47 protein-coding genes (2 of these 47 cut by a window edge) are annotated in these 57,671 nt (G+C 40.7%); 24 read left to right on the top strand and 23 right to left on the bottom strand.

All coding sequences use genetic code 11. The features are described from left to right. The 6 genes in view from glgC to L1077_RS09440 are tightly spaced (at most 30 nt apart) and all read right to left on the bottom strand, a layout consistent with a single transcriptional unit that may run on beyond the window. On the bottom strand, positions 1–1,014 hold the 5' portion of the coding sequence (gene glgC, locus L1077_RS09465; protein WP_237136609.1) for a glucose-1-phosphate adenylyltransferase. Its footprint begins 285 nt before the window's first position; only the first 1,014 of its 1,299 coding nucleotides appear in the window; the start codon lies at positions 1,012–1,014; its stop codon lies off the left edge, out of view. 30 nt (positions 1,015–1,044) lie between these two features. Continuing rightward, on the bottom strand, positions 1,045–3,528 hold the full coding sequence (locus tag L1077_RS09460; RefSeq protein WP_237136608.1) for a glycogen/starch/alpha-glucan phosphorylase: 2,484 nt from the start codon (positions 3,526–3,528) through the stop codon (positions 1,045–1,047). Beyond that, positions 3,521–5,572 (bottom strand): glycogen debranching protein GlgX, encoded by a 2,052-nt coding sequence (gene glgX, locus L1077_RS09455; RefSeq protein ID WP_237136607.1) that lies wholly within the window; start codon positions 5,570–5,572, stop codon positions 3,521–3,523. Before glgX ends, L1077_RS09460 begins: the two co-directional genes overlap by 8 nt. Before the next feature lie 2 nt (positions 5,573–5,574). Next, positions 5,575–7,812 carry a 1,4-alpha-glucan branching protein GlgB gene (glgB, locus tag L1077_RS09450; RefSeq protein WP_237136606.1) on the bottom strand — a complete coding sequence of 746 codons (2,238 nt, stop codon included), beginning with the start codon at positions 7,810–7,812 and terminating at the stop codon, positions 5,575–5,577. Then, the gene (gene malQ, locus L1077_RS09445) at positions 7,809–9,800 is read right to left on the bottom strand and encodes a 4-alpha-glucanotransferase (RefSeq protein ID WP_237136605.1); all 1,992 of its coding nucleotides are present in this window, start codon (positions 9,798–9,800) and stop codon (positions 7,809–7,811) included. Before malQ ends, glgB begins: the two co-directional genes overlap by 4 nt. Before the next feature lie 6 nt (positions 9,801–9,806). Continuing rightward, positions 9,807–10,109, bottom strand: coding sequence for an isoamylase early set domain-containing protein (locus L1077_RS09440; protein ID WP_063363692.1), 303 nt, complete (start codon positions 10,107–10,109; stop codon positions 9,807–9,809). A 457-nt stretch (positions 10,110–10,566) separates the two neighbouring features. On the opposite strand from L1077_RS09440, the gene L1077_RS09435 reads away from it, so the two are divergent. Further along, entirely contained in the window at positions 10,567–12,480 is a 1,914-nt protein-coding gene (locus tag L1077_RS09435; RefSeq protein ID WP_237136604.1) for a putative bifunctional diguanylate cyclase/phosphodiesterase, read from the top strand. Here L1077_RS09435 and L1077_RS09430 read toward each other — a convergent pair. Beyond that, entirely contained in the window at positions 12,477–12,905 is a 429-nt protein-coding gene (locus L1077_RS09430) for an Lrp/AsnC family transcriptional regulator (protein ID WP_237136603.1), read from the bottom strand. The genes L1077_RS09435 and L1077_RS09430 overlap by 4 nt on opposite strands. A 151-nt stretch (positions 12,906–13,056) precedes the next feature. Between L1077_RS09430 and L1077_RS09425 the strand changes: the two genes are divergently transcribed. From L1077_RS09425 to L1077_RS09400, 6 genes are all read left to right on the top strand, one after another. After that, positions 13,057–14,262: an aspartate aminotransferase family protein gene (locus L1077_RS09425; RefSeq protein ID WP_237136602.1), complete on the top strand. Its 1,206-nt coding sequence runs from the start codon at positions 13,057–13,059 to the stop codon at positions 14,260–14,262. 37 nt (positions 14,263–14,299) lie between these two features. Beyond that, positions 14,300–15,325, top strand: a complete 1,026-nt coding sequence (astA, locus tag L1077_RS09420) for an arginine N-succinyltransferase (protein WP_237136601.1) — start codon at positions 14,300–14,302, stop codon at positions 15,323–15,325. 71 nt (positions 15,326–15,396) lie between these two features. Beyond that, positions 15,397–16,200 carry a DUF1338 domain-containing protein gene (locus L1077_RS09415; RefSeq protein WP_237136600.1) on the top strand — a complete coding sequence of 268 codons (804 nt, stop codon included), beginning with the start codon at positions 15,397–15,399 and terminating at the stop codon, positions 16,198–16,200. Positions 16,201–16,362: 162 nt separating this feature from the next. Further along, positions 16,363–17,133, top strand: coding sequence for a helix-turn-helix domain-containing protein (locus tag L1077_RS09410; RefSeq protein WP_237136599.1), 771 nt, complete (start codon positions 16,363–16,365; stop codon positions 17,131–17,133). Further along, positions 17,130–17,960, top strand: coding sequence for a polyphosphate kinase 2 family protein (locus L1077_RS09405; protein ID WP_237136598.1), 831 nt, complete (start codon positions 17,130–17,132; stop codon positions 17,958–17,960). The genes L1077_RS09410 and L1077_RS09405 overlap by 4 nt, the downstream gene beginning before the upstream one ends. A gap of 1 nt (position 17,961) precedes the next feature. Beyond that, a complete protein-coding gene (locus L1077_RS09400) occupies positions 17,962–19,260 on the top strand; it encodes a DUF2252 family protein (RefSeq protein WP_237136597.1) in 1,299 nt (432 codons plus the stop codon). On the opposite strand, the gene L1077_RS09395 is transcribed toward L1077_RS09400, so the two are convergent. Then, a complete protein-coding gene (locus tag L1077_RS09395; protein ID WP_237136596.1) occupies positions 19,237–20,190 on the bottom strand; it encodes a ribonuclease Z in 954 nt (317 codons plus the stop codon). The genes L1077_RS09400 and L1077_RS09395 overlap by 24 nt on opposite strands. Positions 20,191–20,267: 77 nt before the next feature. Between L1077_RS09395 and L1077_RS09390 the strand changes: the two genes are divergently transcribed. The 6 genes from L1077_RS09390 (at position 20,268) to zapE (ending at position 25,472) form a co-directional block, all read left to right on the top strand. After that, positions 20,268–20,801 carry an isochorismatase family protein gene (locus tag L1077_RS09390; RefSeq protein WP_237136595.1) on the top strand — a complete coding sequence of 178 codons (534 nt, stop codon included), beginning with the start codon at positions 20,268–20,270 and terminating at the stop codon, positions 20,799–20,801. Positions 20,802–20,850: 49 nt separating this feature from the next. Continuing rightward, entirely contained in the window at positions 20,851–21,114 is a 264-nt protein-coding gene (locus L1077_RS09385; RefSeq protein WP_237136594.1) for a DUF3081 domain-containing protein, read from the top strand. 52 nt (positions 21,115–21,166) lie between these two features. Then, the gene (locus L1077_RS09380; protein WP_237136593.1) at positions 21,167–21,424 is read left to right on the top strand and encodes a hypothetical protein; all 258 of its coding nucleotides are present in this window, start codon (positions 21,167–21,169) and stop codon (positions 21,422–21,424) included. Positions 21,425–21,633: 209 nt separating this feature from the next. Further along, positions 21,634–23,241, top strand: a complete 1,608-nt coding sequence (locus L1077_RS09375; RefSeq protein WP_063363761.1) for an AbgT family transporter — start codon at positions 21,634–21,636, stop codon at positions 23,239–23,241. A 317-nt stretch (positions 23,242–23,558) separates the two neighbouring features. Beyond that, positions 23,559–24,194: a glutathione S-transferase family protein gene (locus L1077_RS09370; RefSeq protein WP_237136592.1), complete on the top strand. Its 636-nt coding sequence runs from the start codon at positions 23,559–23,561 to the stop codon at positions 24,192–24,194. A gap of 195 nt (positions 24,195–24,389) precedes the next feature. Then, the gene (gene zapE / locus L1077_RS09365; RefSeq protein ID WP_237136591.1) at positions 24,390–25,472 is read left to right on the top strand and encodes a cell division protein ZapE; all 1,083 of its coding nucleotides are present in this window, start codon (positions 24,390–24,392) and stop codon (positions 25,470–25,472) included. An 80-nt stretch (positions 25,473–25,552) separates the two neighbouring features. Here zapE and L1077_RS09360 read toward each other — a convergent pair whose 3' ends face one another. Together L1077_RS09360 and dapA are read right to left on the bottom strand one after the other, a co-directional pair. After that, the gene (locus L1077_RS09360) at positions 25,553–26,851 is read right to left on the bottom strand and encodes a DEAD/DEAH box helicase (RefSeq protein ID WP_237136590.1); all 1,299 of its coding nucleotides are present in this window, start codon (positions 26,849–26,851) and stop codon (positions 25,553–25,555) included. A 57-nt stretch (positions 26,852–26,908) separates the two neighbouring features. Next, positions 26,909–27,823, bottom strand: a complete 915-nt coding sequence (dapA, locus tag L1077_RS09355; protein ID WP_237136589.1) for a 4-hydroxy-tetrahydrodipicolinate synthase — start codon at positions 27,821–27,823, stop codon at positions 26,909–26,911. 149 nt (positions 27,824–27,972) lie between these two features. Between dapA and L1077_RS09350 the strand changes: the two genes are divergently transcribed. Next, the gene (locus L1077_RS09350) at positions 27,973–28,626 is read left to right on the top strand and encodes a DUF6058 family natural product biosynthesis protein (RefSeq protein WP_237136588.1); all 654 of its coding nucleotides are present in this window, start codon (positions 27,973–27,975) and stop codon (positions 28,624–28,626) included. Between the two features lie 109 nt (positions 28,627–28,735). Here the strand turns inward: L1077_RS09350 and L1077_RS09345 are convergent, their stop codons facing one another. After that, positions 28,736–29,011: a hypothetical protein gene (locus L1077_RS09345; RefSeq protein ID WP_237136587.1), complete on the bottom strand. Its 276-nt coding sequence runs from the start codon at positions 29,009–29,011 to the stop codon at positions 28,736–28,738. 190 nt (positions 29,012–29,201) lie between these two features. Here L1077_RS09345 and L1077_RS09340 point away from each other — a divergent pair, with 190 nt between their 5' ends. Both L1077_RS09340 and ykgO read left to right on the top strand, forming a co-directional pair. Next, complete coding sequence (locus L1077_RS09340; RefSeq protein WP_063363675.1) at positions 29,202–29,459, top strand: type B 50S ribosomal protein L31; 258 nt, start codon at positions 29,202–29,204, stop codon at positions 29,457–29,459. Positions 29,460–29,558: 99 nt separating this feature from the next. Further along, positions 29,559–29,696 carry a type B 50S ribosomal protein L36 gene (gene ykgO, locus L1077_RS09335; RefSeq protein ID WP_080672543.1) on the top strand — a complete coding sequence of 46 codons (138 nt, stop codon included), beginning with the start codon at positions 29,559–29,561 and terminating at the stop codon, positions 29,694–29,696. A 131-nt stretch (positions 29,697–29,827) separates the two neighbouring features. Here the strand turns inward: ykgO and L1077_RS09330 are convergent, their stop codons facing one another. Further along, entirely contained in the window at positions 29,828–33,883 is a 4,056-nt protein-coding gene (locus tag L1077_RS09330) for a rhombosortase-dependent cadherin domain-containing protein (RefSeq protein ID WP_237136586.1), read from the bottom strand. Between the two features lie 273 nt (positions 33,884–34,156). Continuing rightward, positions 34,157–34,543: a cytochrome b562 gene (locus L1077_RS09325; RefSeq protein WP_237136585.1), complete on the bottom strand. Its 387-nt coding sequence runs from the start codon at positions 34,541–34,543 to the stop codon at positions 34,157–34,159. Positions 34,544–34,610: 67 nt separating this feature from the next. On the opposite strand from L1077_RS09325, the gene L1077_RS09320 reads away from it, so the two are divergent. Further along, the gene (locus tag L1077_RS09320) at positions 34,611–35,702 is read left to right on the top strand and encodes an ABC transporter substrate-binding protein (protein ID WP_237136584.1); all 1,092 of its coding nucleotides are present in this window, start codon (positions 34,611–34,613) and stop codon (positions 35,700–35,702) included. Positions 35,703–35,892: 190 nt separating this feature from the next. Then, positions 35,893–37,545, top strand: coding sequence for a S8 family serine peptidase (locus L1077_RS09315; protein WP_237136583.1), 1,653 nt, complete (start codon positions 35,893–35,895; stop codon positions 37,543–37,545). On the opposite strand, the gene L1077_RS09310 is transcribed toward L1077_RS09315, so the two are convergent. The 6 genes from L1077_RS09310 to dnaK all read right to left on the bottom strand — a co-directional run bounded on the left by L1077_RS09310 (position 37,542) and on the right by dnaK (position 46,047). Further along, complete coding sequence (locus tag L1077_RS09310; RefSeq protein ID WP_237136582.1) at positions 37,542–38,372, bottom strand: EamA family transporter; 831 nt, start codon at positions 38,370–38,372, stop codon at positions 37,542–37,544. The genes L1077_RS09315 and L1077_RS09310 overlap by 4 nt on opposite strands. A 2-nt stretch (positions 38,373–38,374) precedes the next feature. Next, complete coding sequence (locus tag L1077_RS09305; RefSeq protein ID WP_237136581.1) at positions 38,375–39,334, bottom strand: DUF1679 domain-containing protein; 960 nt, start codon at positions 39,332–39,334, stop codon at positions 38,375–38,377. Positions 39,335–39,419: 85 nt separating this feature from the next. Next, on the bottom strand, positions 39,420–41,672 hold the full coding sequence (locus L1077_RS09300; protein WP_237136580.1) for an acyl-CoA dehydrogenase: 2,253 nt from the start codon (positions 41,670–41,672) through the stop codon (positions 39,420–39,422). A 211-nt stretch (positions 41,673–41,883) separates the two neighbouring features. After that, entirely contained in the window at positions 41,884–42,342 is a 459-nt protein-coding gene (ybaK, locus tag L1077_RS09295) for a Cys-tRNA(Pro) deacylase (protein WP_237136579.1), read from the bottom strand. Positions 42,343–42,862: 520 nt separating this feature from the next. Beyond that, complete coding sequence (dnaJ, locus tag L1077_RS09290; protein ID WP_039610309.1) at positions 42,863–43,999, bottom strand: molecular chaperone DnaJ; 1,137 nt, start codon at positions 43,997–43,999, stop codon at positions 42,863–42,865. Between the two features lie 119 nt (positions 44,000–44,118). Continuing rightward, positions 44,119–46,047: a molecular chaperone DnaK gene (dnaK, locus tag L1077_RS09285; protein WP_046358068.1), complete on the bottom strand. Its 1,929-nt coding sequence runs from the start codon at positions 46,045–46,047 to the stop codon at positions 44,119–44,121. 217 nt (positions 46,048–46,264) lie between these two features. Here dnaK and L1077_RS09280 point away from each other — a divergent pair, with 217 nt between their 5' ends. From L1077_RS09280 to L1077_RS09265, 4 genes are read left to right on the top strand one after another with little or no spacing between them, the layout of a single operon-like run. Continuing rightward, positions 46,265–47,074 carry a thioesterase family protein gene (locus tag L1077_RS09280; protein WP_237136578.1) on the top strand — a complete coding sequence of 270 codons (810 nt, stop codon included), beginning with the start codon at positions 46,265–46,267 and terminating at the stop codon, positions 47,072–47,074. Positions 47,075–47,120: 46 nt separating this feature from the next. Beyond that, positions 47,121–48,341 carry a paraquat-inducible protein A gene (locus L1077_RS09275; RefSeq protein ID WP_343222138.1) on the top strand — a complete coding sequence of 407 codons (1,221 nt, stop codon included), beginning with the start codon at positions 47,121–47,123 and terminating at the stop codon, positions 48,339–48,341. Further along, positions 48,334–49,989 (top strand): intermembrane transport protein PqiB, encoded by a 1,656-nt coding sequence (pqiB, locus tag L1077_RS09270; RefSeq protein WP_237136576.1) that lies wholly within the window; start codon positions 48,334–48,336, stop codon positions 49,987–49,989. Before L1077_RS09275 ends, pqiB begins: the two co-directional genes overlap by 8 nt. Then, positions 49,986–50,579, top strand: a complete 594-nt coding sequence (locus L1077_RS09265; RefSeq protein ID WP_237136575.1) for a PqiC family protein — start codon at positions 49,986–49,988, stop codon at positions 50,577–50,579. The genes pqiB and L1077_RS09265 overlap by 4 nt, the downstream gene beginning before the upstream one ends. Here L1077_RS09265 and L1077_RS09260 read toward each other — a convergent pair. Both L1077_RS09260 and L1077_RS09255 read right to left on the bottom strand, forming a co-directional pair. Further along, a complete protein-coding gene (locus L1077_RS09260) occupies positions 50,572–51,087 on the bottom strand; it encodes a GNAT family N-acetyltransferase (protein ID WP_237136574.1) in 516 nt (171 codons plus the stop codon). The genes L1077_RS09265 and L1077_RS09260 overlap by 8 nt on opposite strands. A gap of 83 nt (positions 51,088–51,170) precedes the next feature. Beyond that, positions 51,171–54,035: an insulinase family protein gene (locus L1077_RS09255; protein ID WP_237136573.1), complete on the bottom strand. Its 2,865-nt coding sequence runs from the start codon at positions 54,033–54,035 to the stop codon at positions 51,171–51,173. Positions 54,036–54,374: 339 nt separating this feature from the next. Here L1077_RS09255 and L1077_RS09250 point away from each other — a divergent pair, with 339 nt between their 5' ends. Beyond that, the gene (locus tag L1077_RS09250) at positions 54,375–54,563 is read left to right on the top strand and encodes a hypothetical protein (protein ID WP_237136572.1); all 189 of its coding nucleotides are present in this window, start codon (positions 54,375–54,377) and stop codon (positions 54,561–54,563) included. Positions 54,564–54,626: 63 nt separating this feature from the next. Then, positions 54,627–56,210, top strand: a complete 1,584-nt coding sequence (ushA, locus tag L1077_RS09245; protein WP_237136571.1) for a bifunctional UDP-sugar hydrolase/5'-nucleotidase UshA — start codon at positions 54,627–54,629, stop codon at positions 56,208–56,210. Positions 56,211–56,264: 54 nt separating this feature from the next. Here ushA and L1077_RS09240 read toward each other — a convergent pair whose 3' ends face one another. Together L1077_RS09240 and L1077_RS09235 are read right to left on the bottom strand one after the other, a co-directional pair. Continuing rightward, a complete protein-coding gene (locus L1077_RS09240; protein WP_237136570.1) occupies positions 56,265–57,188 on the bottom strand; it encodes a hypothetical protein in 924 nt (307 codons plus the stop codon). Continuing rightward, positions 57,185–57,671, bottom strand: the 3' portion of a protein-coding gene (locus L1077_RS09235) for a hypothetical protein (protein ID WP_237136569.1). 404 nt of this gene lie beyond the right edge of the window; 487 of the gene's 891 nt are visible here — the last part of the coding sequence; its start codon lies off the right edge, out of view; the stop codon is at positions 57,185–57,187. Before L1077_RS09235 ends, L1077_RS09240 begins: the two co-directional genes overlap by 4 nt.

Genomic DNA, 57,671 nt, shown 5'->3' with positions numbered 1-57,671 from the left:
CCGAACAATTGAACCCGATATGATACACCCACCTGAGACAGTAGAGTCCACCGCCATACCCCGTCTATTTTCATCATCAAAAATAAACTTCGCTGGTGGGAGCTGCTCCTGATAGGTCCAAATAGGCCAAGATGGATCATACAAATCTAACTGTGGCTGAACTGACACCAGCTCCATATTGGCTTCCCAAAATGAGTCGATTGTTCCCACATCACGCCAATAAGGTTGACCAGGGTGGCTAGGGTCTCTAAATGGGAAAGCAAACACGTTATGTTCTTCAATGATGGATGGAATAATATCGTGGCCAAAATCACGGCCAGAGCCTTCTCTTTGCGCATCGCGTTTTAACTGCTCAAATAAAAACTCTGTATTAAAAACATAGTTACCCATTGAAGCTAAACATGTACCCGGTTTGCCAGGAATAGATGTTGGCTCTGCGGGCTTTTCATCAAACCGTCTAACACGCTTACCTTCATCAACAGTCATAACACCAAATGTGTTTGCCGCCTCTTCACAGTCTACTTCGATACAACACACCGTCATGTCAGCACCAGTTTCAACGTGCTTAGCGATTAATGCTCCATAATCCATTCGATAAACATGGTCACCAGATAAAATCATCACATATTTAGGCAATTCATGGCGAATTATATCCATATTCTGAAATACAGCATCCGCAGTACCACAATACCATTCATCTCCGTAACGTTGTGATGCAGGCAAAATCTCTACAGATTCTCCAAGTTCTTTTTTAAAATGCCCCCAAGCGCGATTAACATGTCTGATCAGCGAGTGAGATTTGTACTGTGTTGCAATTCCAACTCGGCGTATTCCAGAGTTAATACAATTAGACAATGGAAAATCAATTATTCTGTGCTTACCACCAAAATACACCGCTGGCTTTGCACGCCAATCGGTTAACTCGTGCAACCGACTGCCACGTCCACCCGCAAGGATCAATGCATAAGTGTCTCTTGTCAGGTTACTTATATAACGGTTTGCATAACTCGGCATTTCTTATCTCCATATTATTGTTCGTGGCGGTTACTGCATTGGTTTTAATCGCCAAATCTCTTCGCTGTATTGGGAAATCGTACGATCGCTAGAAAAAGTGCCACTAGCTGCTGTATTTAAAATACTCATACGATTCCACAGTGTCTTATTCGTATAACTTTGCGCAGCCCGCTTTTGGGCATCAAAGTAACTTTCAAAATCCTGTGCAACTAACCAAGGGTCATTCGGGCTAGTAATAGATGCAATAATGTCGTTGAATAGGTTAGGTTCAAAAAGGTTAAAGTGACCACTTTCAAGTAATTTCATGGCATTTTTTAAAGGTGCAAATCCATTGATAATGCTTTTTGGATCATAATGCTGCCTCACTTGACAGGCCTGTTCAGCAGTAACACCAAATAAGAAAAAGTTGTCATCCCCAACCTGCTCTCTAATTTCTATATTTGCACCATCTAAAGTCCCGATTGTCACAGCACCATTCATCATGAACTTCATGTTGCCAGTACCGCTGGCCTCTTTACCAGCGGTTGATATCTGCTGTGAAAGGTCCGTAGCAGCGCAAATCGTTTCCATCGCAGTGACATTATAATTTGGTAAAAAAGCAACTCTTAAATATGGTTTAGCTGCATTGTCTTTATTGACGACATTTGCAACATTATTAATTAGCTTGATAATCAATTTGGCCATGTAATATCCAGGAGCCGCCTTACCACCAAACAATACGCATCTAGGTACCATATCTTTTACGTCACCTCTGCGGATCTGATCGTATAACGCAATGACATGTAAAATATTTAATAGTTGCCTTTTGTACTCATGAATACGCTTTACTTGCACATCAAATATCATGCTTGTATCAAACTCTACATTACATCGCGTTTTAACCAGCTCGGCTAACTTAGCTTTATTGCTTTCCTTAACTTTTTGCCACTGTGTGTGAAATGCAGGCTTGTCATAGTACCTTCTGATGGCACTGATCTCTGAAAAATCCGCTTGCCACCCCTCGCCTATTTTATCTGTGATAAGATCAGCTAAATCAGGATTGCAATGGGCAAGCCACCTTCTTGGTGTCACACCGTTAGTCTTATTGTTAAACTTGTTAGGCCACAGATTATAAAAGGTGTTAAACAGTCCTGATTTAAGCAGCTCTGTGTGCAAAGCTGCCACGCCATTGACTGAGAAACTGCCTACAATTGCTAGATAAGCCATTCTGATTTGAGGTTCAGGACCCTCTTCGATTAAAGAAAGTTGCCTTTGCTTTTCTACATCTCCTGGCCACATGAGTGCAACCTCAGCTAAGAAACGCGCATTAATCTCAAAAATGATTTCCATCACTCTTGGCAACAAACGACTAAACAAAGGTACCGACCATTTTTCTAACGCTTCAGGTAGCAAGGTATGATTGGTATATGCCATTGTTGATGTGGTGATTTTCCAAGCATCATCCCACTCCATTTCATGCTCATCCAGTAACAAACGCATAAGTTCAGCAACCGCAACACTTGGGTGTGTATCGTTAAGTTGAAAAACGTGATACTGAGCAAAGTCGCTAAAATCGCTACCATGCTGTTGTGTCCACTGGTGGAGAATATCTTGTAAACTGGCACTAGATAAAAAGTATTGTTGGCGAAGCCTCAATTCTTTCCCGTTTTCACTCGCATCATTAGGGTAAAGCACCATGGTAATTTGTTCAGCAAGATTTTTCTTAGCAACGGCTTCTGAGTAACTGCCGGCATTGAATTCTTTGAGATTAAATTCATCTGTTGCTTCTGACTTCCATAATCTAAGCGTATTTACAACACCATTACGATAGCCTGGAATAGGAACATCAAAAGGAACAGCTAACACATCCTGAGAATTCACCCACTGATGATGGATCCGGCCGTGCTTGTCGGTATGAGTTTCGACATTACCAAAAAACTTAACAGTCTTCGCTTGCTCTGGCGCGCTTAACTCCCAAGGGTGGCCTTCACGTAACCATTTATCAGGCTGCTCTATTTGCACACCATGTTCAATTGATTGATTGAACATCCCATACTCATAACGAATACCGTAACCAACCACAGGTAAAGCTAACGATGCACAACTATCTAAAAAACAGGCCGCCAGTCTGCCTAAACCGCCATTACCCAAACCAGCATCATGCTCAGCAGATTCAAGCTCCTCGAGGTTTGTTCCATATTCTTTAAGTGCAGACTTCACTTGTTCTTCAAGGTCTAAATTCAAAATCGCATTGCCAAGGGCACGCCCCATTAAAAACTCTAGGGACAAATACGCTGCTTTTTTAGTCTTTTGCTGTGATAAATGCTGGTTTGTTGCACGGCAACGGGCTACTAACCTGTCTCTGATTGTCAATGCTAGCGCTTGAAATAAATAATGCTTTGATTCCCCAACCCGATCACGACCAAGGGTATAATAGAAATGTCGATTTAAATCATCTGCCAATGCGCTCTCATTGAGTTTTGGCGCATCTTGCCAGTGCTTAACAACACACACATTAGACTTTTTATCAGCCATTCGTGTTTTCCTCTAAGTTTGACATAAGTACCCAAGCACTTTGTCCTGTAAGACAAAAAGAGATAGGAAGTACGTCTCTGTCATTTACTTGCTCTGACGTAAACACACATTCCCAGTTACTAGAAAATGGTGGAGTTGGCAGCGTAATAGATAGACGCTCGGTGTCCGCATTTAAAATCACCATGACAGCTTTTGAAATAAGCTTGTCTGCGAGAATATACATGAGCGTTTTATTCCCTTCATCGTGCCAATCATGTTCGCTCATCGGGCGTGTTTCTTTATTTAACCACTCGACCGAAAACCGCTCATCGTCAGCATGAACAAAAAAAGGATGTTGAAAAACACTTAATTGATTCCTCAGCTTCATCAGCTCAGAAATAGAACTAATGAGTGTTTGGCTCCCCTCGTATTCGGACCAATTTAACCAACTTACTTCGTTATCTTGGCAATAAGCGTTATTGTTCCCGGCTTGGCTATGCTTCAACTCTGTACCCGCAGTTATCATCGGCACTCCCTTTGACATGAACAAAGTTATCAGCGCATTAGTTTGCATCTTGTGGCGTAACTGGACGACTTCTGAGTTATTTACATCACCTTCAAAGCCACAGTTAAATGAATAGTTTTCACTATGGCCATCTCGGTTATTCTCACCATTAGCCTCATTATGCTTTTGCTCATAGCTCACCCAGTCCGCCAAGCTATATCCATCGTGACTGGTCAAAAAGTTAATTGAATTGAGGGGACCGCGTTGATTATGCTCAAACAAGTCATTGGAGCCATGGATGCGTTTAGCAAGCTCTGGCAATGTACCACTGTCCCCTCGCCAAAACCGCCTTACAATATCTCTATATTTATCGTTCCACTCTCGCCAAGGTGAAGGGAAAGCACCGAGTTGATACCCGCCAGGCCCTACATCCCAAGGCTCTGCAATTAATTTTACAGAGGACAAAACAGGATCTTGCAACACTGCTTGAAAAAATGCGTGACGGCAAGAGAAACCCTCTACCGTGCGACCAAGTATGGTCGCTAAATCAAACCTAAACCCATCTACTCCCATCACTTCTACCCAATATCTCAGGCTATCCATAATGAGTTTTAACGTGATCGGGTCGTCAATATTCACCGTGTTACCACAACCTGTATCATTGATGTAAACTGATTCTGGTGAATTTATCGTTCTATAATAACCGTTATTATTCAAGCCCTTAAAAGACAACATTGGGCCATCAATACCGCCTTCTGCAGTGTGGTTGTACACAACATCTATAATCACTTCGATTTTATGTTCATGAAACTGGCGAACCATATCTACAAATTCAGTCATATCGCCGTTCACGGAATATGCTTTGTGCGGAACAAAAAAGCTTAGGGTGTTATACCCCCAATAATTTTGTAGCCCTTTCGTCGTTAAAAACTGCTCACTCACAAATGCATGCACTGGCAGCAGCTCTATGGCTGTGACACCCAAGGATTTAAGGTGCAGTAAAAATGCGGGATCAGTCAATGCCGCAAACTTTCCCGCTTTAGACTTGTCAATCTGTGGATGAAGCTGCGTTGCTCCCTTAACATGACACTCGTAAATAAACGTCTCTTGCCACGGTGTATTGGGCTTTTTCCCTGTATAAGCTTGTACTTTGGCAACTTTACATTTAGGCATATCAATGGCGTTATCTAAGCTATTAAACTCACCAACAGGCAGGTGGCAATAATGCCTCTCACTCCAAGTAAAATCCCCACTAAAGTCTTTCGCATACGGATCTAGCAATAATTTATTGACGTTAAAGAAGTGGCCATCCAAGTGATTGTATTTGCCATCTGCTCGATAGCCGTATAGTGCACCAGATGTGAGAGAGTCAACAAAAATACTCCAGACTCCTCCCTCATGACTATGCATCTCGAGACGATTTTTTTCGCACCGCCCAAAGCCATCAAACAAACACAAATAAACCTTCTCTGCATTAGGGGCGTAGACGGCAAAATTAACACCTGTATCTGTTACCGAGCTGCCTAATGGGTAAGTACTGCCTTGTCGGGAACTAATCATGTTTATGCCGATATATATTTTAAATAAACAGTACTTAGTGGGGGTATTGTAATTTCAATACTGTTATCTAATCCGTGACATGCCACAGCTTTACTCTGAACAAGTTGCTGCTTGTGCGCGATAACTTGAACACCACTGCCGTAAAATTGCTTGTCATCAGAATTGAAAACGACTTGATACGCGCCTTCTTTGGGTACTCCTAACCTGAAATGATGAAATACTTGTGGTGTAAAATGGCTGACAACAATCAAAAACTCAGATTGCTTTTTACCAAATCGCACAAAGCTCAGAATTGATTGCTCAGCGTTATCACAATCAATCCACCTAAAGCCAGCAGGTGAACCATCAACTTCATATAAAGAGGGAGTTGAATGGTAGACTGAATTCAGCGCCTTAACTGACTCATAAACACCTGTGTGGGCTTCACTTTCTAATAATGACCAGTCTAATTGCTTGTTATGATCCCACTCATCTCGAGGTGCTAACTCACTGCCCATAAACAGTAGTTTTTTACCTGGGTGAGCAAACATAAACCCATAATAAGCGCGCAAATTAGCAAATTGCTGCCAGTCATCACCAGGCATTTTACTTAAAAGAGACCCTTTTCCATGCACAACCTCATCATGGCTTAAAGGTAAAATATAATTTTCTGAAAAGGCGTAAGCCATGGAAAACGTCATTTCATGATGATGAAACTTTCTATGAATTGGGTCTCGTTGCATAAAGCCCAAGCTGTCATTCATCCAGCCCATGTTCCATTTATAGCCAAACCCTAATCCACCATGGTCTACACTTTGTGTCACCCCAGGCCAAGCTGTAGATTCTTCTGCAATCATCATGGCATGCGGTGCATTTTTATAGCAAACAGCATTACTTCTCTGTAAACAATCTATGGCGCCAATATTTTCCCTACCACCGTACTTATTAGCTATCCATTCCCCGTCTTTTCTCGAGTAATCGAGATAAAGCATAGAAGCGACAGCATCCACTCTTAGGCCATCTAATTGGAACTCCGACACCCAGTAATTCGCATTAGAAAGTAAATAACTCTTCACCTCTGGCCTATCATAGTTAAAAACGCAAGTGTTCCAGTCTGGATGAAATCCTTGGCGCTTGTCTGCATGTTCATATAAATGTGTACCATCAAACCGATTCAAACCGTGAGGGTCCGTCGGGAAATGACCTGGCACCCAATCTAGCAACAAACCAATCTCGTGTTGATGACACACTTCGCTGAAATATAAAAAGTCGTCTACAGAACCAAAGCGACTGGATGGGGCAAAAAGGCCTACAGGTTGATACCCCCAAGAACCATCAAAGGGGAATTCGCTAATTGGCATTAATTGAATATGCGAAAAGCCTAAATCTTTTACGTAAGGTACAAGATCATCTGCTAGCTCTCGATAAGTTAAATATCGATTTTGCTCACCGACTCTTCGTTTCCAAGAGCCCAAATGAACTTCGTATATAGAAATAGGCGACTCTACATGATTTCGCTTCATTCGCCTTTCGTACATTTCCTCCTCATAAATTGGCGCTTGAAATGTCTGCTGCAAAACACTTGCAGTGCCGGGCGATTGTTGCATTTTTTTCGCATAAGGGTCTGCTTTTTCAAGCCTTTCGCCACTTACTGTCGTAATCGCAAACTTATAACTTGTGTCCGCTGTTAATCCGGGAATAAATAAATCCCAAACACCACTTGCGGGGTGAAAACGCATATAATGTTGATTAGCTTGCCAAAAGTTAAACTCACCAATAACAGAGACGCTTTTTGCGTTTGGTGCCCAAACACTAAATTGTACGCCTTGAACACCTTCGTGATTTATAAAGCGAGCGCCAAAGTGATCATAGCCATGCTCGAGTGTGCCCTCATTAAACAAGTACATAGCCTGTTCATCCAACGCGCTAGCAAAACTATACACATCACGAAAGTACAAAGTGCTATCTTCAAATTGTACTTTGAGACGATAGTTTTTCGCGCTCAATTCTGCATCAAGTACCGCAGTGAACAACTGACTGTCATCAAATCGAGTCATATTCGTTACCGTTTTACCCAAAACAACTGCTATAGATAATGCGCTTGGAATGAAGACCCGTAAAACTGTATATGTTTTTGGCCCAACCTTAACTACATGCGGTCCTAAAAAGCTAAACGGATCTGAAAATGAGCCAGCTTGTAACGCAGCCACTTGGTCCGCGTAATCTTCTGTCATTTCAACATTTTTATTTACGGTATTCATTGTTGCTTCCTGATTGCATTGAGTTGTTGAATAAAGTCTTTATTAAGTTCAAATAGCTCAACAAGCTCATGATTTAATTTTCGGCGCCAATTTGGGTACTCTGTATTTGTACCTGGTATATTTACAGGGAACTCTTGAAGGTCTAAGTCATCCAGCTGAATAGCAAGCAATTGACTTGGACTGCTTGCTAATATATGCATGGCGGCCTGATATACCTCCTGACTCGAAGCGGTAATTTCTAAATCAGGGAACTCATGCTGATTAATCCAGCTAATTAAACGCGATTTTTCAATGCCTCTAGCATGTTTTTGATGGTGGTGTTGATGCTCATCAATCAATTGATAATCAAATTTAATGTCAATGTCCGCGGCATTCCACCAGCCGTGAAACGGAGGAACATCATGATTAGCGACCATAATCAGCGCATTTTTCCTTAGTTGTTCACTCGCTTTAAACTCACCATTTTGATTTTTCTCAAAATAAAATAGTGTGTTGCCAAAAATTGCTGACTCTTCTAACGCCTGAGTTACCTCTGGCGGTACAACCCCAAGATCTTCACCTATTACAATTGAACTATGTAAGTGTGACTCTATCTTTAAAATGGCCAACAAATATTCAAATGGATAATAAACATAACACCCGAGTTCCTGTCCTTCTTTTGCAAAGCACCACCACAAACGCCTTAGTGACATTACATGGTCGATACGCAATGCACCAACTTGGTTTAAATTGGACCGAACCAGAGATTTAAAGTATGCAAAGTTGTCATGTTTCACTTTTATCGGGTTTAGCGCTGGCATTCCCCAGTTTTGACCCTGTTCAGCCCAAGGATCGGGTGGCGCACCGATATTCGCAAGCTCACTAAAGCAAGCGCGATAACTTTCAAACTCAAGTCCACCGCCTGTGCATCCAACAGCCAAATCATTCACTAATCCTATTTCCATTCCTCTAGCAATACATAGTGACTGACAACGCTGCAGTTGCTCAGATGCCAACCACTGTAAAAACCACTCAAATTGACTTAGCTCTACATCCCCAAGTATTGATGTTTTTTCTTCTACAAAAGCGTTTAAAGCAGCTTCTTGACGCGCACCCTGTTGCCAACAGTTATACAAGCTTTCAAATAAAGCGTACTTCACTTTAGATGTTTGAGTGTAATCAATAAACTTGCTTGACACTGAACGTCTATGTCTTACATCTGAAACAGATGAGAACAGCTCAGCACATTCTTGGCCAACTATTTCTTGGATATCATCTAGCGCTATGTATAGGGGATTAATTAAACAACGGTGAGAAGGACTATAAGGGCTGGCTTCTTCAGGTTTTTCACTGAATAACAAATGCAATGGATTTAAAAGGACAAAATCCCCGCCATGATGGGAAAACAGCGCTATTAACTGTTTTAGATCAGCGAAATCGCCAATGCCATAATTCCTATCGCTTTTCAGAGTATAAAGCTGTAACGACACACCAAGCGGCTTTTTGCTGCTGTGAGATACATAGGGGTTATAGCATTGCTTTGGCACTGACCAAAGCTCTGTTACTACTTGACCAAATGCACCTTCTATCAATAACTCAAGGTAGCCAATTGGCAATTCACCCAAGTTGACTTTTAACGCAACATATCGATTGTCAGCATATATATAGTCCCCTACTTCCTCGCACTCAGAAAGCTTAATCGTTATATCTATATTTGCCGAAGGTACCTTTATGCTTGCTATTGAATGCTTTAAAGGCTCTGAGACTTTAATTACAAAGCTTCCGGTATCACTATCACTCAATGTCACGGGTTCGACAACTCGTGTCCATGGTGCAATGTCTAACTCAAAATTGAGACGATCAACGGCATGTTTATCATTCGGGTCTATGCCACAGCATTCAATGGCAGTCTGCCTCGTTAGCGCATCAAAAACGACATGCTCGCCGTCATATTTAACAAAGTCATAGCCAATACCATGAAGGTAATATAGCTGTTGAAGTCCTTCCATTGGCAACTAAGCCAATCTTTGAGTATCAACAATGCTATTTTCACTACCAAAACCATTGGCAGCGTATCCATCAGCACTGTTGTCATTGTCCCATTGGTTACCATTTATCAAATATCGAAAGTGGAATTGCTTATCGGTTGGTAGCCTGTGCTTGAGCTTAAATCTCTGCTCTTTTTTATTGAACCTCATACTAATGGGTTGCCAATCGTTAAATTCTGCAACGAGTTCAACTTTTTTGGCTTCAGGGTGAGAAAATTCAAATGTGATTTCGGCTTCGTTTTTCGTTTTAAAAAAACGTTTTGTTAACATTTTTGGCTCCAAAAACCTAACTTGGTTGGTGTTCCTTGCCACAAAACTATGTCGTATAATGTATGATTACGCGAACATATTTTGTGAGAATAGTTTAGTACATAAATAAAAACTTGTACGCCTCACAACAGTGCAATACAGCATACCTTTGCACCAGAAAAGTACATTTTTGGACAGAAAGTCCTCTGGTAATTAATGCCCAACACTGGTGAGCAATTATTAGGCCAATGACTTAAAAAAGTAGATAAGAATCATTATCGTGTAAAGTGAATTATATTGATAATTGATCTTGCTCAGAGAAGTGTAAATGATTGTCCCTAAATTGAATTGAAATAATTTTGATAATTGCACTTGTAAATAAAAGCGTGTAAAAGGTTGTCATCCCTGAAGTCAAATTGATGTATACTACAGGAACATGAAGGATCCGGTTTTCGGTTAATTTTGGATTGTCTCAATCATGCAGAATGTTTTTAAAAATTTAGCTTATGCTGTTGTTAGCCTTGTAGTAATCGGTATTGCTGCAAATCTAACTTTTGCTAAACATGTCCTGAATGCGCAATCCGGGTTACTTTCTTTGCAAACTCAGAACAGTGATGTTGAGCAAGTTGAAAGATCGGCTCCTTGGTATCAGTTTGTCTACTACGACCAGCAATTCGTTAGTAAGGACAATCAAACGTTCGTCATCATCGCAAATCAGCAGTCCCAATATGCCATAGCGCCGACCTCAAGAGTGTTTAAGCTCGTATGGTCTTCCCCTACTTTATTAATGCTTTGCTTAATTGCAGTGCTGTTTTTTATTTCTCAATTCAAAGGGAATAAAAGAGAAAAGGCACAGTTAGAAGCACTCAACGCCATAAATAAAGATCTCAATGCCTTGCTAGATGGACTTGAGATCAAACACAAAGAGCTTCACTCTGGCGGTCCTGTTGCACAAATTTGTTATGCAGTTCAATCATTAAGCGATAATCTTCAACGCATAAAAATACAATCAGATAGTCACGTTTACCAAGATAAATTGACCAAACTTATTGACCGCCATGCATACATAGAACATATTAGCGAGCAGCTGACCATTGCGGATAAAAGCAAATCCAAATGCGGATTATTATTCATTGATTTAGATGGCTTTAAACAGGTTAACGATTCCTTTGGGCACAGTTTCGGTGATGAAATACTTATTCAGGTTTCAGGACGATTGGAGCAAGTTGTCAGGCAGTTTAAGCTTAATGATGCGCATCCGGTACATGGGCTAGACCAAAACCTTTCTCGATTAGGTGGAGATGAGTTTTCGATCTTTGTGCCTAACCTGAATGACACCAGTTTCTGTACTGAGATAGCACAAACTATTCTTAGCGAAATTGAACGAGACTTTGTGCTTGGTAACAAGCTAGTAAAAATAAGCGCCAGTATCGGGATAGCTGTATTCCCTGATAGTGCCTCTACCCCTAATGCGCTGTTACAAATGTCAGATGTTGCAATGTATCGAGCTAAAACGGATGGACGCGGTATCTTCAGAGTCTATTCACCAGAGATGGGGAATAAAATCAGGCGCTACCACTACTTATTAGAAGAATTGAGACTTGCAATTGCCTCTCAAAATTTTCAACTCTCTTTTCAGCCAATTGTCCATGTTGAAGATTGCTCAATAGACTATTTTGAAGCCCTCACCCGTTGGCATCATCCCATCGAGGGCTTGATCCCACCATCTGAGTTTATTCCAATTGCCGAAGAATCAAATTTAATTTTAGAGCTTGGCGACTGGATATTGCTAGAGTCATGCCGACAAATGTCTGCTTGGCACAATGCGGGGATGAAAAAAGTTAAAATCTCGGTGAATGTATCCGGCATTCAGCTCAAACATAGGCCTATTTATGACTGGGTTTTAGAAGCGCTTAATAAATCGGGACTGCCAGCTGCCTCCCTAATGATAGAAATCACCGAGTCAACGCTCATAACAGCCAGTGATGAAATTATTGCTCAGCTTGAGCGTTGCCGCAGTGCCGGTGTTACGATTGCAATTGATGATTTTGGCACGGGTTTTAGCTCGTTGAGCACACTAGCTGATCTGCCAATCGATGTGATTAAAATAGATAAACTCTTTATTTCACAAGCCAAAGACAACCCTAAATACTTTAAGATCTTAAACTCTATCAGCGAGCTTGGCGCGCAGCTAGGCCTTAAAATCGTTGCAGAGGGTGTAGAGCAACTTGATCAGTTCGAACTGGTCAAGGATATGGGGATTTGCTGTGTCCAAGGGTACCTAGTGAGTCGCCCTGAGACCTCTCGCAATGTGGGCGACAAAGTGCTCAAAGGTAATGTTAACCACATCGCCACTACGGGAACGAGTGTGTGGCTACCTAAGGCAAATTAACGTTGAAATTTAGTTTCCAGTATAACAGCTGAATTGGTTCTTTCGACTCCGTCTAAATTGCCTATTTCATCCAGCAACTGACTTAATTGCTCTAAACTTTGCGCTTCTACAATGGCTATCATGTCGTACTCACCGCTAATCGCATATAAAGCAGAAATATGTGAGAGCTGCTTCAGAGCAATATTGGTTTTTGCCGTGAGCTTTTGCTTGACCTTAATTGAAACATGAGCAGAAACTAGGCTACCTAAATAATCTTGACCAAAATCAATCTTATAACCCTGGATAACACCGTTTTGCTCTAGCTTTTGCAATCGTGATTGCACAGTTGTTCGGGACATATCCAATAGCCTTGCTAGCTCAGAAATACTCGCCCTCGCGTTACTTCGTAGTACAGAAATCAATCTTTCATCTTGTTTACTAATCATTTTGCACAATACCAATGTCATTTTGACGAACATTCTACTCATTTTATATAAAATTACACTGCAAATTTTCATCACATCACGCAATAATGTCGGAATAAGAATAGGCACATATATTCGTGCCCAGAAGTTGAAGTTATATGAGGACGACGTCATGCAAGTGAATCGCGAATTATTCGATGAAGTAATGGTACCTAACTACAATCCATCTGCAGTTATACCAGTAAAAGGTAAAGGTGCACGAGTTTGGGACCAAAACGGTGATGAGTACATCGACTTTGCTGGCGGTATCGCAGTAAACTGTCTAGGTCATAGCCACCCAGCATTGGTAAATGCACTGAAAGAGCAAGGTGAAAAGATTTGGCATTTATCAAATGTAATGACCAATGAACCTGCACTTCGTCTAGCTAAAAAGCTGACTGATGCGACATTTGCAGACAAAGTCTATTTTGCAAACTCAGGCGCTGAAGCAAATGAAGCAGCTTTAAAACTGGCGCGTAGATTTGCTTTAGATAAATATAATGAAGAAAAAACGCAGATCATTGCATTCAATAAAGGTTTCCACGGCCGTACTTTCTTCACGGTAACCGTCGGTGGTCAAGCTGCCTACTCTGATGGCTTTGGTCCAAAGCCACAAGATATCACTCACATTGACTACAATGATTTAGAAACATTTGCAAAAGTAATCTCTGACAAAACGTGTGCAGTTATGATGGAGCCTCTACAAGGTGAAGGTGGTATCATCTCTCCTGACATCGAGTTTGTGCAAGGTGTACGAGAGTTATGTGACAAGCACAATGCCCTGCTTATTTTTGATGAAGTACAAACAGGTGTTGGCCGTACAGGTGATTTGTACGCGTACCAAGGCTTGAATGTTACGCCTGATATTTTAACAACAGCTAAAGCATTAGGCGGCGGCTTCCCAATTGGTGCGATGATCACCACAACTGATATTGCGAAGCATTTAAAAATCGGCACGCACGGTTCAACTTACGGTGGTAACCCACTCGCTTGTGCCGTTGCTGAAGCGGCTTTTGACACGGTTAATACGCCTGAAGTATTAAATGGTGTCAAAGAGCGTGAGCAAATGTTCCGTGATAGCCTAAATGCAATTAACGAAAAGTACAATGTATTTAGCGAAGTACGTGGTAAAGGACTATTGTTAGGTTGCGTACTAAAAGGCGATTACGAAGGTAAGGCGAGAGATTTCCTAGTCGCAAGTGCACAGCATGGCTTAATGACTTTAGTCGCTGGTACTAATGTAGTTCGTTTCACACCTTCTTTAGTGATTACAGAAGAAGAAATTAAAGCAGGTCTAGCACGCTTCGAGCTGGCTGTCGCGGATGTAGTAAACGCTTAACCTTTATGGGCGACTCGTCGCCCTAAATGATATTTTTATGCAAGTACTTAGACCTATTAGCAGCAAAGACTTTGCTGCTTTAAAAAACATCGCGGTAGAGTCAGGCCATGGTTTCACATCTTTGCCTGTCGACGACGAACTATTAGCGAGTAAGATACAACGCTCTCAAGAAAGCTTCAGTAAATCATTAAATGCGCCAATCGATGAGGGATATTTATTTGTCCTCGAAGATTTAGAAACAGGTGAAATTAGTGGTACTACAGCCATTGAGGCAGCTGTTGGGATGCAGGTCCCCTTGTATCATTACCATCAAGGCAAAACCGTTCACCACTCTAGCACCTTAAATGTGTACAACACCGTCGATATCCTATCAATATGTAATGACTACACTGGTAGTTCGGAAATCTGCACATTGTTCTTACGAGAGCAATTTAGACGCGGGTTGGCAGGTCGATTCTTGTCGCGTATTCGCTTTTTATTTATGGCAGAACATGCTGAGCGCTTCAGCGATAGAGTGATTGCTGAAATGCGTGGCGTCAGTGATGAAAACGGCCACAGCCCTTTTTGGCAATGGCTACAAGAACACTTTTTCAGTATTGAGTTCCCAAAGGCCGACCACCTAGTTGGCTTGGGCGATAAAGTATTTATCTCCGAGTTAATGCCAAAATATCCGATTTACGCCAACTTGCTCAGCCCAGAGGCCCAAGCAGTTATCGGTCATGTGCATGAAAAAACCAAACCTGCACTGCGCCTGCTGCAAAAAGAAGGCTTTGAACACAGAGGGTATGTCGACTTATTTGATGCCGGCCCCACTGTAGAAGCTAGGTTAGAAAATATTCGAACCGTGCGCGAAACTCAAAACGGCACATTAGAGATAGTTGAAGAGCTACCACTCAGTGAAACAACTTGGGCCCTATCCAATGGCCAACTAGCTAACTTTAGAGCCACATTTACTACCGCAGTAGTATGGAATGAACATACACAAACATTCACAATCACCTCAAAAACGGCAGAAGCATTGCAGTTAAAGCAAGGTGATAAAATCAGTGGGTTTGTTTTATAAAAACTAAATACGTCGTGCTTTGTCGTAACATTTACAACGCGGCCAAGCCGTTATATTAAGGAATTGTCATTATGCACAACAATGTAGATAGCTTATTTGAGAACCTTTGGAGCAACTATTTAGAAGTGACTCCATCTGCTGTAAAAGTACACGAGCTATTAGGTTCAACTCAAAAAGATGATGTCATCAACGACCATATCGCACTACGTACTTTCAACCATGAAAAAATTGGTTTAGAAAAGCTGGCTGCACATTTTAAAGCAGTTGGTTACAAAGAGTGTGGTGAGTATCACTTTGAAGCTAAGAAGTTGTACGCTAAACACTATGAGCATAGCGATCCAAGCAAACCAAAAGTATTCATCTCTGAACTACTTTTAGAAAAGTGCTCAGAAGACCTTCAAGAAATCGTTGGCCAAATGATTGATAGCATCGATGAAAGTGCCATCACTGCGGAAAACTTTTTGTACTCTGGTACACATTGGCAAATGAGCCATGAAACCTATAAAAAGCTACTTGCAGAAAGCGAATATGCGGCTTGGATGTCAGCTTGGGGTTACCGTGCAAATCACTTCACGGTAAACATCAATTACCTAGCTAACTTTGAGACCATAGAAGCAGTAAACCAAGCACTTAAAGATGCGGGTTTCCCTCTGAATACATCAGGTGGTGAAATCAAAGGTTCACCTGAGGTACTACTTGAGCAATCTTCTACACTTGCTGATCACCACCCTGTTGAGTTCTCTGACGGCAAGTTCGAAATCCCAAGTTGCTTCTACGAGTTCGCCCTGCGTTACAACAAACCTGACGGTGAATTGTACACGGGTTTCGTAGCTGCTTCTGCAGATAAAATCTTCGAAAGTACCAACGCAAGATAAACACCTTGTGTTGGTATGAATTGAAGTAAACTAACTTAAACACCCAAAGCAGCCAATGGCTGCTTTTTTATTGCGCTTAAATAAGTTAAACGGTAAATTAAATGAAGCAATTTAAAGTTGCTTGAGCATATTTTTGAGTAACCCACAAGGAGTGAGGTCACCATGTATACTATTTTACCCCCACCACCAACACTCACCCCCTATGTTATTAATTATTGGTATGCAAGTTCTCAAAGATTATTACCTCAAGCATTACACAGTGACGGCTGTATTTCGATTTTATTTGTTATATCAGGCAAATCAAAAATGGGCACTACAAGCCTAAATCAAAATGCCTACTTCATCGGCCCACAGACTAAAACAACCATATGGCACTTTGAAAAAGACGTGCAAAACCTCATTGGTGTTAGGCTCACACCTTTGGGCGCCAAAAACTTCACGGCTATGCCGCTAAAAGAATCGAAAAATTTGTGTATCGAGTTACTAGACGCAATCCCAATTGATCAGGCCTTACTTAATAAAATTCGCCAAGAAGGTGCCTCTATTTCAGATAAAATTGAACATATTTCTCAATGGCTTGAACAGCAATTCAAAAAGTTAAATAAACCTCTTCCTAACATTTTAGAAACCATTACCAAAGAGATACAACTATCACCGAGATCAATAAAGCTGGCTGATATTTATGACACCCTACATGTTAATAGCCGACGTGTAGAAAGGGCATTTGACCAAGCTTTAGGCATGACGGCTAAAGAGTATGCAACCCTTGTGGAAGTATCAAAGGCGAGAAACTTGCTCAAACAAAAAACGACATACTCTTTGACTGATATTGCCTATGAACTTGAATATACTGATCAATCTCACTTCACACGGCAATTTAAAAAAGTGATGAACATAACGCCAAAGCAATATAAACAGAGGATATCAATGTGAGCCAAATTGATATAGATAATCAACAAACAACACAATCCCCCTCTTTAAAACTCATCAATGAATATCCAGCTATTGATAATAAAAAAGCGTATAAACAGGCGCTTAAATATTGGCAAAATGAGTTACTTCATGTTCAGCAAGCCTATTACCATCAAGGGCAAAGAGCTGTTATCGTTTTTGAAGGCTGGGATGCGGCAGGAAAAGGCGGCGCAATCCGCCGCCTTACTGAAAAACTTGATCCCCGAGGATACCAAGTTTACCCGATTGCCGCGCCCACAGACGATGAGCAAGGCAGGCATTATTTATATCGATTCTTCAACAAACTTCCTAAGCAAGGCACTCTAACTATATTTGATCGCTCATATTACGGCAGAGTGTTAGTAGAACGAATTGAAGGTTATGCGTCAGATGCACAGTGGCGACGCGCTTATCGTGAAATCAATGAATTTGAGCAGCTTTTGCTCGACGATAACATTAAAGTCATAAAACTGTTTTTACATATAAGTAGTGACGAGCAACTGCAACGATTCTCTGAACGGTTAAATAACCCTTACAAGCGTTGGAAATTAACCGAAGAAGATATCAGAAATAGAAACAAACGCACTGAGTATGAAGCCGCCATCGATGATATGTTTATAAAAACACATACCTCTGGCGCACCATGGTCGGTGATTGTTGGCGATCATAAATGGTTTGCTCGTGTGGAAGTACTTAAAGCGCTTACCAAAGCATTGAGCAAAGGTATGCAGATTGAACCACCTCCAATAGACGCAAATATTGTAGCGCTTGCAGAGCAACAACTCGGAATAAAGCACAAGAGGACGTAAAATGAATCGTGAAAACCTACTTACATCTTACTTTGAACGCCATGACGGTATGGTACCATCAGTAGAGTTAAACAAGCATGAAAAAATGGCAGGTAGCGCGTTTCATTTTTTTCGTGGTACCGCGCCACTGATGTACAGTGATCTATTTGATGGGGTTATAGATTTGCCTCCATCAGTCTATGAGCTCCCAGTTACCACGATTATGGGAGATTGTCATACCAGTAACTTCGGTTTTTTGAGTGAAGAAGGCTCGCACGGTGAAACCTTAGTTTTTACACCTAATGACTTTGATGATGCTTGCATAGGCCATGCAATCTGGGACATATTCCGCTTTCTAGTTAGTCTCAATTTAGCACAGCAAAGTGGCGTTGCTTATAGAGAATCAAGCAACTCAATGAACATAAAGCAAAAACCAGTTGTCCATATCGAGCATGTACCCCAAGCGCAAATGGCTTTTTTACAGCACTATGTTGAAACCTGCCAAGCTTCTATCCGCGGAGAAAATAACAGCCAAAGTGCGCTAACACATTTTGATAAAGACCACATACTTCACAAACGTTGGCAAAAAGGCTTGCAAAGACTCGTAGGAGGATCTGCATTCAATGTAAAAAGTACATTAGCAAAAGATGTAGAACTCACAGCTTATCCCCTTAAGTTTAAATCAGATCCACTAAAGTTCGAAGCCATTCATAGCGATATTAAAGCCAACCTCATTGAGCAGTTCAGGCCTTATGTCGATGACGACATTATAGACTGTGTGGAACGATTGGATGCAGGCACTGGCAGCAACCACTTGAAGCGTTACTATCTATTGGTCGGGCCCAAAGAGCAAAAGGAACCTGAGCTTTATCACATCGTAGAAATTAAACAGCAAGCTTTAGCAGCACCATTGCACTACTTTAAAGATTTAAGTCCAGTAAACCGCCTCAATCATGCCCACTTAACGGTCAACTGCCAACGGCAGATGCAGCGTAGACCAGACCTGATAATTGATGATGCGCTTTGGCAGGGGTTACATTGGTTAGTTCGCTCACGCCATCACGCTCGAGTTGGTATTGATCCCGAGCATATTACCCTTGGCAAACGAGCAGCACAAAAAAATGGTTTTGAGCAATATGCACAAAGCTGCGCACAAGTGCTCGCTTATGCACATATGAGAGGCGACCGGCGTTCAATGAACTATCAAGAACAATGTATAACCGCCCTGCCTCCGCTGTTTTCAGCACTTATAGAAAAAGCAAATCAATATGCACAGCAAGTAAATGAAGACTGGGAATTATTCAAGGCACTCAGAAAGTAGCTTTTTTGGAATATCGACAACAAGACCATCATTGGCCAGAATAAGCTCTCCACAAAAATGTGTGTGAGCTTCCTCTTGTAAATTATCCAACAACCCAGGGCCATGATAGCGGACACTAAAGTGCGTTAAGATTAATAGAGGTAGATTAGATTTGTTAGCAAACTCCGCAATACGTTTAGCATCACTGTGTCCAGTGTGATGACCAACTTTTTTTAAATCTTTATGAGTAAATGTTGCCTCATGCACCAGTGCGTCGACATCACCTATAAATTCTTTTAACAGACTCGGCCTTTCGTTATCACCGCAAACAATCACTTTGCGTGGCAGCCAGCTATCAAAAGCATATTTTTGGGACTCCAGTTTTTTCCCCTGATAATCAGCATCTACGCCTTTTTGCAACTGATTGTAGTGAGGTCCTGTCGCAATTCCATCTTTTTTTAATAAATTAATCTTAAGCTTTTTAGGAATTTGCGTCTCAGTGACTTTAAAACCAAAACTAGGTACTCGGTGTTTTAATCTAATAACCTCTAGGTGACAAAACCCAATATTTAGAGATGTGCTGTTAAGGTGTTCAATAGCACAGGTTTTAAGATCAAAAGGCAGCGTTAAGTCAGTCAATGAAAAAGTGGCATGCAAAAACTCAATCACTTTTTTGGGGGCGACTAAATAGACAGGCTGCTTTCTACCAGACATCGCCATAGAAGCCAATAAACCGGGTAACCCATAACAATGATCGCCATGAACATGGCTAATGCAAATTAAACTCAGTTGATACAAGGTTAATTTCGATTTTAGTATTTGATGCTGAGTGCCCTCACCACAATCAACCAACACCCACTCTTTTGTCTTTTCAAACTTAACGGCCGTTGCTGATACATTGCGAAAAGTTGACGGGCTTCCAGACGAAGTCCCTAAAAACTCCAATTGCATAACTGACTAAAATCCATAATGATAATACAACAGCATCCAGTTTAAGTGATATCGCCCGGTAGCTAAAGGATTAATCTATGCATCACACTTCAGAGTATCAAATTCTTGTCGTCGACATACAAACACGTTTTCAGCCACATATTCAAATATATCCTGAACTTGTGAATACAACGGCAAAACTTTTAACGGCGGCTGAGCTATTATCAATACCAGCGTTGATATTTGAACAATATCCAAAAGGACTTGGGCATACAGATCCTGCGCTGACACAATTCCAAATCGAGTGTCACGAAAAGACCACTTTTAGTGCTCTAAATGATGCTTCAGCAAAAGAAGCAATCAGCCTAGACCCTGCTGTTACTAAAATTGTCGTTGGCATTGAAGCCCATGTTTGTGTTTATCAAACAGTAAGGGATTTATTAACATTGCAGCAACCAGTCATTGTCGTGGCTGATGCAATAGGGTCAAGGGACACTCAGCACAAAACATGGGCAATTGAACAACTAAGACATGATGGTGCCGTGATCATGAGCTTAGAAAGCTTACTCTTTGACATCGTTAAGGATGCAAAACATCCGCAGTTTAAGTCCGTATCAAAACTGATCCGTTAGTTAATACAGCCAGTAAAAATAAACATAAATAAGCAACTTGCACTGAGATATGAAAAACGAGCTCAATAGTAACCTCATTTTGAAGGTGTATGAACACATAAGGCAAAAAGGTCAAGAGTATGAAGAGGGAAAGCAATTCGAGGGGATAACTGCCTTCTCAGATCCTGATGGTTACACGATTTACTTGAAAGGCAGCGGTGTTTTTTTACGCTTCGGTTTTCACAATACATATCAATTTAATTACGACAAAGAATCGCAAAAAGCTGACTTCATGAAAAAGGTTCATTACATAGCGAGTATGCTGGATGACTAGAAATAGGACCAGAATTAGAAGCAGATCAAGCTCGAGATCATCACACACTTACATGGAACAAGTTGTCTCAGCTCTAAGACAAAACCCAGAAGCAATTGAAATTATAAAAACGAATTGCCAACACTATCAGTCACAGGCATATCTAAAAAAAGGACTCAAACGGACCATCGAACACCTAGAGTGGGTACTTGCTGCGGATAACGATATTGAGCGCATTTGCACTCAAATTATGGCTGATGATCATATCGGTGGAAAATTCAGACAATACCCCTTGTTATTCAAAGGAGTAAATTCAGCACAGAAAGAATAAAAAATTAACAATAAAAACCAACCAACCGAATAGGCTAATAATTACCCACCTAAAACCAAGTACTTACTTACATCAAAAGCATAAGCTGCTCTTTATCACTGATACTTGTAATTTTATCTCATTTTCACCTCGAGTTAACTTTTATAAATGACCGCTGAATGAAAAAGTGATATGGTATGCCGCATTTTTTGGAACCGAGAAAACTTGCTATGTCGAATGCAGTAGAGACGAAAGCGAATAAAAACTCTCAATCGCCAGAACAACAAAGCGGCTTATTCAATCGCTTTTTGGCAACCGTTGAGTTTTTAGGGAATATGCTCCCACACCCAATCACCCTTTTTGCAATGTTATGTGTTGCAATTGTGGTCTTCAGTGGCATTGCCGACTGGATGGGCTTGAGTGCAATTGACCCTCGCCCAGAGGGAGCTAAAGGACGTGATGCTGACGGTGTCATTGAAGTTGTAAGCTTAATGAGCGCAGAAGGCTTACAAAAAATTATGACTGGCCTTGTCACTAATTTCACTGGATTCGCACCACTTGGTACTGTGTTAGTTGCATTACTAGGCGTGAGTGTTGCTGAACACTCTGGCATGCTATCAGCTGCTATGCGCGGCATGGTTATGGGCGCTTCTAAACGTCTTGTAACCTTTATGGTGGTGTTTGCAGCAATTTTATCAAACACAGCATCAGAGCTCGGTTATGTCGTACTTATCCCACTCGCTGCGATGATATTCCATAGCTTAGGTAGACATCCACTGGCTGGTCTTGCAGCAGCTTTTGCAGGTGTATCTGGTGGCTATAGTGCAAACCTATTACTTGGTACAATCGACCCATTATTGGCAGGTATCACAACCCCTGCAGCTCAAATGATAGATCCGACTTACCATGTAGGACCTGAAGCAAACTGGTACTTCATGATGATTTCAGTATTCTTAATTGCCATTGTCGGCACTTTGGTAACTGAAAAAATCGTTGAACCACGCCTTGGCAAATACAACCCAGATGATGCAAGCGTTGACCTATCTGAAAACAACATTGAGCATTTAACAGATAAAGAAAAAAGTGGCTTAAAGTGGGCCGGTGTTTCTCTACTGATCGTATGTAGCATTTTAGCACTCACCATCGTACCTGAAGATGGCATTTTGCGTCACCCTGAGACTGGCGCTGTAGCTGGCTCTCCATTCTTGAAAGGGATTGTTGTTCTGATCTTTGTTACTTTTGCTATTCCGGGTTTCGTATATGGCCGTGTTGTAGGCACGATGAAAACAGACCGAGATGTGATTGATGCCATGAGTAAGAGCATGAGCTCTATGGGCATGTATATCGTTCTTGTCTTCTTCGCTGCACAATTTGTTGCATTCTTTAAATGGACAAACCTTGGCACTATCCTAGCGATCAACGGTGCAGCATTACTTCAAGCTCTAAACCTAACAGGCCCAGAAGTATTCATCTTATTCATCATGATGTGTGCAATGGTTAACTTATGTTTAGGTTCATCTTCAGCGCAGTGGGCTGTTACAGCACCTATCTTTGTACCAATGTTGATGCTTGTTGGCTATGCACCAGAAACCATTCAAGCTGCATACCGTATCGGTGATTCAGTGACTAACCTGATCACACCTATGATGAGTTACTTCGGGCTTATCTTAGCCGTTGCAACAAAATACAAAAAAGACATGGGTATTGGTACATTAGTCGCGACTATGTTGCCTTACAGCATGTTCTTCTTCGTTGGCTGGGTTGCACTATTTTATATTTGGGTCTTCGGTTTCGGTCTACCAGTAGGACCAAACTCACCGATATATTACACCCCTTAATTAATAAAAAGAGCATTTTTGCAGCTGCAAAAATGCTCTTTTTATCTTCAAAATTTCTTCAAAAAGCCCCTTAATTATATTTTTCATTATTTTTATCCCCTATCACTAAATTTATACACAACATTCCTATTTAAGGTAAAATCATTAACGGCAGAGAAACTCAAGGTTAATCTTGTTAACTCACTTTGGGCAATTTAAATTTTTGAATAAAAATACGTCATTGTATTTGTTATTATTCCAATGCTGTCCTAAAGTCCTAAAGGAATAATCTTAAAAGGAGCTTTCTCACCAATAAAAACTTGATGATAAGGCCAGTTATGTACACTTTGTTTTATTACCCTCGTAATGCCAGTCTCGCACCACACTTTGTATTAGAAGCACTAAAAGTACCATATCAACTAGAACTCGTTGACCGTAAGAAACATGCACAAAAATCAGCACAATATCTAAGACTCAACCCAACAGGTAGGATCCCGACACTAGTTGATGATGAATTTGTGCTATTTGAAAGCGGAGCAATTTGTTTATACCTCGCAGAAAAGCACCCCGAAAGCCAATTGATACCCGCAGATCCAGTTCAAAAAGGTGTTTTTTATCAATGGCTAATGTATTTCACAACCACAATCCAAGCAGAGTTGATGATTTACTTTTACCCTGAGCGACATACTCAAAGCGCATTGATGTATGACGACATCATTAAAACCCAGCAAACTCGCCTAACCGAAATGTTTACTATCGTAAATAGGCATTTAGCGGGTAAAAGCTATGTGGTTAATGAACAATTCACGATCTGCGACTGCTATTTGTTTATGTTATGTATATGGGCTGATGAGTTAAATAGCCCTCCTCTACAATTTGAACATTTAGCAAAATACTTACGTGAGATGGCAAAGCACCCTGTCATTAAAAAAGTATGTGAAACAGAGCAGACAGATTTAAGTCCATATAAATAGGGCTACGATTCTCACTCTCAGCTCATATCTTTAAAATTGAACTAAAAGCCAATTTTACATAATATATTTATTATGGAGATCGGCTTTTTTGCATTCTAGTAAAGTAATATCGGACTTTACTGATTTTAAATCAACTTACTTCTATTCTATCTAAGTAAACCGTATCATTATTAAAAATCCCAAATACTACTTTTTATGCATCGCCTTTTAAATAAATATGAACAATTAATTGCAACCAATCATATATCACTCGATCCAGCTCAATTAGATGCCATCAATATATTAGACAAACTGTGTCTTGACGTTGAAGCTGGGAGGCAGTCAATGGGGGTGTATTTATATGGACCTGTCGGGCGAGGCAAATCCATGCTGATGGACATGTTTTTCGACACTATTTTGGTAGAGAAAAAGCAACGGCTACACTTTCACCATTTTATGCAAACAATCCACCAGCAATTAAGGCAAGTCCAAGGAAAAAAAGATCCTCTAAAGGCGATTGCTAAACAGTGGGCAAAACATACCAAAGTGCTTTGCTTTGACGAATTTTTTGTCAAAGACATTGGCGATGCCATGATACTCGCAGGATTACTGGATGCCTTTTTTAAAGCAGGTATAGTTTTCATAACAACTTCCAACAGCCATCCAACAGAGCTATATAAAAATGGATTACAAAGAGCGCGATTTGAGCCGACTATCGACTTAATCATGGCGCATTGCAGTCTTGTTAATGTCAGCGGTGAACTTGATCATCGATTCAGCAACGGCACCCCCACCGACTTTTACTTCGAAAATAACCTCAGTGCGTTTTCTTCAATGTTTGAGACACTTGAAGGTTCTTACCAAGATTTAGATATACAGATCCACAACCGCCCCATCGTTATTTTAGGAAAATGTAAGCATGGTCTATTAATTGAGTTTATGTCTCTATGCTCTTCCCCAAGGGCGACACTAGACTACATTCAATTGGCACTAGACTATGATGTTATTTTCATAAGGAACGTCCCTGCTATGGGCGCTTCACCAAACCGCCACTGCGTGACTCAAGGTATCGAAGATAATTATATGCGAGAAAAACCTACACTATCAGCACGCACCTTGGACGACGAAGCTAGACGTTTTATCGCATTAGTAGATGAATTTTATGATCGAAAAAAGTTGATTGTGATTGAATCAAAATTTTCGTTGCAGACACTTTATGCTGGTGAGTTATTAGCTTTTGAATTTGAACGGACAAAAAGCCGCTTAGTTGAGATGCAATCTTGGCGCATGCCCGTATAGATTTATCTCTTTGCTCTAATTCTAAATTACACATTAAAAAACGGGCTAATGAGCCCGCTTTTACATGTGAAAAATTTTGTCTATTTATCTAGCTTTAATTTCACGCCTTTTAAGCGACTTCTTACTGAGCTAATTTTATTTCGGTTTTTAACTCGCGCTTCACCACTTGCTTGATTGCTTGGCCTGTTAGTACGTACCTTACGTCTTTGGTGACTTGGCTTTTTACTCAAATTATCGATTAAGTTTTCGCGGCTTGCGACTTCATAACCTGGTAAATAATAGCGCTTAATTTTTTGACCGATCAAAGTTTCAATGTGAAGTAAAAATTGCTCTTCTTCTCTACTTACAAAGGAAATTGCTTGACCGCTGTTACCAGCCCTACCAGTACGACCAATACGGTGAACATAGTCCTCAGGAAGATATGGTAGATCGTAGTTAACAACGCGTGGTAACCCCTCGATATCAATACCTCTTGCAGCTACTTCAGTTGCGACTAATACGCGAACTTTGCCCTCTTTAAACTCTCTCAAAGCACGACGCCTTGCGCCTTGCTTTTTGTCACCATGACAAACCGTGGCTGCAATCCCATCCAGCTCCAGCTCTTTTACGATAGTATCAGCATCGTCTTTCATGTTGACAAAGACAAGTACTTGTTGCCAGTTTTTCTTACCAATCAGCTCTGATAACAGCTCTTTTTTACGCTGCTGTTCAACTGGGTAGACCACGTGACGTACGGTTTCAGCAGTCGTATTTTCCGGTGCTGTTTGCACAAGTTTTGGCTCTTTCAGTACCTGTTTAGCAAACTGCTTTACTGCTGAAGGAAAAGTCGCTGAAAATAATAGCAATTGCTTTTCTTCTTTAGCCAGTGAAATAACACGCTGCATTTCATCGATAAAGCCCATATCTAACATACGGTCAGCTTCATCAAGCACTAAATGTTCAATGTTAGCTAAGTCAACACTACCTAAGCGCACCAAATCAAGTAACCTGCCTGGTGTGGCAGCAACAATGTCTGCACCTTGTGCTAATCGCTGAGTTTGACCATCGACATTTACGCCGCCGAATACTGCAACTGTGCGAAGAGAAGTATGCTTTGTAAACGCCTCACAGTTATTTGCGATTTGTTCCGCAAGCTCTCTGGTAGGTGCGAGAAATAAAGCACGAGGTGACTTTGTTGAAGTACCCTTTAATAGGTTATGGATAACTGGTAATGCAAAGGCCGCGGTTTTGCCCGTGCCCGTTTGTGCAGTTGCTAGCACATCATGACCCTTTCTGATCACAGGGATGGCCGCCTGTTGGATCGGAGTGAGCTCTGTAAAGCCAATTTCATCTAAGGCTTTTAATAACGGTTCTGGAAAACTAAACGATTTAAAATTCATAACGGCAAACCTGCGACCAATACTGAAGGGTCGCAGATTATACGTCAATTCTTTGCATTAACAAAGCTTAAGAAGCGTTTCATCCACTAAATTAGCTTTTCCACCAACAATATACTGCTCTTCTAGTGCATTGATGAGCGTCTGCCCTTCAATTTGCTGCTCACGCGTAAGCGGTACATAGGGTAATCTAAATACTGGGTTAACAGCGCCAGTCATGATTAACGCTGTGTTTATCGCGATTGGATTGGGTTCACAGAATAGCCAGCTCATCAAAGGCTGTAAGTCTCTATTTAGCGCATCATCAGGCTTGTCCATAAGCTGTCTAAATAATCTTGGCACCAAGTTTGAGGTAACCGAAATAACGCCGTGAGATTGGTATTTATGACGGCCATCATGTGCTTCATCATCATTGCCAGACCAACAAGCAATACCCTGTGACTCATAATGTGCAATGCGCTCATTACCCGCACACTCTTTCACGCCAATGAAATTTTTATGCTTGGCAATTGGTTCGATAATATCAGGCGTTAAATCTTGTCCAGTTCTGCCAGGGACGTTATATACAAAAGCAGGGCCAATTTCTAAAACACGTTCGAAGTGTTCAACTACCCCTGCAGTTGATGTGCGGCCATAGTATGGGTTAATTTGTAGTGCTGCATCCATACCAGATGCAAAACCATACTCAGTGGCTTTAATCGCTTCTCGGGTATTGTTACTGCCAGTATTACCAACAATCACCAGCTTATCTGCGAATTTATTAACGCTATGGGCTATCAACATCAGATGCTCTTCCCAGTTCATCAACTGACCTTCACCTGTTGTACCACCAACAATTATACCGTCTACTCCGGCTGCAATTTGCGCTTCGACAAGTGCGTCATACGCCTGCAAGTCGATTTCGCCTGACATAAGATAAGGAGTTTTGATTGCCGTAATTAAGCTGGCTTTTTTTATCGATTGTATACTTCGCATGCAATTTCTAGCTAGTTGTTTATATACGATATGTTTTATCACAATTGCTCCGGTATGCCGAGGCCAAATATACAGAATTATAAAATTTCTTGCTTATGTGCTAAAAATCATACAAACTAAAAACAACTGTATAAATAACCAGTGTCACTATGAGATTATCTGACTACTTAAAATCTAATTTTTATGATGCCAATGAACTGTGTAGTTTAATTAAAGTTGAGCCAGAACAACTACAGCAATGGCAAGAGAACAGTATTTTTCCGAACGCGAGCTACAGTATTGATAATCTCATTAAATGTAGCTCATATCTTGGCTTGTATGAATGTGTTGAGGTGACCGACTACTATCCTAGAGGCGCTCTAGATTGGGGTCATATGCTACTTAGGCATGAAGTCGAACACTCAAGTCATGCTTATGAGTTGTTTCAGAATAAATACATTACTACACTAAAAGCTTGTGCCGACAAGGGCATAGTAAGTGAAGATGATAAGTTTGGTGATGACTTAATTGAGCATATACAACAAGTTTGGCAGCAATTTTTGTGTAGTAAATACGGTGTGATCAGCCAAAATGGTACCGTAGAGGAAGTTGTATTTATAGACCTTGGCCGTGCTTTAGTAGACAGAATAACTGAAGATAGAACCTGTATAACTGTGCCAGCAGAGCAACGAGCTCTGTTACATGAAGCACTTAAGCTGCTCAATAGATCCTTAAGCCATAACGCCGCGCACGAGCGCCAAGATTCTCTCAGATATAAATATATAGATAGTGTCATGCAAAAATATGATTTATCGACTTGCTAGTATACAAAACATATCGTCAGTACTTCGGTGTGCTAATTAGAAACTAAAAAACTAAAAGCCATTTAGATTATTCTAAATGGCTTTTACTATTTGGGTAAACGAGGTTTAGTTAAGGCTTATTCACAGTCTCTAGCTGTTCATAATGCGCTCTATAAATCTCAAACCCTTTTAAGACTTTCATTTTGTCTTCACACAAGTTGTCGTACCATGTATCAAATTTTTCGTCATCATCTTGCTCACTCAAAACCTGATATTGTGCCAGTAGCTCTATAATGTCACTGTGTTCGCAAGTTAACTCATCCAATTGCTGAGCTAGCGACGAATGATCCCTATTTTGCAGTTCCGCAATGACACTGTTGTCTAATTGTTGTGATTCTTCGCTCACAGTGTAGTCCTCTTTCTCAATCTCGGTTCTAGTTATAACAGTCTGATATTGAAGATCCAGTAACAATTGCTTTATTCGTATAATCAATAGACAAAAAGTGTAAAAAAAATTTCAGATAAGCAATTGAAAACTATTCTCAAATAGAATACTATTTGTGACGTTATCACATTTCGTAAGGTTAAAATTTATTATGAAAGCAAATATCCACCCGGATTATCAAGCTGTTGCATTTCATGACACGGCAGTAGACAAGTACTTCATCGTTGGTTCAACACTTAAATCTGACAGAACTGTTGAAATTGATGGTGTTGAGTATCCATACGTGCCAATTGATGTTTCAAGCGCATCTCACCCGTTCTACACAGGTAAGCAGAAAATCGTTGCAAGCGATGGCCGTGTTGCTAAGTTCAACCGCCGTTTCAAAAACCTTTCTGCTACAACTAAGTAAGCAATGGTTTTTAGTTTACATCGCTGCTCTATGCAGCGATGTAAACTTCAACAAGCGCGTTGAAGCGTAAAGTTGTAAAAACATATTAAGGAGCATAAGTTGAAAGTTTTAAGTTCATTAAAGAGCGCAAAAAACAGACCAGGTTGTCAAGTAGTTAAGCGCCGCGGACGTGTTTACGTGATTTGTAAAACAAATCCAAGATTTAAAGCGGTTCAGGGTAAGAAGAAGAAACGCTAATTACCTGGTAGCTGTATGAGCGCTTTGCTGCGAAAGTGCTCAAAATTACACTTTTCAAAGCACTCTCCTCTTATCACTACCTAGATATAAAATAAAAAAAGCGACTTTCGCCGCTTTCTAGTTAATTTTAATTAACGTCTACGTCTTCTTAGCAACGCCAATGGCAAGCTTAGTAGTGCTAGTATGCCAAATGAACCCGAATCTCCATCTTGGTCATCATCATCATCGCCCCTCACATCGATAATATTAACTGTTACCTCTGTGTACTCTGATACATTACCAAACGAATCTTGTGCTCTCACACCAAACCGGATCACACTTTGAAACTCAAAATCCAATTCGCCTTGAACAACAACATCGCCGTTGCTGGCAATACTGAAAGGTGCGTTACCTATCACCATAAACGATTCAACAGGAGAAACGTCTGAGTCTGGATCAGAGAACTCTAACTGACCTATAATTGTTCCCAACGCAGTGTTCTCTCGAGCTTCAAAAGTCTGTCCACTTGGAATCATTGGTGATCTATCCGGTACCTGATCATCTTCTGGGTCATCAATTACATCAATCTTAACCTCAACGAAATCAGATTCGTTACCCTTTGTATCTACCGCTTTTACACCAAATAAAAATGATTGGCTCACTTCAAAGTCAATTTCACCAGTAACTTTAATCTCACCATTCGATGCAATTTCAAACGGCACATCGCCGAGGATAACAAAAGAGTCAACCGGCGACTCATCAGCATCTGGATCTTCAAATTCAATCGTACCCAAAACAGCACCTATTGGCGAATTTTCCATCACCTCAAAGTGCTGTTCTTCTTTAATTACGGGCTCAACATCATCGTCACCCACTTCATCCAACACTTCAACTGTCACTTCGGTGTATTCTGAATAATTACCCAGCGAGTCCATTGCACGAACAAAAAAGCTATATTCGCTTTGCATTTCATAGTCTAATTCTGTCGTAACAAACAGCTCACCTGTAGGCTCAATTATAAATGGCACTTCATCAAGGATCATAAAACTTTCAACTGGTGAAATATCCGGATCAGGGTCACTGAACATCAACATACCTATTGACATTCCAGATTCATTATTCTCCATTACTTCAAATGACTGACCAGACTCGATAACAGGCCCTCTGTCAGGTGCTACCGAAATACTAATATTGAACTCCTGCTGTGTTTGTAGTTTCCCGTCACTGACAATTAATGTCATCGAACTATCAAACTCAGTAAAAGGTCTGCCTGCAAGAACACCATCTATGAAAGACATACCCGGCACAGAAGGCTCAAGCTGCAGCATTAGGTCATTATTGTCTACATCTTCAACTTTTTCGTTAAAGTCTAACTCTGTCAACTCCCCAATATAGAGCACGACATCTTCCAGTGGTTCTATGACAGGCGCATCATTTACGGGGTTAACGGATATTGTTACAGCATATTGCCCTTCAGGAAGGGTATTATTTTCTGGCACTGGTTGATTGTTTGCTGTCATGTCCTCGAAGATAAACGAATCTTCGCCAGAAAAGTCCTCACTTGGCATATAAACTAGATTTGCATAATCTTGTGCCATTACCTGAGCACCTTGTTCGAGCATCTGGTCCCCAAGTTTTAAAGCACCATTGTTAGGTAACTGAATAATTTCCACAGAATCAAAAGCATTGTTTAAGTTGTCGACAAAGGCAGAACCAACAGCAATCTCAGTGTCTTCATCAGTCGTAAACTTTCTGTCCATTGTGCCCGTATTCATGGCCACTTTATAAGTGCTTCGACCATGAGTGAATGCAAATAGCTCTCTTCCTTTAATCGCAAGCTTTGCAATATTGGTATTGGCGAGGCCAGATCCATCAGCCATCCAATTTTGCCCACCGTCGACTGACACAAATACACCTAAATCAGTACCAACAAATAATTTCTGCGGGCTTTCAGGGTCGACAGCAATTGTCATGACTGGTACATCTGGTAGTCCGTTGTCACTTGCTTGCCAAGTCTGACCGCCATCCATTGTTTTCCAAACATGGGTTGCGCCAAAATTAGATACTGTCGCGTAAATTGTTTGATTGTTGTCTGGGTCAAATGCAATTGAGCTGATGGTTACTCCTTGCGCAAGCGTAGAGCTTACCCAAGTCGAAGATGCTGAAGCTTGATCTGCCTGATAAGAAACATAGACAGTACCATTATCTGTACCCGCCGCGACGGCAGTTTCTGTATTAGGCGCTATTCCAATAGAATATACTGAGCCATCGAGCGTACCAGAAGCAGCTGACCAACTACCAGCTTGATCGCTTGTCCTCCAAAGCTGATTGCCCCCAATCCACAACACCTGAGGGTTAGATGGCGCCATTTCAAAACGCGTGATGAACGGGAATCCATTATCTCCAGAAATTCCGCTGACCGCACTCGAAAAGCTTTGCCCTCCATCAGTCGACTTTCTCAACGACAAACGGGTAGTCTCTGCAAACATGATATTAGGATTAGTTGGATCTATTGCAGTCCATCCGCCGTCACCACCAAGTATCTCGACCCAGCCATTAAATGATCCATCTTCACCCACTAACGTCCCATTATCTTGTGTGCCGCCAAAGTAGCTCGTTCCACTTGGCTTAACAGTACCATGATAAAACTGTGTGACGGCATAGCCATTATTCAGTGTCGACCAACTAACACGCTGATTAGGATCTGCTTCCGCATTACCGCACACTTCATCAATTGTTAAACGTCCACCAAGAGAGTTATCTGTTCTTTGGATACCACCATCATTGGCTACATATAAAGTTGTATTATTTACCCCATCATAGTCAGGGTGGAAAACAAATTCATGATGATCCGCATGAGCATATTGAGGATTTGTTGGGTTAAGCCACCAAATACTCGCAGGTACGAATGTCTGACCACCATCATCTGAACGAAATGTATCTATCCCCCCGGTCCAAACCACATCAGGATTTACTGGGTCAACCGCTATGATATTGTCATACCATCCTTGATTAAAGGATTGAGCAGTCCCTCCTGTACACAAGTCCAATAGTCCGAAATACGGGTTACTGAGTAGCACACTTGTAAATCTGTCAGCTGTGGCCCTTGTCACTGTGGTTGTCCAATTCACTCCCATATCTGTCGATTTATAAACAGCATCCATGCCATGATCATTTCGATTAGCTGCCAAAGCATAAATAATATTGTTATCTGACGGTGCCACTGCAATGGTCGTTCTGCCCTGCTCTGTCCCCGCGATCACTTGCGTCCAGTTCTCTGCGGCATCGGCACTTCTGTGAACGCCACCAGTATTAAATGAGCCACATGCAGTAAGTAAAATATCTGTATTGGACTGAGATATCAGTTTCAAGTCAGTACAACCTGCAGAAGACCCTTGTGGTACAAACTTAGTTTCCCAGCTCGCGCCACCATCTGAAGATTTAAGCACACCAGAGCGTGTCGCCACATAAAGTGTATTGGCATTATTTGGACTAAAAACAATTTTGTTTACGTAATGAAAATCTGTATTGCTCGAGGTGCTTGAAATTTGCGTCCAAGTAGTACCTGCATCCTCAGATTTGAAAATACCATCACCGCGCAGTGCATCAAAGTTGAATAGACCCTCCCCTGTTCCCGCATAGATTGTGTTCGCATTATTGGGATCAAAAGTAAGCGTGGTTACAGCAAGGTTTGTCGCTAAATCACTCAGTGGTGTCCATGATGCACCAGCATCTGTCGTTTTCCACACCCCACCAGCTACCCCTGCTGTATACATAATGTTATGGTCAGTTGGGTGAATAATTAAAGTCCGAGTACGTCCACCAATATTACCAGGTCCAAGCTCCTGCCACTGACCTAGCTCCTGATTTTGCCCATCAGGTGCATTCAATTGGGGTGAGAAGTCTGCAAGCACACTATTTGAAGATATAGAAAAATGCGTCATTTGCCTGATCTGCTTCAGTGCCGCAGAATACTTTTCGACAGGTAATGATTGTGCCCCTACTGGGAGCCTTTGCTTTACAAAAAACTTCTGCGCTTCTTTAGGTTTGTCATAACGCTTGGGCGACTGTGACTTGGATTGAGCTTTCTTTTCTAGGAATTCAGCTTTACGTTCGTACGGCGTTGAAGTTTGAGATTGTAGTGCTAAGTATGTTGCTCCGCCAAGCGCAATAGCGACAGCAATACTAACGGGGTGAAGAAGTCTCATTCATTTTTCCCTTTTATTTAATATTTCAAGAGCCTACCTAGGCTTGGAATCGAGACTTCTTAACTATAACTGCATTAATAAGGTAGATTGAGCCGAAGTGAACTCACTCTAGGTATATACAGGCAATACCGGGCCCCTTAAAAAATATACTTAACATCGTTCTTAGATAGGTTTCCGATATGAGTGTAGTAACAAACCACAATTTGACAATAAACTTTTTAAAGGCTCATTTATAAAAAAGACTTTGAACATTTGCTCCGAATCGTTCGTTTTTTATTGTCCAAACAGAAGCTGCCAGAAGCTAGGTGGTTCATGAAGTTTGTGATACTCAGACCTTAAAGAATCGACTTTTAGTAACACATTGCGAGCGTCATCAAGTTGGCCCTTCTCTACTAACGCCATCGCTTTATGAGCCTCAGCAATAGTCAGGTTAAGACCCTCTATAGATTTTTTCTTCTTACCTTGTTGGAATTGATGCCCTTTAGCTTGCTCAACCAATATAACAAACTGCCCCAAGTGCTTGTGCATAACATCCGCAGATTGAGCTTTAATGGCGAGCTTATATTCAAGGCCCATTTTTTTCATCAGCTGATTTAGCTCGCTCGGCTGTGTGAAGGCTGAAAAGCTAAAAAATATCAAAATAACAAAAACAAACTTCATAACATCCCCTCGAAAGTTTGAGCTAGTATATATAAATAAACGTTGTAAACAAGGCACAATACAAGCAATGAAAACAGCCAATTTAATCTTACAAATACTTCTACTTTTCATTGCATTAATAAGTAGCTTTATCACTCCACCTAGTGACGCGTCACAAAGGCCAAGCGACCACCCCTTGAGAGTGACATTCGTCAATCCAGGTTTTAGCGGTGTAAATCCAACTGGGAATTTTTGGTTAAATGTATCAAAAGTCATGAATGCAGTTGCTCAAGATACCAATATAGATCTCACCGTGTTGTACGCTGAGCGCAATCACATTTTAATGAAAGAGTTGACTAAACAAGCACTTGAATCGGACGCCGATTACCTTATTTTAGTCGACGAAAAACGGGCGATAACAGAGGTGCTCCTCAACTCGGTAAAGCCTCATCCCAATATTCTATTTCTTTTAAACAGCCCAAACCAGCTTGAAATAAACAGACTCAATGCCAAGGGTTTTGGTATTAAAGCTGCCATACTTCCTGACAATTATCAGGCAGGAAAAGAGCTTGCTCGTGAACTTGTGCACACGGTGCAAAAAGAGGCTCAAAACCCTGAATCATATTCAATGCTGGCTTTTCTGGGTGATGTTGTAACAACCGCCGCATTAGAGCGAGAGCAAGGGCTACTGAGCTACACTAATCGTTTATCGAATGTCCAAGTCATTGATAAAGTTGACGCACATTGGTCTCAAAACCGTGCTCATGAACTAGCAAGAGGTTTGTTAAGACGATATAGGGATGTTGAATTGATCTGGTGTGCAAATGATGCAATTGCTTTTGGTGTCAATCAAGCCGCTATTGAGCTTGGCATTAGAGACAAAGTCAAAATAGGTGGCATTAATTGGGACAATGGACATGTAGATAAGCTGGACGTCTCTATTGGAGGCCACGTATTACTCGGTGGTTACCTATTGGTTGAACTTGCAAAATATCAGCAAGGGTTAATCAAATATATTGGCACGCAAAAAGTCGCAATTTTTAGACCATACAGCCCCACTTTCGAACCAATTTACAAAGCCACACATGAAAACAACCTAAATCAAATAGATTTTTCACAATTTGTCAACCAAAAGAAAAATTACAATATTATGACTCTGAACAAAGAATTAAATTTTTAACCTGATTAAAATAAAATAAAACAACATTTATCTATCATAAATACATTAAATGAATATGTATTTCATGTTAAATTTTTTGTGTGAAAATATTTTCCCCCAAGTTTTTAAGTGCATTTTTTGTACTGTTGACAGATTTCGAAATACCTGTTTTAGTTAAATTGGTTAACAACATGTAACTTGGACAAACAAAATGAAACACACTATTCTAACAAGCAAAAAACATACTTTACTTGCCCTTGGCGTTGCGTCTGCGCTTGGTGCTGCGTCTGCAACAGCAGCAACATCAGAACGTATGATCGTTACTCTAAAAGAACAATCTACGACTAACACATTCCCTGTGGCCTTATCAGAAGCAGAGTTAACAGACTATAAAGCGCAATCGCTAAGTTTGTTTGCAAGCAATATAAACGCTCAAGCGATTAAAACATTACCAAGCATCAATGCAGTAGTAATGGAACTGACACCTGAGCAATTATCTTCACTTGAAAAAGATGGTAACGTCGTAACTGTCGAAGTAGATCCGAAGCGATACGTGCCAGAACTTATTGATGGCGAAATTGCGCCTTTTGCTGAATCAACGCCTTATGGAATTAACATGGTTCAAGCGAAACTAGTAAGTGATGCGGCAGCAGCAAATCGCAAAGTTTGTATCATGGATACAGGTTATATGCGTAGCCACGAAGATTTAGTTAGCGCAGGCGTTACTGGTGATGATGGTTACGGGTCAAACGATACTGGCCTTTGGCACAATGATGGTCATGGACATGGCACGCACGTGGCGGGAACAATCGCTGCACTTGGCGGTAACGGTACCGGTGTTGTTGGTGTGAATGCATCTGGTAACCTTAAACTACATATTGTAAAAGTATTCAATGATTCAGGTCGTTGGGCTTATGGTTCAGATCTAATTGAAGCTATTAACCAATGTGAGACAGCTGGCGCGCACATCACAAGTATGAGCTTAGGTGGAAGCGGTAGCTCTACAGCAGAGCGAAATGCTTTCGACCAAAGTTATCAGCGCGGTATGCTGCACATTGCAGCAGCTGGTAATGGTGGCAACAGTGCACTTAGCTACCCAGCGTCTTATGACAATGTTGTTTCTGTCGCGGCTGTAGATAGCTCTGAAAACAAAGCATCATTCTCACAATACAACAGCCAAGTTGAAATTGCAGGCCCAGGTGTTGGCGTTAACTCAACATGGAACAACGGTGGTTACAGAAGCCTAAGTGGTACATCGATGGCAACGCCACACGTGTCTGGTGTGGCTGCGCTGGTATGGAGTAACTACCCTACTTGTTCAAATGCAGAAATCCGTGCGGCACTTAATGCCAGTGCAAAAGACAAAGGCGCAGCAGGTCGTGATACTTCATACGGGCACGGTATTGTTCAAGCAAAAGCGGCATATGATTATCTAGCTCAAAGCTGTGGTGGCGGTGGTGACCCAGTTCCAGTGGCTAACTTCTCGTTCTCAACAAGTGGTTTAACAGCAACATTCACAAACACTTCAACTGCTGGTACTTATAATTGGACGTTTGGCGATGGTAACGGTAGCTCGCAAAGCGCACCAACGCACACATATGCTCAAGCAGGTACATATGATGTGACACTTAAAGTAACCAACTCAGCAGGTGATTTTGATTCGATTGTTAAGCAGGTCACGGTAGAAGATGCGGTAACGCCTCCTGGTTGTACTGGCCTTAGCGAGTGGAGCGCGTCTACATTCTATCGTGTCGGTGACCGCGTTTCTTATAAAGGTTATGAGTACAGATCAACTTGGTGGTCACGTGGCGCAGAGCCAACAGTATTCACTAACGTGTGGAGCAAAGTTGGTAAATGTAACTAACCTGCCAGCTGAATAGAAGATATTGCACTTGTGCATAAAATAACCCCGACACAGCACCATTGTGTTGGGGTTAATTTTTCCTTAAATAAGTAAACCCCTATCAAACCCGCTCCAATAATGCCAATAGCACGCTTAAGCGCCTCTAGCATGCCCGGTTGGATTGACTCTAACGCGATAAATTGAAAAGTCACTGCCATCGAGAAGCACAGCGCAGCAGAAAACCAAACTGATAAGTGCTGTTTTATTTCATCAAAAACTATCATTGGTCTGTACAAAGTAGCGTTCAGTGCCAGTACAATAAAAGTGACATATACAATATGAAAGTCGACAGGGCTATACATTAAAGCTTGTTTATCAAATACAATGCAAAGACCCCAGCAGATTGAAGTGATAACAATATAGCCACTTCCAGGCTCCTGAATTGTAAAGCGTCCTCCCTGTAGTAAAAATGATGCGACAACAAGAATAGAGATGGCTACAAGCTCTAACTGAGAAAGTGCATCGCCAAACCATAACCAAGCTGCTGCACCTGAAATTACCGGGGTTAAACATAACATTGGGAGCATCACGGCTACTTTGCCAAGCGCTAAAGCACGAATGAAACACACACTGCCAACTCCTGCAAGTAAACCACTTACAGTTGCTGGCACATAGTAACTTGAAAGTGGTAATTCCCTACTCACCGCAAGCCAATATACTAGATAAACAGGTAAAACAATGGCACTAAAAATCACGGACATTAAGGGCGCGGAAAAATGCGCTGACAATCGTTTACGAGTGTAATCAAACCCAACCCAACTCAGTGCGCTCAATAATGCAAAATCCATATTTATTTCTCAGTTTGCCTTAAAGCAATTGCCGTTTGCTTTTTCATATAATCATTAATTTTCGGGTGTTCTGGGCGCCAACCTAGCAAAAAACGATGAAAATCAGCCCAAATAAGACACCAACTTTCCCGCCATTGTTGCTGCAAATCACAGAAACTAATGGCAGAGCGTTTATGCACGAGAGCTTTTTGTAGTCGAGAAAAATAATGCTCTAACAAATCGCTACATTCTGTTTCTAGCTGTGCATTATCCAACACAGTCGTAAAAAGTAGCATCACATCAGAAAGGCCGTTACCTAAGCCAACATGCTGAAAGTCATAGCCCATAACTTGGGTATCATTAAAAGCAAAATTTGCCAATTTAGCATCACCATGAATAAGGGTTTGGTATCGAATACGCTTCAATGTTTTGTCAATTCTATGTGCCGACTCTTTCAAAGTTGAATTAGGCATTTTTTGATATTCATCTGGGCGTGTATCTAAATGCCAATAATTTCCATAGCCAAAAGTTTCAAACTCATCATTGCAAGTATCTTCAATCAGCCAATTAGCATGAAATATCGCTAGCCAATCCAAAACCCTTTTAATCTGCACAGTAGACACTGAATCCATATTTTGAAAGCCCAGCGGCTCAAAGTCCTCAAGCAAAGTAATAAATTTACCATTAATTTCATGGAGCTCAATCATGTGTGGTAACAAGCATAAGTCTCGTAAACACGATGCATAATGCCTGTAAAAATGCTGCTCTTTTACATAACTTCGGATCTTTCTTTGCAGAGAAAATGACGTTTGTTGAATATTGATATGCTGTAAGTCATCTGGCACTTGGCTAATCTTGATCGCATATTTAAGACTACCTATTTGGCATTTTTCTAACGTACCACAACCATTCCAGAGCGTTTGAGATGTTTTATTTTGTTGTTGTGATAAATGAAGATATTGACTGTAAAGAGATGACTGCATAAAAAAATACTCGCTTTTTTGTGCAGTTTATATGAAACGCCCAATTATAGAAATAATTGGACGTTTGCTTTTTCAGATTGAGACTTTATAGATTTACTGCCGCTTTGAGTTCCTCGGTGGTATTTTTATCCTCAACCAAATTCAAGTCAAAATCAAACTCATCAACACGAATTGCCTTTTCACGCTTACGGTTATAATCAACTAGCTGTACATATTCTTGCTCATTTACGATACTGGCAACAAAAGCATTATTTAATGTATCACTAAATGTAACGCCAGCTTTGACCTCTCTCTTTTTAAGCGCTTTCTTCACTTTTGCCAGCGAGTCTAAACATGCCATTTTCGCTTTATAGGCCTGCTCATTGATATCATGACCATCACCCGGTGTTGGCTTCACTAAATGTGTCAGCTGCTGCTTAAACAAAGTATCTAGCTGTGCTGCTTTAGCAAGCTCTCTGATCATATCATCATTAATTTGTGGCATACGATGTGAAAAATTCATGGTCGCGACACGCATAAAGCGTCTTGCAGCGGTATTTGGGAAGTTATCCAAAAACTTGTGTAATGCTTTTTCCGCTTCAACAAGTGCATAACGCGTCGCGTAATGGAAATATGGAGCTGCTTGCGCTCTATCTTGCTCTGACACTTTTTGCTCGTAATACCTAATTGATGCCATAGCTGCGTATACAAAGCTCATTACATCACCGAGTCTCGCAGATAATAACTCTGCTTGCTTAAGCTTACCACCCAGTACAAGTAGCGAAAAATCAGCGTATACAGCGAGCTTTGACGCTAATTGCTGTGCCGCTTTCTCATACTGCACTACTTCAGGTAAGCGTGACGAACCAGAAGCTAAAAATGGAAATACACCTAGCTTGAATGCACGTAAACCATTGCCAATACTGTATCCAACCGTTTTTCTAAGAATCTTATTAAATTCTTTGTCAGCATTTGGCTGCTCGCTGTGAATCGACTCAACCATAGATTGCAGGTAAGGATGACAACGCATCACACCTTGACCAAATATCATCAGGTTACGTGTTAGAATATTTGCACCTTCTACGGTGATAGCTATCGGTTGTGCTACATAACCGCTCGCTAAGGTGTTTTGTGGTCCAGTTTGAATTGCTTTACCAGCTAATATGTCCATTGCCGAATCAAGTACATCTCGACCAAGCTCGGTCATATGATACTTTGCAATCGCTGTCACAACTGACGGCTTTAACCCCATGCCAAGACCTTCAGTTGTTAACACTCGCATAGATTCTTGCAAATATGCCTTACCTGCGATATCTGCAAGCTTTTCTTGAATGCCTTCAAATTGACCGATTGCTAGACCAAATTGCTCGCGCACCGCTGCGTATTCCGACGCAGATTTCAGTGCAACTTGACTCGTTGAAACACCTAAAGCTGGTAGTGAAATACCTCGGCCAGCGCCTAAACAACTCACGAGCATTTGCCAACCGCGACCAATATTTTTTTGACCGCCGATAATAAAGTCCATTGGGATAAATACCTTATTACCACGAGTTGTACCATTGTAAAAGCGAATACCCATTGGATCGTGGCGATTGCCCAGCTCAACACCTGGGTGAGATTTAGGAATAAGCGCGCATGTGATCCCTAGGGATTCTTTACCACCTAGCAACCCTTTTGGATCGAATACTTTAAATGCCAAGCCAAGTACAGTCGCAATCGGTGCAAGCGTGATATAACGCTTATCCCATGTTACTTCTAAGCCAAGTACTTCTTTGCCTTCAAACATACCCTTAGTGACAATACCCTGATCTGGAATACCGCCAGCATCAGAACCCGCTTCAGGGCTTGTCAGCGCAAAACAAGGGATATCACGTCCATTAGCAAGTCGAGGTAAGTAATGTGCCTGCTGCTCAGCAGTACCATAGTGCAGCAATAACTCGCCCGGACCCAATGAATTTGGCACCATTACAGTTACTGCCACTGCCGACGATTTTGTAGCAATCGTGCCAACAATCGTTGAGTTTGCGTACGGGCTAAATTCTAAACCGCCATACTGCTTAGGAATGATAAGTGAAAAGAATCGCTCTTTTTTCAAAAATTCTAAAATGTGCTCAGGTAAGTGTTTTGAGTTTTGAATATGATTTTCATCGATCATTGCCATCAACTCATTCACCGGGCCATCTAAAAATGCCTGTTCTTCTGCCGATAGCTTTGCTTCTGTTACTGAGCGTAAAGCTGAAAAATCTGGCTTTCCTTGATAGATAGAGCCTTCTAACCAAACATCTCCTGCGTCTAGGGCTTCTTGTTCGGTAACAGAAATGCTAGGTAAAATTTTTCTTAGTTGTGTTCTTAAACTCATAATAAACTCATCCGACCAGATAGATATACCTACATTACGGCATAAAAATCAATTTAGATCAATTGCTCAAATGAAATAATTAACTAATTTTTTACTGTAAATTGCGTTTTCGAGGAAAAACTTTCTGATAATTAATAGCTTACACGTGTACGCTGAATTTATATTATTTTTGCATGAATAGGCATAAAAATGATTTTAACAATTATATATGTCAAAAAACGGCATAATTTGCGCGCGTAATAGCCATAAGTGATTGCGGACAAATCGAAATTTCTAATCCTCGCCTTCCACCACTGACGTAAATTTCATCATAATCTTGTGCAGTTTTATGCACAATCACGGGAATATTTTTTTTGTGCGCAAAAGGGCTTATCCCACCAAGTAAGTATCCTGTTGCACTTTGCGCACGATCCTTTTCAGCCATATGCGCTTTTTTTCCAGATACCGACTTTGCAAATAACTTTAAATCTACCTGCTGGGAAGCTGGGGTGACTCCGATAAACAATATCCCATCTACATCAATCACTAGGGTTTTAAATACTTTTTTCTCATCCAGTTTCAGTTTAGTCGCAGCTTCTTGAGCATAGTTGGGTGTATTGGGGTCATGTTTAAATTTCAATACATCGAACTTCACTTTATTTTTTTTGAGTAGATTTATAGCAGGTGTCATTATAAGTCCATATTTATTAATGAGTTAAATGATTAAACCGTATCGAGATGCGAACAGCTTTTCGATTATTCACGACACAGAATATCCTTAAGTATTTTACATTGGTAAGTACTTTAAAAATTATACTAAATTACGCTCGACATTATGATAATGTCGACTAAAGTATTATGTATCAGCTTACTGAGTTGTGATTGCACATTTTTGGCAATCTCTGTTAAGCCCTAGTTATTTGACCTAGTGTAGATAGTTGTATGTATGCAAGCTTTTCAAGCATGATCGGTATCACTTTAACTGCCTTAACCGCAGTAGTGTTTTTAAGTAACGAATATAGTGCGTGGGCAGATAAACTAGCTTGTGATCAAAAGTGTGAAGTATTAGGGTGCAATTCTGGGACACTGATTTCAGGAGAAAACCGACCAGATTTAGTGTGTCGGTGCAACGATGATATGGATTATCTCGTAATATTAGACTGAGAGTAAAACGGCGCCAAAGGCGCCGTTTTGATTTGATTCATTACCAATTACTTGGTTAAGTCATCAAAAAACTTTTTCACACCATCAAAGAAGCCCTGTGCTTTAGGACGATTTTTACTGGTGTCACCACTCATGCTCTCTTCTAGCTCTTTAAGTAGCTCTTTTTGACGCTCGTTTAAGTTAACGGGTGTTTCGATCACAACTTTGCAAATCAAGTCACCTACTGAACCACTGCGAACAGACTTAACGCCTTTACCACGCATACGGAACATCTTTCCAGTTTGGCTTTCTGAAGGGATCTTCAGATTAGCTCTACCGTCAAGTGTTGGTACTTCAATTTCACCACCAAGCGCTGCAGTTGTGAAGCTAATTGGGACTTCGCAGTACAAATTATTGCCGTCACGAACAAAAATAGGATGTTCACGAACACTAACCTGAACGTATAGGTCACCAGCAGGTGCGCCGTGCATGCCGGCTTCACCTTCACCAGAAAGTCGAATACGGTCACCAGTATCAACCCCAGCCGGGATTTTAACTGATAGTGTCTTAGTCTTCTCTACGCGACCTTGGCCATGACAGCTATCACACGGATCTGAGATAACTTGGCCTGTGCCTTGACACGTTGGACAAGTCTGTTGAACCGCAAAGAACCCCTGGCGCATCTGAACTTGACCTGCACCATGACAGGTAGAACACGTTTTTGGCTTTGATCCAGCTTTTGCACCACTACCATCACATGGCTTACAACTTACCCATGTAGGCACTTTTATTTCAACATCTTTGCCTTTTACAGCTTCTTCCAAGCTTAAGTCTAAGCTGTAACGAAGATCGGCACCACGTTGCTGTCTTGATTGACGACGACCACCGCCGCCACCAAAAATATCACCGAATACGTCCCCGAAGATATCGCCAAAGTCGGCTCCGCCACCGAACCCGCCATGGCCTCCACCACCGTTTTGTTCAAACGCTGCATGGCCGTATTGATCATACATCTGGCGTTTCTGACTATCCGTTAGGACCTCGTACGCTTCTTTTACTTCTTTGAACTTAGCTTCTAAAGCTTCATCACCCGCAGTACGATCTGGGTGATACTTCATTGCTAGGCGCTTATAGGCCTTTTTTATATCACGTTCACCGGCGTCTTTTGAAACACCTAATACTTCGTAATAATCACGTTTGGACATAGTTATCACACTACTCTTACAAGACAACTCTCCGATACATATGATCGGTAGTGAGCCAAAATTTAAAAACACGAAGGGCGCGTCTAGCGAAGTCGCCGCGCGCCCTTAACAGTCAACAATTACTTGTTGTCTTTAACTTCTTCAAACTCAGCATCAACAACATCGTCGTCTGCTTTCGCAGAACCTTGTTGTGCGCCTGCATCAGCACCAGGACCTGCTTGCTGTGCTTGTGCATTTGCTTGAGCGATTTCCATTAGCTTTTGAGATTTCTCTGCAAGTGCCTGAGTTTTTGCATCGATGTCTTCTTTGCTGTCGCCTTTGATAGCTGCTTCAAGCTCAGTTAAAGCACCTTCAATTGCTGTTTTATCTTCAGCTGGAAGTGCGTCACCTGCTTCTTCAACTTGCTTGCGAGTCGCGTGAACTAATGCGTCAGCTTGGTTACGTGCACCAACTAACTCTTCGAACTTTTTATCTTCTTCAGCATTTGCTTCAGCATCACGTACCATTTTCTCTACTTCATCATCGCTTAGACCTGAAGAAGCTTGGATAGTGATCTTTTGCTCTTTACCAGTATCTTTATCTTTAGCAGATACGTGCAAGATACCGTCAGCATCAACGTCAAAAGTAACTTCGATTTGCGGTGCACCACGTTGCGCTGGGCGAATACCTTCAAGGTTAAACTGACCAAGAGACTTGTTATCAGTTGAACGCTTACGCTCACCTTGTAAAACGTGAATTGTTACTGCTGACTGGTTATCTTCTGCTGTCGAGAATACCTGTGACTTCTTCGTTGGAATCGTCGTGTTTTTCTCGATTAGCGCAGTCATTACTTGACCCATAGTCTCGATACCTAGAGATAGTGGGATAACGTCAAGTAAAAGAACGTCTTTTACGTCACCAGAAAGAACGCCACCTTGAACCGCCGCACCAAGTGCAACTGCTTCATCAGGGTTTACATCTTTACGCGCTTCTTTACCGAAGAACTCAGCAACTTTTGACTGAACTAGTGGCATACGTGTTTGACCGCCAACAAGGATGATGTCATTAACGTCGCTTACAGAAAGATCTGCATCTGCTAGTGCACGCTTAAGCGGCTCGATAGACTGAGTTACTAAGTCTTCAACTAGTGATTCAAGCTTCGCACGCGTTAGTTTAACGTTCATGTGCTTAGGACCCGTTGCGTCTGCAGTCACATAAGGAAGGTTAACTTCAGTTTGCTGTGCAGATGAAAGCTCAATCTTAGCCTTTTCAGCAGCTTCTTTAACACGCTGCATTGCAAGAGGGTCAACTTTAAGATCGATACCCTGCTCTTTCTTAAACTCTTCAACAAGATAGTTGATAACACGGTTATCAAAATCTTCACCACCAAGGTGCGTGTCACCGTTTGTTGCAAGTACTTCAAACGTATGCTCACCGTCTACTTCGTCAATCTCAATGATTGAGATATCGAAAGTACCACCACCAAGGTCGTATACAGCAACAACATTGTCGCCTTGCTTTTTATCCATACCGTAAGCTAGTGCTGCAGCTGTTGGCTCATTGATGATACGCTTAACATCAAGACCCGCAATACGACCAGCATCTTTAGTTGCTTGACGCTGTGAATCGTTGAAGTATGCAGGAACTGTGATAACAGCTTCTGTTACTTCTTCACCTAAATAGTCTTCTGCAGTCTTTTTCATTTTCTTTAGGACTTCAGCAGAAATCTGTGGCGCTGCGCGCTTTTCACCGCGAACTTCAACCCATGCGTCGCCATTGTCAGCTTTAACAATGTTGAAAGGCATGATGCTGATGTCACGTTGTACTTCTTCATCTTCAAAGCGACGACCAATTAATCGCTTGATTGCATATAGCGTATTTGTAGGGTTAGTAACTGCCTGACGCTTTGCCGGTTGACCTACTAGCGTTTCACCCTCTTCTGTAAATGCAATAATTGACGGGGTTGTGCGATCGCCTTCAGCGTTTTCGATAACGCGCGTGTTCTCACCATCCAATACTGCTACACAAGAGTTAGTAGTACCTAAATCGATTCCAATAATTTTACCCATGTGAATCTTCTCCGACCTCAAAAAATTCGTTGTTCTGTTAGATGACTTGATAAATAGGGGCGGCAAATTCTAATTCAACCTTAAACACGAAAAAAATTTCATTTTTTTTCAATTTTTTTTATTTTTAGGATGAACAGAGCAAAAAGCAGACAAAAAATCTGTATTTTCTTGTTTAGAGTTTATATTCTAAACAAAAATAACGAGACATGGATTTACTATGAATTTCGAAGCTATCATTTCATCTACCGAGCTCAGTGAGCAACCCTGTCGCCTCAGTGTGCCAAACACATGGAGCCAGGGTCGAACCGTTTTTGGTGGGCTAAGTGCCGCGCTAATGCTTAAACATATGTATATTCAGCTTAATGACCAAGACCGACAACTACTTTCGTTCAGCTGTAATTTCGTCGCCCCTTTAATCGCCTCTGAACCTTTCACTATCAATACATCTATACTGAGGCAGGGGAAAAACGTTACCCAGCTAGAATCACGGATAGAACAACGAGATTCTGTATGCCTAGTGTCTTTGGCAAGTTTCGCAAAGCAACGCCCGTCAAATATCAAAGTTAAATCACAAATCAAACCTGCCATTCTTAATACAGACATAAATGAAGAAAACACAATACAATATGTAGAAGGGATATTTCCGGCTTTCATCCAACATGTAGATTTAAATATTCAAGCGGGTGCTATGCCTTTTAGTGGTGCTGATTCTAGCGAACTTCATGGCTGGATGAAGTTCAAACAAATGCCTCAAAAAACTGCACAGGAATTATATATCCTAGCATTAGCAGACGCATGGCCGCCGACACTTCTTCAATTATGTAATAAGCCCTCACCTGCTAGCACAGTATCTTGGTATATTGAGTTTCTCCAACCTTTGGAACTTAGTACACATGATTGGGTGGGCTATGAGGCCATTACGCATCAAGCTAGCAACGGCTATGGCATTGAAGACGCCAAGGTTTTCTCAAAAGCTGGCGACCTAATCGCATTAAGCCGACAAACAGTTGCTGTATTTGATGGTTGATATTATTGAGTTGCTGGAACACAATAGAGTATAGATATATTTTATTGTGTTTCTGATTGTGATAACTGCTTGCCAACATTGTGATTATTTAGTGTCTATCGCACATATGGACGAGCACCAAAGAGCCATATGTCCGCACTGTGGTAACACTTTGGCCAACTGTAAGATTGACTATAACCAAAGCATTAATGCATTTGGCTTATCTTCAATATTATTTCTTTTAGTTAGCTTACATCCTCACTTTATTTCGTATGCTCAGCATGGTTTAAAACAATCAATTAGCTTAATTGAAGCAATATCATTGCTAGCAACTAATTTTAGCGCACTACTTGCTGGCTTACTTGCATTCACCATATTATTAATGCCCCTAGCTGCACTCATACTTATTATGTTGGCACACTCCCCATTTTGGCGTCACCTTAACCCGGGCAATGCCCGTATAATAGTCAGAGCTCTGATGCTGCTCAAACCACTAAACTTAGCTGATATATTTCTGGTTGCAGTGCTTATAAGCGCATTCAAACTGACTGAATTTGCAGAAATAGAAGTTGGTCTCGGGTTTTGGTCATATATTTTATTTGTTTTGTGCTTCATAGAAACCCTCTCGTTACTCAGTAAAGAGCAATTATGGGAAAGAGAGCAAATCACTTACTGCCCAGATGAAAAAACCTGTGCACCTCGGGCACTTCAGCAATCATTAAAAAAATGCCACGTCTGCGGTCAACTTAGTAAAGAAACTCGCTGCCCAAGATGTACTACTAAGCTTAAATTTAGAAAGTCGAATTCGTTAGAAAAAAGCGCCGCGTGGATGGTCACAGCTATGGTACTATTAATCCCCGCACTGGCCTTGCCGATTATGGATACTATTAATTTGGGACTACACACCAAAGCTACTATTTATAGCGGTGTGGAGGTTATGTGGCATGCTGGCTCCTACCCTGTAGCCATACTCATTTTTGTTGCCAGTATATGCATCCCAATTATAAAAGGCATTGCACTTTTCTATTTAATTTACCAGGTAAAAAAATGCACTAAACCAAAGCTCGCGAGCAAACTGTATCGAGCCCTTGAGTTTATGGGCAAATGGTCGATGATTGACGTTTTTGTTGTAATATTGTTGGTCTCACTTGTGCAACTTGGCACGGTTTTAAGTGTTGAACCTCAATCAGGTATTGTGTTTTTCACAGCTATGGTATTATGCCAAATTATATCCGTGAACCATTTCGACCCTCGACTACTTTGGGATAATTTAAATAAAAATGAATGAACAAGCTTATATCGAGTCAAAACCAAAGTTTTCTGTTATTTGGATAGTGCCTATCATCGCAATTGTGATCACTGGCTGGATGTTATATCAACATCAATCAAATAAAGGGCACACCATTTTCTTAAAAATGGATAACGCTGATGGCATTATCGCGGGTAAAACCGAAATTAAAGTCAGAAGCGTTCAAGTTGGGCTAGTCGAATCCCTAAAACTACAAATAGAGCAAAACGCTGTCATTGCCACAATACGCATTTTCAAAGACTACGACACACTTTTAACCAAAGATGCGAAGTTTTGGACAGTTAAGCCTCGTGTCGATGAATCGGGTATTTCTGGGCTCAATACGCTTCTCTCTGGTGCATACATTGAACTTTTGCCGGGTGAAAGTAACGAACAAGCCTCTTTGTTTACCATGCAAAATCAACCGGCCTTGATTGCACCTGATATTGAGGGACTAAGGTATAGCCTAAAGGCAGCTAATGCAGAAGTTTTGGACGTTGGAACAGGTATATTCTTCAGAAATTATAAAATCGGTCAAGTTGAGACCGCCAGTTTTAACGAGAAAACCTTAGAAATGGATTATGGTATTTTCATCAATTCTCCATACAACGAACTGATATCAAAGAATGCTATATTTTGGGTTAACTCTGGCGTCGAGGTTGATTTGTCAACTGAAGGCATAAGAGTTTCTACAGGCTCGCTATCAAAGTTAATTAAAGGTGGGATTTCTGTTGATTATCCGCCTAATACCACAGCTGATGAAATTGCAGAGCAAAACACACAATATAAGCTTCATAAAAACTTTGCTGTGGCGCTAGAGAGACGATTTGACTTGTTTGATTTATATCTCGTTGAGTTTGAGCAATCAATAAAAGGGCTTAAGCCCGGTGCCCCTGTGGAGTATCGAGGTATGAGAATAGGTACCGTTGAACAGGTACCTGCACAACTAGTTAGAAATGGCAAACCCTTGTACTTTCAACAAGATAATACATCCATTCCAGTATTAATTAAGGTGGAGTATGGAAGAATATACGATGTTGACGAGCAGGCTAAACAATACTGGCTGAATAATATTGAAAAATGGATTAGAAATGGACTTAGAGCCTCATTAAAAAGTGGTAATTTGTTAACTGGTGCGGTATACATAGAATTAGACTTCTATAGCGCAGCAAAACCAGAAACCATTGCAAAACATTCTGTGTACCCTGTTTTACCAAGTGTACCCAGCGGGTTTACGGCACTTTCAGAACAAGTTATCGCGCTGCTTAATAAACTAAATAAATTACCGTTAGACGATACGTTAAGCGAAGCTAACAAAACACTGGTTGCTTACAAAGAGCTTGGCAGTGAAACAAAGCAACTAATTGAAAATTTAAACAACAAAAAAGTACCGGAAAAAGTGGATAAAAACCTAACCCAATTACAAGGCACGTTAACCCAACTGACTTCAAGCTTGAAGCAATTTGAAAAAACACTATCAACTTACCAACAAGGTTCTGGCGTTATGGAGCAACTGACAGATACGCTCAGTGAGCTTGAAAGCTTGTCAAACACACTAAAACCTGTCACTAAGGGCCTCAATGAGCAGCCAAACATGCTTATTTTTGACAAAGACGCATCTGAAGACCCAACGCCAAGGAAACGATGATGAAACTCCCAATTTATCTTGGTTTAATCTCGTTATTATTGATAGGTTGCAGCAGCAATCAAAATACGCATAAGTACTACAAATTTTCAGATCAAAATTTGCAAGTATCTGCGACGCAGAAAATAGCAGGTCACCTTTACTTAGAAGATGTGTCCATTATTGGCGTGTCAAACCAGCAGGCCTTTGTCCAATATACTAAACCAAATACTGTTAATATCGCACGCTTTCACTTTTGGGCAGAACACCCTGAAAACATGCTGACACAGTTAACACAAAGCTATTTTCACACATTAGGGCTTACTGTCGTGCCCAGAGCACTCGCAGGAGATGTTGAAAAACCTTTATTCTCACTTAAATTAGTGTTGAATGAATTCGCGGGCCACTATAATAAAGGCGCTTTATTAAGTGGGAATTGGTATTTATATAAGCAGGAACAAGGCGAACTTAAGCTCATTCAAACTCAAAGGTTTTCATTAAATAGTCAACTGAATAAAGATGGGTTTGAAGCTTTAGTATCAGCTCATCAAGAAAACTGGATAAAACTTCTTGATACGGTTCATCAAGAAGCCTTATCAACCCATCTTAAATAAACTTATAGGTGAAAAGGCTGTCTATTTTGTCAGCCTGACATATTATTTTCCCATTAAACTCAAAACCTAAGCTTCGTAACAATCTTTGACTTTTCATATTATCCATATCAGTTACTGCGTATAACTTAGATAATTGCATATCGCTTTTAGCCAGGCTAATAAGGCCAATGCAAGCCTCAGATGCAAGACCCTGCCCAGTATATTCATCTAAAAACGCATAGCCCAAATCTGGCCCTTGTAAATATGATCTTTGATAAAACCCTGCTATACCTATTTTCTGACCTGTCTTTAAGCATACAATATAAGGGGCAAAACTTTGGGCTTGATACTGCACTTGAAAAGAGCGCTTAATATAATCATACGCACTTTTACGGTCTCTAACCTGCTTATCACCTATATTATCTATAAAGCTCTTTTGATTAAGGAGTTTTATAATAAAATCAGCGTCATCAAGGTCTGCATGCCTGATTTCACACCTATGCGTTTGCACGACTAACTTATTAAACATATCTACCAGCTACTATTATATTAAAAAGGCAATGAGTTTAGACATTGCCTTAAGGTGATATAAATACAATATATATTGTAAATTTACTTATATTTTACCTTTTTGTATAGCTCTTTCATCGAACTTATCTTTGTTTGGTTAGGCAAATCAGCGAATGCATGTTCCTTGAATTTACTGCCTCTCAACTGAACATTTAAGCGCGGTGCACTTTCATTCATAATCGTCTTTTCAAAATATTGCTTAATGTCATCTTTAGTTATTTCTTCAGCTGCCTGAATCAAGCGCGCTTGTGAATCGAAAGATAGCGTATTTTTGTACCAATCAGTAAAGAAAGGTTCTGCTTCATCCGCAAGGTTTTTAGGCTCTTCTTTCAAGTTCGCCAATGTAGACGCTTTAATTTGCGCAAACTCTTCGTCAGTTAACTTTTGTAACTCTTCTGAATACTCAAGCTTGAAAGCATCAAAGCGGGATTGCATTTCTTGCGGACCTTTAACTGGTGTTTGAATAAACAAACCGATTGCAGAATATTCATCAATGCTGGTTGAAAAAGCGCCCACAGCATATGCAAGTTGTTCCTCTGTACGCAGAGTATTAAACGCTTTTTGCCTTAAGTGATTCTTCAAGATCAAAGCAGTCGCCTTTTGCTTATATCCTTTAACTGGGTGGACAGACACATCAACTACCGCAACATCTGCTACATCGACATCTTTTTGTAATACGACATACTCATTTAACTTAGGTTGCCAAAAGCCGGCTCTAACGTACTGAGTTTGTTCAGCCTGTTTACCAAAACTATGTTCAAGACGCGAAACAATCTTTTCAATATCGGCCTTATTGTAATTACCATAGCCAAACACACGCACTAAATTGTTTTCAAACAAATCTAATTGAGCCTGTTTAAAACTCTCTATCGTTAGCCCTTGGGCTGCTTTAATAAGTTCTTCAGCGTCAAAACTGCCCTCACGGGTTAATTGCCTATAAGCATCAAAAGCTTGATAGTAAGGTATCTGCTTGCCCTTATTTTTAACTGCTCTTACGTATCTATCAATCGCTTGATCTAGCTGCTTTTGAGTTGGTGTGACCGCAAAACCCTTAAGAGCCTCATCAAGTAGCTTCAGCTGTTTATCAGTAAAGCCAGATAAAGATAAAACAAGGCCATTTGAGTTTCTCAGATTGAGCCCCATACCAGCTACTTGTGCTTCGGTTATTAATTTCGCTTTTTCAATTTCATAAAGGTCTACCCAAACACTGGCAGATACACGCGCTTCGATGTTATTAATTGGCAGTTCACTATTTAAGAATATCTCAATATTGCCTTTAGGTTGCTCTGCAAACCGCTCACTTGATTTAAGCCAAGCTTGAACTCTTTCGCCTTCATACACTTGTTCAACATTGTTTGAGGCGGCCGTTTTTAAATCAAAATTTTCAGGCAATAGGCGATTTATGCTCGGTAAACTGAGAGCAAACTCACTTTGCTTAGACCATGATGCAACTTCACTTTCAGAAATTGCTTCAACTTTGTATTCACCATCATAAAAATGTAATTTACTATCTACAGGTTCATTTTTACTGATGTACCATACTCGCATAGATTGAGGAGTAAGCTGGTCCAGAACCTGTTTTATCGCTTGGCGATCAAACTTGGCAAAATGATAGTTCGCATTAACAGCATGCGTGAGCGGGTAATCCTGCATATTCGCGGCGAGTGTGCTGACATAAGAGAATTCATCTCTTTTTTCTAAAAACCTAAACTGATTGTCGAGAGATGTTTTGATTTCTTCGAAATATTTACTATCAATGCCCTGCTCTTTAATCAAGTTTATATACTGCATTACTGTCGCAACAATAACCTCACGTTGCTCCATGCCTTGATCTGTCAGTTCAATTTCAACATTGAGTACGCCATAGTTTCCGTAGTGATTGGCTGAAGCATTTGCAGTCAAAGAAGCTATCAAACCTTTATCTTTAAGAACCTGCGCTGGGCTACCTTGCATTTCATTACTCAGTAAATAACTCACAAAGTAATTTGGTTTAACTGCAAAGTCAGACATATTATTTTCAATAATAAATTCTACGTTAAGTGACTTAACATCTTTATTAGGCCTGTAATGAATGCGCTTTGATCCGATTTGGTCAAAGTCTAATTTGGTTGTTATAACAGGCTCAGAGATCTGCTTGTTTTGTATCGCACTAAAATGCGCTCTTGCTTTTTGTTCCATCTCAGCGAGAGGCTTATTTGATACCATGGCTAATTTCATGATATTTGATGAGTAGTACTTGTTATAAAAGGCAACAGTTTCTTCGTGTAAATTGCTGTTTTCTTTATCACCTAAGGTTTCCAAATTCCCGATTAAGAAACGGTTTGCAGGGTGCTCGCCCAATAAATCCCTCGCAAGCTTAAACTGACCAAAAAAGTCCATTTCTCGGCGCATTGACCACTCGGCATTTACCGCATTCTTTTCTTTCTCAGTATATTCCGGGTAGAGTTTTGCTGATTTAAAAAAATCAGAGAATCTATCCAGCGCTTCGTCAAAAGCATCATTGTTTATTTTAACCATATAATTGGTTACATCTAACCAAGTGTACGCATTGTGAGAACCGCCATTTTTTTGCACAAATGCAGCATACTCCTCAGGATCTGGGTATTTCTCAGTCCCTAAAAACAACATATGTTCCAAATAGTGCGCCATGCCCTGTTGTGCCATGGGGTCATGTAATAAACCAACGCCAACGCTCAATGCGGCGGCAGACTTTTCAGCACTGGGATCTGAAACAAGTACCACATCAATCCCATTATCGAGAGTAAGTATTTTATACGCCCTGTCATCATTAGGACTCACAATTAAATTATCTGCAATAAGTTGACTACCAGAATTGCTAGGAGTCGTAGAGGAGCAAGCAGCTAAAATACCAAGAGATATAGCACCCAAAGCCAATAATTTTTTCATATACTTTCCATTTCAAGTATGCATTGAGTCCTAAGCGACACTGCATACTGCATTAAACAATTATTCATATACTGATATTAAAGTTGCATACGCACAAGTACAAGCTCAGAAAAAGTGTAACTGTTTGTTAAACATAAATAAGGTCTAATAAATAACACGCACATGCTAAATATTTAAGCCTAGATCCCGTTCATTTAGTTTTAAAAACACACAAAAAGGTTAAATTTTATGATGAAAAGTGTTTTTTTTGATTCAAAAACGCTCTAAACTGCCTAGATTCGCACAGTAAGTAAGCTGATGATACAAGGCAAGTAGTATAAAAATAACAGGGGCTAAATTATGATTGATGAGCAAATTTGCGACTTTGGTATACATGCAGGGGAGCCATACAGTAAATTACCAGCGTGCTTTTTAAACTGGATGATAGAAACCAAGCATAAAAAGCAAGAGTACGCCAAGTGTGAATTGAATAGACGAGAAGAGGCTGTGATGAGCTCCCGTAATCACTCCAATTCACCAACTTTGTAATGTCATTTTCGTGTAATTGCTTTAAACTACGCGCATAAATAAGTTCAGATTTTAAAATAATTTATGCGCATAATTATTTCTTTGTTTTTACTCTCTTTTTTGACTGCTTGTCAGTTAATTACAACCAAAACAAATACTCAGTACCTCACCGTTTTACACACCAACGATAATCATGGACGCTTTTGGCACAATGAAAATGGTGAATATGGCATGGCAGCACGTAAAACACTTATTGATAAGCTTCGTAATGATGCAGAATCAAAAGGCCATAGTGTGATACTTTTGTCAGGTGGTGACATTAACACTGGTGTACCAGAGTCGGACCTTCAAATTGCAGAGCCTGATTTTAAAGGCATGAGCAAGATTGGTTACGATGCCATGGCGATCGGTAACCACGAATTTGATAATCCATTAAGCGTTCTAGATAAGCAAATTGCTTGGTCTAATTTTCCAATATTGTCAGCAAATATTATCGATAAAAACACCAATCAACCCGCTTATCAAAGCTACGCCATCATCGAGAAGGATGGGCTAAAAATAGCTGTTATCGGGTTAACAACTGTAGACACAGCAAAAATTGCAAACCCAGAATACATTGGTCACCTAAACTTTATTACTCCTGCAGCTGCAACACAGCCTTTAGCATATAAAATTAAAGATAAATATAAGCCAGATGTCGTCGTTGCTGTTACTCATATGGGCCACTATCATGACGCAAAACATGGCATCAATGCCCCAGGAGATGTCACACTTGCCAGAAACCTTAAACCGAATACGCTCGACATGATCATTGGCGGACACTCTCAAGAGCCTATATGTGTTGATAAAGATGGTAACCCAGATGCTACTTTTTACCCAGGTAAGGCTTGCTGGCCAGATCAACAAAATGGTACTTGGATCATGCAGGCACATGAGTGGGGAAAATACGTTGGTAAAGCCGTTTTCAAGATAGAAAAAGGTAACAAAGAACTAGTAAGCTACGAGCTTGTTCCTGTAAATTTAAAAGACGCTAAAGGCAACTTCATCACGACTGAAATAGCAAAAGATCAAGCGCTCTACGAATTCCTGCTACCATATCAGCAAAAAGGGGCTGAAAAGCTCTCTGGCGCAGTAGGCAACATCGATGCTTTCTTAGATGGTCGCAGAGACATTGTAAGATTTGAACAAAGTAAACTTGCTGATTTGATAATCAACGCTCAAGCAGAAGCGGTTGGCGCCGATTTCGGCATTATCAGTGGCGGCGGAATTCGCGCAAGTATTAAAGCAGGTGACATCAATTATAAAGATATTTTAAAGGTTCACCCATTTAAAAACCGTGTCGCCTACATAGATTGGCAAGGCCCTGAGTTAGTAGAATACCTAACCACAGTGGGTAGCTTCCCTCCTGATGCAGGTGCATATCTGCAATACCACAAAATTGACTTTGAAATTAATAATGCTAAAGCTGTAATACGCTCAATCAATGGTAAAAAGTTTGATATTAATGCAACATATAGAATGAGTATCAATACCTATAATGCAGCCGGTGGCGACGGGTACCCTATTTTAACGGAAAAGAAAAACTTTCAAATTACTGACAGTACAGATGCACAAGTACTACGTGCATATATTGAAAAACACTCACCAATAAAAGTCGAAAGCCTTTAAAGCTATATCAAAATAATTTAAGCATGTAGCACAAAGCTACATGCTTAAACTTTGTTACTTACCAATAATTTCAATATCGCCCTCTTGTATCTGCGTCAAAGCGTAGCTGTGCAGCTTCGAACGCGATCCCTCACCATGTGCTTTTGGTGGATAGTACTTTAATTTTAAGTCTGGTGTGCTTAGTAATAACTCGTCTAAAGCAGCACGAATTTCACTTAATGTTTTTTCTAAGCTGTTTGAAAAGTTAGGGCGTTTTCTAATTGTGTGTCCCAATGCAACTAAACGATGAAAATATTTATCAGCCATGTCGAGTAACTCATCAGGCAATTCTTTATTTTGATTTAATGAAGCATCTGGATACAATTTGCAGTATTCAAGCAAGGCTAAATAAAAGCATAATGGTTTATTTGCTAACTGTACTTTTGCTTCCTTGTCAGAGCTTAATTGCAAAGTTTTAGAGTATAAATCAATTTGCAATGCGGTTTTCTTTGGTGGTGTAACCTTTTTCTCTGGGCGCGCCTGTGCTTTGTACTTTGTTCTCGTTATATTCTTTAGCAATGCAAAATTTAAGATTGCAAATACCAAAGGAAAAATAAGTAAGAAGCTATTATGCTCTTCATTGATTTTTAATAATATGTATGTTCGATTTCCAGGAGAGTTCAATTGCTCAACACTCTCCCCTTCAGAAGGTAAAATAGGCGAATTTGAAATCGCCAATAATTTAATTCGGCTATTTTGTTCCTGCAAGCTGACGTTTATACCTTCAATGTAGCTTTTAAGCGCATCAGGATCGCCAGAATAATTCAGCATTGGATCTGCTAGTGGCAATCTGTATTTATCTAGTGAGACCCTCAATTTTACTTCTTGCTGTTCATGATAAATCACATCTTCAATCGTCGATTTTGACATCAAAACAAAAATAGCTGAAAAGAATATTAAATATGACGTAAACGTGGCCAACTTCTTTAGCTTTTTCATGGTCGTTCTCCTAAAAACTCATAAGGAAAAACGCGACATTGCCAATACTGTTTGACACTATCAAAATAGCTTGAACCCGAATCTTGAACGATTTGATTCAACAGGCGCTGCAATGAACACGCAAGCTCTGTGTTGTCATTCAGCATTTTTAAATACCATTTACTGCCACTAATATTGCTGCCCGTTGGAGTAATATAATTCTTAGAAAAATATGCTTCATCATCTTCATTCCAATAAGTTGCTATGATATCCAGCTCTCCAGAGGAAAGCTTTTCTCTTAGCGTTTTATGGGAAGTCACATATTGAATATCGAGTGCATCAATATCTATGTCGAGCAGCTTAAAGGTTTGTTTAGGCAAAATATGACCTGATCTACTTGTGGGGTAATCGAGTAAACCAATTTTTTTGTCTAAGAAATAAGCTTTTTCAAGTTTTGGTTTTTCCCTATTCGAAATAAAAAACGCGGTATATTCAGGGTAGCCA

This window comes from Pseudoalteromonas luteoviolacea (genome assembly GCF_021654285.1).
Lineage (GTDB): Bacteria > Pseudomonadota > Gammaproteobacteria > Enterobacterales > Alteromonadaceae > Pseudoalteromonas > Pseudoalteromonas luteoviolacea_J.
Note: the sequence above shows the minus strand (reverse complement) of the source record. Positions and strands in the feature narration are given on the sequence as shown.

Excerpts from the sequence above, each read along its gene's own strand:
- L1077_RS09460 (WP_237136608.1), bottom strand. The coding sequence starts at position 3,528 with ATGGCTGATAAAAAGTCTAATGTGTGTGTTGTTAAGCACTGGCAAGAT.
- glgX (WP_237136607.1), bottom strand. The coding sequence starts at position 5,572 with ATGATTAGTTCCCGACAAGGCAGTACTTACCCATTAGGCAGCTCGGTA.
- glgB (WP_237136606.1), bottom strand. The coding sequence starts at position 7,812 with ATGAATACCGTAAATAAAAATGTTGAAATGACAGAAGATTACGCGGAC.
- malQ (WP_237136605.1), bottom strand. The coding sequence starts at position 9,800 with ATGGAAGGACTTCAACAGCTATATTACCTTCATGGTATTGGCTATGAC.
- L1077_RS09440 (WP_063363692.1), bottom strand. The coding sequence starts at position 10,109 with ATGTTAACAAAACGTTTTTTTAAAACGAAAAACGAAGCCGAAATCACA.
- L1077_RS09435 (WP_237136604.1), top strand. The coding sequence starts at position 10,567 with ATGCAGAATGTTTTTAAAAATTTAGCTTATGCTGTTGTTAGCCTTGTA.
- L1077_RS09430 (WP_237136603.1), bottom strand. The coding sequence starts at position 12,905 with ATGATTAGTAAACAAGATGAAAGATTGATTTCTGTACTACGAAGTAAC.
- L1077_RS09425 (WP_237136602.1), top strand. The coding sequence starts at position 13,057 with ATGCAAGTGAATCGCGAATTATTCGATGAAGTAATGGTACCTAACTAC.
- astA (WP_237136601.1), top strand. The coding sequence starts at position 14,300 with ATGCAAGTACTTAGACCTATTAGCAGCAAAGACTTTGCTGCTTTAAAA.
- L1077_RS09415 (WP_237136600.1), top strand. The coding sequence starts at position 15,397 with ATGCACAACAATGTAGATAGCTTATTTGAGAACCTTTGGAGCAACTAT.
- L1077_RS09410 (WP_237136599.1), top strand. The coding sequence starts at position 16,363 with ATGTATACTATTTTACCCCCACCACCAACACTCACCCCCTATGTTATT.
- L1077_RS09400 (WP_237136597.1), top strand. The coding sequence starts at position 17,962 with ATGAATCGTGAAAACCTACTTACATCTTACTTTGAACGCCATGACGGT.
- L1077_RS09395 (WP_237136596.1), bottom strand. The coding sequence starts at position 20,190 with ATGCAATTGGAGTTTTTAGGGACTTCGTCTGGAAGCCCGTCAACTTTT.
- L1077_RS09390 (WP_237136595.1), top strand. The coding sequence starts at position 20,268 with ATGCATCACACTTCAGAGTATCAAATTCTTGTCGTCGACATACAAACA.
- L1077_RS09385 (WP_237136594.1), top strand. The coding sequence starts at position 20,851 with ATGAAAAACGAGCTCAATAGTAACCTCATTTTGAAGGTGTATGAACAC.
- L1077_RS09380 (WP_237136593.1), top strand. The coding sequence starts at position 21,167 with ATGGAACAAGTTGTCTCAGCTCTAAGACAAAACCCAGAAGCAATTGAA.
- L1077_RS09375 (WP_063363761.1), top strand. The coding sequence starts at position 21,634 with ATGTCGAATGCAGTAGAGACGAAAGCGAATAAAAACTCTCAATCGCCA.
- L1077_RS09370 (WP_237136592.1), top strand. The coding sequence starts at position 23,559 with ATGTACACTTTGTTTTATTACCCTCGTAATGCCAGTCTCGCACCACAC.
- zapE (WP_237136591.1), top strand. The coding sequence starts at position 24,390 with ATGCATCGCCTTTTAAATAAATATGAACAATTAATTGCAACCAATCAT.
- L1077_RS09360 (WP_237136590.1), bottom strand. The coding sequence starts at position 26,851 with ATGAATTTTAAATCGTTTAGTTTTCCAGAACCGTTATTAAAAGCCTTA.
- dapA (WP_237136589.1), bottom strand. The coding sequence starts at position 27,823 with ATGCGAAGTATACAATCGATAAAAAAAGCCAGCTTAATTACGGCAATC.
- L1077_RS09350 (WP_237136588.1), top strand. The coding sequence starts at position 27,973 with ATGAGATTATCTGACTACTTAAAATCTAATTTTTATGATGCCAATGAA.
- L1077_RS09340 (WP_063363675.1), top strand. The coding sequence starts at position 29,202 with ATGAAAGCAAATATCCACCCGGATTATCAAGCTGTTGCATTTCATGAC.
- L1077_RS09330 (WP_237136586.1), bottom strand. The coding sequence starts at position 33,883 with ATGAGACTTCTTCACCCCGTTAGTATTGCTGTCGCTATTGCGCTTGGC.
- L1077_RS09325 (WP_237136585.1), bottom strand. The coding sequence starts at position 34,543 with ATGAAGTTTGTTTTTGTTATTTTGATATTTTTTAGCTTTTCAGCCTTC.
- L1077_RS09320 (WP_237136584.1), top strand. The coding sequence starts at position 34,611 with ATGAAAACAGCCAATTTAATCTTACAAATACTTCTACTTTTCATTGCA.
- L1077_RS09315 (WP_237136583.1), top strand. The coding sequence starts at position 35,893 with ATGAAACACACTATTCTAACAAGCAAAAAACATACTTTACTTGCCCTT.
- L1077_RS09310 (WP_237136582.1), bottom strand. The coding sequence starts at position 38,372 with ATGGATTTTGCATTATTGAGCGCACTGAGTTGGGTTGGGTTTGATTAC.
- L1077_RS09305 (WP_237136581.1), bottom strand. The coding sequence starts at position 39,334 with ATGCAGTCATCTCTTTACAGTCAATATCTTCATTTATCACAACAACAA.
- L1077_RS09300 (WP_237136580.1), bottom strand. The coding sequence starts at position 41,672 with ATGAGTTTAAGAACACAACTAAGAAAAATTTTACCTAGCATTTCTGTT.
- ybaK (WP_237136579.1), bottom strand. The coding sequence starts at position 42,342 with ATGACACCTGCTATAAATCTACTCAAAAAAAATAAAGTGAAGTTCGAT.
- dnaJ (WP_039610309.1), bottom strand. The coding sequence starts at position 43,999 with ATGTCCAAACGTGATTATTACGAAGTATTAGGTGTTTCAAAAGACGCC.
- dnaK (WP_046358068.1), bottom strand. The coding sequence starts at position 46,047 with ATGGGTAAAATTATTGGAATCGATTTAGGTACTACTAACTCTTGTGTA.
- L1077_RS09280 (WP_237136578.1), top strand. The coding sequence starts at position 46,265 with ATGAATTTCGAAGCTATCATTTCATCTACCGAGCTCAGTGAGCAACCC.
- pqiB (WP_237136576.1), top strand. The coding sequence starts at position 48,334 with ATGAATGAACAAGCTTATATCGAGTCAAAACCAAAGTTTTCTGTTATT.
- L1077_RS09265 (WP_237136575.1), top strand. The coding sequence starts at position 49,986 with ATGATGAAACTCCCAATTTATCTTGGTTTAATCTCGTTATTATTGATA.
- L1077_RS09260 (WP_237136574.1), bottom strand. The coding sequence starts at position 51,087 with ATGTTTAATAAGTTAGTCGTGCAAACGCATAGGTGTGAAATCAGGCAT.
- L1077_RS09255 (WP_237136573.1), bottom strand. The coding sequence starts at position 54,035 with ATGAAAAAATTATTGGCTTTGGGTGCTATATCTCTTGGTATTTTAGCT.
- L1077_RS09250 (WP_237136572.1), top strand. The coding sequence starts at position 54,375 with ATGATTGATGAGCAAATTTGCGACTTTGGTATACATGCAGGGGAGCCA.
- ushA (WP_237136571.1), top strand. The coding sequence starts at position 54,627 with ATGCGCATAATTATTTCTTTGTTTTTACTCTCTTTTTTGACTGCTTGT.
- L1077_RS09240 (WP_237136570.1), bottom strand. The coding sequence starts at position 57,188 with ATGAAAAAGCTAAAGAAGTTGGCCACGTTTACGTCATATTTAATATTC.